Below are 57,671 nucleotides of genomic sequence, written 5' to 3'. Positions count from 1 at the left end.
AATAATCAGCACAAGCTCGAGCCCAATAGCGGCTAATTGCTCTTGTAGCAGCTGCCAATTGGTAGCAATAGCCGCAAGGACGATTAAGACAAAAAAGACACTGGCTAAGCCATTTAGAATACTGCTTCTGCGTACCATAAAGTCAGTGAATTTATAACGAGCAAGCATACCCAAGGTCACTGGCAAAGTAGTTAGTAAAAACATCACTAAGCCAATTTTTACCGCGCTGATAGAGCCTGCTTGGTCCTTCATAAAGTGATTGAAAGCCAGCGTAATCAATATGGGTAAGGTCACGACTGATAACAGACTGACTACGCCCGTGAGCGCTACTGACAGCGCGACATTACCTTTGGCATAGTAGGTGAGCATATTGCTGGTCACACCACCGGGGCAAAAACTAATGAGCATGATACCAAAAGCGATTTCTGCTGGTGGCGACATTAGCAATACCACTACTAAAGCGACCAAAGGCACAAAAATGACTTGGTTGATTAAGCCAACGATAAAGGCTTTGGGGTGACTCACGATAACCTTAAAGTCACTGGGCTTGAGACCTGTTCCTAAGGTAAACATAATATAGGCAAGTGCTAGAGGCAATAGAGCTAATGCGGTATTACTCATAAAACATTCCTTGTAAAATGAAAGGTCATATTTCAATGGCCTTTTTAATAGCTCACATTCCTTGTGGCGTTATATTTCTTCATATTCTTGAAGTCTTGCTGTCATTTAAAATATAGTCTTAAATATTATAAAAGCCCATATATTTATATGGGCTTCTTGGTTCATTGCTTTACGTTATTGCTTATGATATCAGTCGTCCAATAAGTCCATGCGCTTTGCTGCTTCATAGATGCCGGTTGAGCGATTGCCTGTACGGCAGAATATCAGCATTGGCTGCTCAGCTTGATTAAAAAAGTCCGCAAATTCTTCGACGTGAGTTTGATTGAGCTCATTACCCGCAAAAGACACTTCTTTATAAGCGAGTCCTGCTTTTTCAGCGGCAGCAGCAATCTCAGCACTGGTTGGCTGATTCGGCTCTTCACCATCTGGACGGTTATTGATAATGGTTTTAAAACCGTTTTCGGCAATCATTGGAATCTGGTCAGGGGTAATTTGTCCAGTAATACTTACTTGATGGCTCATAAGAGCTCCTTTTATTTATTATATTAAAATGAAATAGATGGTACGAGAATAGGAAGCCTAAGCGCAATGGATAGCTTTCTAAAGATGAAGTGTGTAAACGTTATATTTTTTTATAACCAGCTTTTACAGCTATCTTTATAGCAGCCCTTGCATCAATGCACTTTGATACAGCAGCTTGGCGCGCGCCCCAGTACCACAAAACATCAATATGGGTTTGGGCATGGTACGATAAAAAGCAGCAAACTGTTCGACAGTTGCCATACTCAAACGCTCGTCATCAAATGGTAGATGATGATAAGTTAAATTGGCTTTGGCAGTGGCACGCGCTAAATCACAGCTATTGGGCTGCGTTTCGGTCTCAGCATCAGGGCGAATATTTAACACAGAACAATACCCAAGCTCTGCAATTTTGATACATTGGCTTGGGTAAATTTGCTTATAAATCGTTAAGTCATCGGTCATAGGTGTTTTCGATATACTGTGTAAAAAAGAGTAGAAGATGTAATCAGTTCAAAAATTTTCTGTAGGCTAGTTGATGTTTGTTATTAGCCCTAATAATTTAGCATAACACAGCTTTTATGATATATAAAACACGTGTCATTTTATCTTGTATCCATTCTATCTTTTAAGTCATTAACCGCATCCATGGTACTTAAATACACGCGCCCTGATAAATCAGTAATCACTGGTGTGTGTTCAATGATATCCATGACAGGTCCTTTGATAAAGCTAAAGCTCAACTGCTTGTTTTGATTCAAAAGCTCTTGGTTTAAGCTAATCAGCATCTCTTGTCCAGTTAAATCGATATGATTAACTGCTGACATAATAAGTATAATCTCGTTTGCTTCTGGATATTGGCGCGTGGCTTGTACCACATGACGATGCACCGATTCACTATTGCCAAAAAATAAACTTTCATCAATACGCAGCATCAATAGATTATGAAAAGTTACCACGTCATGACGATTGATATTACGAAAATGCCCCGTTCCTGCTAGCTGACCAACGATGGCAACATGAGGTTTGCTTGATTGCCAAATCAGACTGGCAAAGGACACCATCAGCCCAATGACCAATCCCGTGTTTAAGCCAAATATGAGTACACCGCCGAAAGCGGCGATAAAGCTTACGGCATCCAAGCGGTCGCGGTACCATGCTGATTTTAGCGTTGCCATATCAATAAGACCGATGATGGCTGCCATAATGGTCGCACCCAAAATCGCATAGGGCAGCGGAGCAAGCATATAGCCAAAGGCAATCAAAGCGGCAATCATGACCAGCACTGTGACCAAGCTCGCTAAAGGTGTCTTAGCGCCTGAATCGACATTGATAGCGGTACGCGAAAATCCACCAGCGATAGGGAAGCTTTGAAAGAATCCACCGGCAATATTTGCAAGTCCAAGCCCTGTCAGCTCGCGATTGGCATCAAATATCTCACCGCGCATGCGCGCATAAGTACTGGCAACAGAGCTGCTAGATACAAAGGCAATCAGCGCCATCAATCCTGCCGTCGGCAACAAATTAAGCGCTTCATCAAAGTCTGGCAGATACGGTGTGGTAAAGCTTGGCAGTCCTTGTGGTACACTGCCAATCGTTGCCACGCCGCTCGTCGCCCAATGTAGACTGATACTCAATACGATAGCGATTGTAAGCAGAATCAGTGGAAATAGACGCTCTGCCCATTTTGCATAAGAGGCTGATAACCAAGATTGCCATACCCACGTGCTACCGTAGCGGTTCATAACCATAAGTGTGAAGGCAGTCATACCAATGAGTAACGTCAATGTATGCAACTGACTGGCGTACATCTGCATACTGGATAAATAACCGATTAAGCCGTTTCCAGCGATAGGTATACCGGTCAGATACTTCAGCTGGCTGATAAAGATAAGCACCGCCGCACCACTGATAAACCCAGCAGAGACGCCGCGGCTGATAAATTGCATAATCCAGCCCAATTTTAGCTGTCCTGCCAGCCACAAAATCGAGCCCATCATGAGGGCTAACAAAGCTGCCATCAAGACATATTGCTCAGCGCCTTTATCTGCATAAGGATGCAGCGCACTTGCCGTCATAATGGCGGTCACCGCAGCAGGTCCGACGGCTTGTACATTGCTAGAGCCAAGCCACGCGTACACCGCCACAGGCACGATAGCAGCGTATAAACCATACACAGGTGGCAATCCTGCCAACACCGCGTAGCCCAAGCTTTGTGGAATCACAAGCACACCAACCACCACCCCTGCGATGACATCAGTTGGCAAGGCAGACAGTTGGTATTGGCGTAACCAAGCAGGTATCAGTCGAGTAGCAATAGAGGGCATAGCATTACGTCCTCACAATAAAAAGTAGTCGTCAAAACTGAGATTTAGCTAACGAGCAAGTAAATGAATGAATGAGCGAAAGAATAAACAAGCAAATAGTATCTATGCCTCGTCTGTGGCACAAAAACGCTGATATAAAAGCTCTAGTACCGCTAACGCATCATCACTGGCGATACGATAGTAAATTTGCTTGCCTTCACGGCGTGTCGCCACTAGCTCATCTTTACGCAAAATACCAAGCTGCTGCGATAAGCTTGGCTGTCCAACACCCACTAAGCTTTCAAGCTCACTGACGCAATACTCTCCTTGAGTCAGCTGACAGAGGAGGAGCAAGCGGTCAGGATGTGACAGCGACTTGAGCAGTTGGCTGGCTTGCATTGATGCTTGCTGCATTTTTTCAGCAAGGTCTTTTGGTGCAAAGCCGTCATTGCTGTCATGATTGATATCAGATGTGCTCAATATTGCAGTAGAAGTAGTCAGAGCGAGCTCCTTACATAAGAGATAAAAGATAAGATATAAATATAATATTTATATATAAATCTATAGGGTTAATTATCAATGAAATTGACGCCGATAGCAAGTTATCGTTAATTACATTATATAAATTTATATATTAAATAATAGTTGCTATATTGATAGTCATAGACAATAAACAGATTTATTTTAACGACGATAGATGTCGTTCTATTATACGTAACAATTACTAAATAATTAAAATATTCCTAGAAAAATGGAGCGTTAACCATGCAAGTTCATTCATTCTTACATAGCGACACAGAAACGTATACTCACGTACTCGCAGACGTTCAGCAGCAAGTCTGTGCCATTGTCGATCCAGTACTGGATTTTGATGCAAAATCAGGGCGTACTGGCACTACTAGCGTCGATGAAGTCATCGCGTTTGTCAATGATCATGGTTGGGAGCTGGTTTATATTATAGAAACCCATGCCCATGCCGACCATATATCAGGCGCTATACACGTCAAAGAAACGCTTGGCGGGCAATTAGTGATCGGTCAACACATCACTGAAGTACAAAAAATATTTAAACAGATATTTAACTTTGATACCAGCTTTCGTACCGATGCCAGTCAGTTTGATATTTTAACCGATGATGGCGAAACTTTGATGCTTGGTGGTATCACTATTACCGCTATGTATGTACCTGGGCATACCCCGGCTGACATGGCGTATATTGCCACTGACGATGAAAAGACAGTAGTATTCGTTGGTGATACTTTGTTTGCCCCAGATGTGGGCACAGCGCGCTGCGACTTCCCAGGTGGGGATGCTAAAACCTTATATCAATCGATTAAAAAGCTGCTGGCACTCCCTGAAGAGACAATCATGTATCTATGCCATGACTATCCAAGTAAGGGACGAAAGCATTGTCCAACCAGCACCGTAGCGGCGCAGAAGCTAACTAATATCCATGTGAAAGATGGCATTAATGAAGCAGAGTTTGTTGAGATGCGTGAGCGCCGCGATGCCAATCTTGAGATGCCGCGGCTGATTATTCCATCAGTACAAATCAATATTGATGCCGGTCATCTGCCTAAGCCTGAAGACAATGGTACGCGTTATCTAAAAGTACCTATCAACGTATTAGGATAATATTTACTGATTAAATAAATGTCACTATTAAATTGAAAGTTTTGAACGAAAGCCATACATTATAATGCCAGTTCTTTATGCAACATGATTGGCTTATTGATGGTTTATTTATCAATATTATTGTTATTTTCTCTATTAAGGAAGCAATCATGAATATCAATATTGGTAGTACCGATAGAATGCTGCGTGTTATTGCCGGTATCATTATTATTGCAGTGGGTGTTTACTATCAAAGCTGGTGGGGTGTTGTCGGTTTGGTGCCGCTACTAACCGGCTTGTTCCGTTTTTGTCCGCTATATAAAATGCTTGGCACTAATACTTGTAAACTTTAACCTCTATAAACTTCAAGCTATTTAATGATAAAGTAGTAAAAAAGCCAATAGTGCAAAGTGCTGTTGGCTTTTTCATAATATATACGTTCAGCATAGGAGTCAAAATATGAGTGAAGACCAACAAGCGTGTCATGTCGTCTGCCCACATTGCCAAGCAACCAATCGCGTACCGGCTGCACGTCTTAGTGCTGCGCCCAACTGTGGAAAATGTGCTAAGCCTCTATTGACCGGTATTCCGCACGAACTGAACGCGCAAACGGTTAATAAAGTCATTCAAAAAAATGACGTACTGACCATCGTAGACTTTTGGGCAAGCTGGTGTCAGCCTTGTCTAATGATGGCACCAGAGTTTAAAGCCGCTGCCAGTCAATTACCACAAGACGTCTTTGCTAAAGTACAAACTGATAAATATGAGCAAGCGGCGGCACCTTATAATATCCGTAGCTTACCAACGATGGTTGCCTTTAGAAACGGTAAGGAAGTGGCGCGGCAGTCGGGGGCTTTACCTAGTCACCAGATCATACAGTGGGTACAAAGCTTGAAGTAGTTGTTATTGCGAACAATATTTTATAAATTGAATTTTAAAAAAGCCAATACGTTTATCGTACTGGCTTTTTTATTATGCTTGATGTATTAAAGCAGTTTTAGCCTACTCACCATAAATCTTAATACCATTTGCAAAGCTACAACGCTGAATACGTGCTGACTGAATAATGGCATCGCTTTCACCGTATAGGCGCGATAACTTGACATCGCGGGCTTTATTATTGTTGCTTTGACCGACGCCAAAGCTAATGTTAGGTGAGATGCCCCAACGTCCTGCCGATATCCCAACACCGACACCTGATGCAGATAAGGTTGATTGTTCATTACGTGCAGCGTTTACATAGTTATTAACACGGACATACTCTTGATTTAATGCTTGGCAATCATAGCTCTGATAGGTGCTTGGCGGAATATATTGCGGCGTAATATTACCCGTAGAAGCGCAGCCTGAGAGACCAAAAATGCCAGCAGTTGCCAGTAGTGCGGTTGCAGTAAATGTTTTCATAGCGGCTCCAGTAGGCTAATATTGCGTTTTTATACATTTAAGATAGCAAAAATATTCTAATTAAGATATTGAAAATACATTCATTAAAACAAGTTGCCCGGCTTAGTAAACGCAAGTACTACAATACCCACATAAGCCGCTCCAGCGATAAGAATACCGGTTTTCCTTTGGTTAGGTGTCGCACTATTATTAAATGCTTTGATGCTGGCACTGATCGCTGCTACAAATAGAACCATCTTTGCAATGACCCATTGTATAGGTGCATTGACACTCATCAATTGGAACAGCATCCATGCGCCTGAAAGTAAAACTAGTGTATAAATAATATGATTGGAGATTTTAATAACACGTGGCGCCGATTTATTAGCGCTTAAAACCAAGTAGCTTTGGTATAAAAACAGCACAATTACGAGTACTGCCATCAACATGTGTAGATGCTTCATGAAACAACGTTCCTTTTACCGTTACAGCTCGCAAGCTTAAATAAGAGATTGATGATAGGAATAATCACTACTGTACATTTTGTCCAGCACATAAAGGGCTTTCAGGGTTTTGCCCTTGCCACTCTGTTGGGGTATACGCATGAATCGCCAAAGCATGAATTTGACCGCCTTGTGAGGTCAATAAAGAATTCGCCCGATCGTAAATAAGCTGATGACGCGCCACTAAGCGTTTACCTTCAAAAGTCTCACTGACAATGATGAGTTTAAAGTGACTTTCTTTACCGTCAAAATAACCGGCATGATTCATTGATTCATTCACCAATTCCATATGCTGCGGTTGCAGTTCTTGTAGCTGATGAGTTAGGGCGTCGGCGGTCGGTGTGGTAGTCATGTTAATCCTTATGCTAAATAGAGTCTTTTGCCAAATATAGTATTAGGTTTGGTCGGTTTTAAATGACGAATAATGCCTATTATAGCAGAGGTTTATATATAGACTGTTTTGTCTTGATGCGAGAATTATGTATTGACTAAACCCATAAAAAAACAGAACGCAATATAAAATCTGCGCTCTGCTTTTGTTAGCTGTCAGTACTTATTTTTATCAGTAATTAATTAAAAATCATATCTAATAATTTAACGTCTAATAAATTAAGTTTCATGACTAAATATCAGCCATTAACGACGTGCTTTTTGGTATAACGGCATCACTTTTGGCAGCAAAGATTGTATTTGTGCAATACGGTTACCGCTAGATGGGTGAGTGCTTAAAAACTGTGGTGGCTCGCCTTGGCTGGCGCGTTGCATTTTTTGCCACAATGTAACGGCAGCTTGTGGGTTATAACCTGCTCGTGCCATTAGTTCAAGACCAATTTGATCCGCCTCAGCTTCTTGGGTACGACTATGTGGACGGCTTAGACCTAAGTCACCCGCAACGTTTGCAAGCTGAGCTTGACCTTGTGATAGTCCAAAAATACTGGCTGCGACACCGATACCGGTTTGAGTGGCGTATTGACGTGATAAGCGCTCACGTGAATGCTCACGTAAGGCATGAGACATCTCATGACCCATAATGGCAGCGATTTCATCATCACTTAAGTTTAGACGATCGATAATACCGGTGTAAAACATGATTTTACCACCTGGCAGTACAAAAGCATTTAAGTCATTAGATTTAATCGTATGTACTTCCCACGGCCATTTTGCCGCATCAGGGCGATAGACGCCCACTTGACCGACCAAACGATTAGAGATGTTTTTTAAACGATTCAGCTGAGCGGTATTGGTATCAAGCAAGCGTTTCGCTCGTGCTTCTTGTATTGTTTTATTATAACTCTGAGCTGAGAGCTGTAATACTTCCTCGCTTGATACTAACAACAGCTGCTGACGATCAACGCCGACGGCACCAGTACCAGTCGTGCTAGTACAACCTGTTAAAGTCAGTGCTGACAATGAAGCCGCCATAACGGTCGTGGTAAGCAATTTTTTCATAATAAACATCCTCGCTGTAAATGGAAAAAATAAAGTTAAACAAAACCAGTATTAAGAGCATAGATAAGAGGATAGCTTATTATTGAAATTCTACTATCGTCTCTCAATCTACTAAAACAGTGAAATTCTACCTTAACTGTCATTAAACATAAGTATAATAATGTTAACCATCTAAAACCAATAGAGCAAAAGTAACAGTACAATGTAGGATTGTAATTAATATAAACCTGTAAGCGGATAATAAATTTGTACAATAAGCGGTGCGATAGATTGAAATAATTAATAACAGTGGCAATAAGAGAATTATTTATAAAAATAATTTTATTTCGAGGCTTAAGAAATAAACTATAAAATCAATTAGCTACAAGGATTATTGTCTTAATAGTCGCTAAAGGGCAGTTTTAATAAGAAGAAAATTGAAAAAATCTATTGACACACGCAGAATATTTGCTAAAATAGCCAGCCTATCGAGACGTAGTAGTTAATCATTACGAATTGATTCAGCGGGAATAGCTCAGTGGTAGAGCATAACCTTGCCAAGGTTGGGGTCGAGAGTTCGAATCTCTTTTCCCGCTCCAAATATGGCTTGTAAAAGCACTAAAGCTTCACTTCTTATCATAAGAAGTGAAGCTTTTTTTATGTCTAAAATTCGAGTTAACAATCAGTTAGCAGCATATGTAGACAATGACAATCCCTATAGTGGCATGATAATCAGTCAAATATAAATTATTACAAAAATTGCATGAACTTAGCACATTAAAATAAACTATCCCGCGCATAATTATTTCTAGTCAGCGCTTAGATTACGATCACATTGAAAATGGTCGTATTGGCAACTGCTTAATCATAAGATTAACGCATGTATTAGCCATCTATTTTCAGTAGCTATCAATTTATACTGTTTAATAGTGCTGTAAACGGGCTGAGCACACCTATATTAAGGAATTATTATGCAAGAATTTCAACATAAAGCATTTAACGAACTGTTCGATTTGTCAGGTAAAGTTGCCATTGTGACGGGCGGCGCCAACGGTATTGGTAAAGCCACAGCGTTACGTTTGGCAGAAGCGGGTGCTAACATTGCCATTGCTGATTTAAAACTTGAAGATGCGCAAGCAGCGGTAAAAGATATTGAGGCGCTTGGGGTAAAAGCGCTTGCCGTAGAGTGTAATATTTTAAAAGATGATAATTTGGTCACTATGGTAGACAAAGTCGTCGCTGAGTTTGGTACTGTTAACATCTTAATCAATAATGCGGGCGGCGGTGGCGGCGGTCGTGAAAACCCGTCCACAGCATCGGTCGATGACATTCGACGTGATTTTGAGTTAAACGTTTTTAGTGGCTGGCGCTTAAGCCAATTGTGCGCCCCGCATATGAAAGCGTCAGGGTATGGCTCGATTGTATTTACCACTTCGATGTCGAGTATCAATAAAAGCCCGAATATGAGTGGGTATGCAGGCTCAAAAGCGGCTGTTAATCATATGGTGGCAAACTTAGCGCATGACTTTGGTCCTGAAGTGCGCGTTAATGCAGTTGGTCCTGGTGCCACACGTACGGATGCTTTGAAAACGGTACTAACGCCAGAGATTGAAAAGAAAATGCTCGCAAATACGCCTATTAAGCGTTTGGGTGAGGCTGATGATATCGCCGGTGCTATGTTGTATTTTGCGGCACCGATATCGACTTGGGTCAGTGGTCAAACCATCTTTGTGAATGGTGGCGGTGTACAAACCTTAGATTAGTGACATTAATAAAAAGTCGATAGTTAATAATAGCAGCGGCATTCAATTATAGATTGAATGCCGTTTTTTATTTATTAATATATCTTTTCTATTTTCGTTTATTGTTAAGATTATTTACAAAATTAACTATCGCATTAAATAAATATTTCTTATAATACCCCACCTAATTAGGAGAGCTATCATGTCAGAATTACAAAGTTTGCAGCAACTTGCTGAGCAGCGCCGTTCGATTTATGCGTTAGGTAATCAATTACCAGTATCAAACGAAGAAGTGGTGAAATTGGTCGAGCATGCTATTTTGCATACGCCTTCATCGTTTAACTCGCAGTCAACACGCATCATTGTCCTATTTGGCAATGAACATCACAAGCTTTGGCAGCTCACTGAAGATACCTTACGAGCTATCGTCGATAGTGATGAGCAATTTGCCTCAACCAAACAGAAAATAGACAGCTTTAAAGCCGGTGCGGGTACGGTGTTGTTTTTTGAAGATCACAAAGCTATCAGAGCGTTGCAAGAAAACGCCCCTTTATACGCCGATAAATTCCCTATTTGGGCGCAGCATACCAATGCTATGCATCAGTATGTAGTTTGGACAGCCTTGGCAAGCGTAGGTGTTGGTGCAAGCTTACAGCATTACAATCCTATCATTGATGATAAGGTGGCTGAAACTTGGGAAGTTGATAAGGATTGGGAATTAATTGCGCAGATGGTCTTTGGTGCGATTGAGCAACCAGCAGGCGATAAAGCATTCGAGCCGCTCGAGAAGCGCCTTAAAGTATTTGGTTAATGGTTCAGACTACTGAATATATAGAACTTAAGCAAAAGATTTGCCAGATATAAAAAGCGCCACTCAACGGTTTGTTGAGTGGCGCTTTTTTACTTCATTAAAATGCTATATCAGACAGTTTTTTTAAAATAAGAGCTATTCTGCAAATAATATTAATCTATCATTCATGAGCTGGCTTTGGTCTTCGTCCCATTAAACTATTTGCAACCCATGCTGGACCAATTAACAAAAACTGTAAATCTTCAAAGAAGGAGGGCTTTTTACCTTCAATCTTATGACCGATAAATTGACCAATCCATGCAACCACAAATATAGCCGCCCAAACCTTAAAGCCCCAAGGTAATAGGGCCATCACTGAAAGACAAATGAGAATAAACATCCCCATCGCCATAAATAGTGGCGTCGATAAGCGCATATAAAATAACAATACCAAGGCGCTCATTATCAAGGTAAACCAAACTGAGAACGACATGCCCATACCTAACAGACTGACAAAGATAGTAGGGACGCACAGCCAATGAATTTTTTTGTTAATAAGATTTTGATGACTGACCGAATACTCACTGAGCCACTGCTCAAGCGTGCGCTTTGACATTCGTTTTTGCTGAGTAACAGACATACTAACCTCCTTGTCAGTAAATGAATGATCGTAGATAAATAAATTACATTACTTACGACTACCAGTTGTAGCATGAATATCTGTCCGCTGCCATTTTATCTGTTATACCCTACAGTCAAATCCTTTTATCTCAAGTTCTTATTTTTTCAGTAAAACCTGCCGGACAGTGTTTTACAGCATATCAGTGGCTATTCTTTACAAGTGTTGCTGTCTCTACTGAATCTTGCTCGCTGCGATACCATTCATAAAGCCCAACAAACGAGTTTACTTGGTATACCATTGTTTGAATTGCAAAGATGTAATTGCCTGACATAAGGTTTACGGTCAACCAGACGAAGTTGGACAGAATCCATAACCACCAGTTAAATGAGTAACGCAGAATCATCGCTGCTTGAGCGGTAATTGACAATACAAAGGCAATGACGTTAATCCAAAAGAAAGAGATAAAGCCTAGGAATTTACTATTATCATCTTCAACGACCGCATAACCATAGCTCGCTAGCAGATCATTGACGGTGGGAAATAAAGCCAGTCCAATTACCATAAAGCCAATAGTCAGTAACCAAATCCATTTGCTCGCAGATTTGGGTACCATGTCACCATCAGCATCGGTATGCTTTGACCAGTAAAAAATACCATAGACGTGGGTAAAGAAATTGAATAATGGCGCAAGCATCAGACCTACAGCGCCAGAAGTTGCTTGCACAATAACTTCACCAGCTGTGGCACCCATACCAAAACCATTACCTAAGATATTTTTACGAAATGATAGTGAGACCACACATACCAGACCAATAAAAGACACGCCTAAATAAAACCAATCGAGCGTGGTATGTTCGGTGGTCAGCCAAAATCCTGCAGATAATGCAAGCATACCGCAAATGAACCATATGACAATCCATTGTATCGCCCATTTTCCAGTAATATTGTCTAGTAGCTGAATACGCATGGCGTTATGTTCCTAAAATAGATAGTGCTGCTGAAAATTATTTTTTAATAAGAGATGAATATCTGTTACGGCTGCTGACCATAGATATAGTGGTCAATAAATAATAACGCTTGCTGATAACGTGCATCATAATCTGGCTGATCAATCATATGCGGCTCGATATGATGACGGGCAAAAATATCCAATAGTAGCTGCTCAAAACGACCGCGTGCCTCTGGCGTGCCTAAAGAGCGCATACCATCATCAACCCACGGCACATTGTTATCGAGCATAATCGTATGGTCTAAGCAGAATTCATCAATACAAGCTGCCACAAAAGGATGCGTGCGACCTTCATATTCCTCACAAAAGGCTTGAGTAGTGACAAAATCGGTATCAATAATCGTCACTGGCGCTGTTGCTACGTTTTTAGCGTCACGAATGGCTTGGGCATGATGCAGAGCAATAGGTCCGTAATCGCTGTATTGTAGTCCAATCTCAGTACCGCCCAAATCCGTAGCGACATAAACCCTTCCCATCTCAAGCGCAAAGCTGGCACCATAATAATTGGCAAGCTTATGTACCAATGTGGTCTTACCTGAGCTTTCACCACCGACGATTGCAACCGTTTTAGTATAGTCGCTGCGAGCTTGTGGATGCAGCGCTGACCAATGTGCGACCGGATTGCGTGCAATGGCATAAGAGTCAAATTCAGACTGTAGTGGAGTGGTGACCAATTGCATAATTAGCTGATTTTGCACATTAGATTGTGCCAACGGGTGATTCTCTGCGACAAACAAGACAGTTTCGGTTGGCAGATTTAACGCATCCATCAACCGTTGTAGCTTGGTATTACTGGCAGTGGTATCTATGGTTACATCTGCAAAGCTTTCGTGTAGCGGTAGCTCAATCTCATCAGTTGTATGAATATGAATAAAAGGCAAGTCAGCACAAGCCATCTGCAACCAACGTGCTTTATCTTGCAAAGTAATTTTAAAATCTGGATGCGGCGATGGATGAGTCATAATGACGATATATAAGTTTTTTGCCTGTCCTGCTGCATCCAAAATACTGCGCATTTGCCCCAAATGTAGCGGCTCAAAATGTCCAATCATTAATCCTGACTCGTACATAGCTATCCTTATTTACACTTATTGAGTGCAATTTATTTTTAGTTATATAAAATTTTTGGTATTTATGAGCATGGTATAAAGGTTTGTGCAGACTTACCCGTAGATTATTGTAAATAGGCGTTATTTTATGGCGTATTTTGAAATAAAATTATTTTTTATTTATCTACAACCCTGTTATTTTATTTGAATAAAACATCGTTTTTAAGAATTAGTTATGGCGTCTAAGCATTTGGTTTCATTAAATAATATGGTACATGTAACAAAAGTTGTAATAGGCTAGAAACAAAGCTGTCTTTGAAACAATTTGAAATAACTATTTAAAATCAGGGGTTTAGGTGTACTAATGAGAGGTTAGAGTAAGCTTAAGTAGCATAAACTCACAAAGCACGTCTACACAGCCAACAGATATAAGCAGAATGATTGCTATACTTATTCCATAAGCTCAAAAGGCAAATGCAAAACGATCTTAATATATATAAAATAGTAAGAAGTTTATAAGAGCCGCAATAAAATAAATATAAAAGAGGTATTTGATTTGGCTAAGTTAGCAAAATTACATCGTTCACAGAACAATCGCATGATAGCAGGCGTGATGGGCGGTATTGCAGAATATGTCGGTTGGTCGCCAACTTGGGTTAGATTACTATTCTTTATAGTCTCAACCTTAAGTGCAGCAGTACCCGGTGTTTTAATCTATATTATATTATGGATCATCATGCCAAAAGCAAATAGCCAGTCTTATCAGTAAAGCAGAGATTTATAGTATTGATAAATTAAAAAAGCTTAATAATAAAATTGCAGTACCCCAAAAAACAAAAAGCCTGACTAATCAGGATGCCCAAGACATACCTTTCCTCCTGCCCAAATGCTCACGCATTTGGGTATTTTTTTATTTATGTCATTGGTTGTTTTTCTATTGGAATTTATTAATAAATGAGCTGTAACACTGAATAATTCTGCATGCTGTATAAATTTAGTTCAGGTAAATATAGATAAAATCGTCAATTTTTAGTAAGGTGAGCAGGCGAATAGCCTCGTTACTATATAGGCGATACGAGCGCTATCAAAGATTTATCTTATAACACTCATTCACAGTGGCTTTATTATGACAATCCAAACTATGACGTCTCAAACTATAGCATCCCAAACGAAGAACGCCGAACCGATGACTTTTCAAGATTTAATCATGACCTTGCAGAATTATTGGGCGGATAAGGGCTGTGTTATCTTGCAGCCTTATGATATGGAAGTCGGCGCAGGTACCTTTCATACCGCAACATTTTTGCGCTCATTAGGTCCTGAGCGTTGGAATGCGGCTTACGTGCAGCCGTCACGTCGTCCAACCGATGGTCGCTATGGTGACAACCCAAACCGTTTGCAACATTATTATCAGTTTCAAGTAGTGCTAAAACCAAACCCGCCCAATATTCAAGAGCTATATTTAGGCTCACTTGAGGCGATTGGTATTGATCCATTGGTACATGATGTACGTTTTGTTGAGGACAATTGGGAATCACCCACGCTAGGCGCATGGGGACTTGGTTGGGAGATTTGGCTAAACGGTATGGAAGTGACGCAGTTTACCTATTTCCAGCAAGTGGGCGGCATTGAATGTTTCCCAGTGACAGGAGAGATTACTTACGGTCTTGAGCGCTTGGCGATGTATGTGCAAGGTGTCGATAGCGTTTATGATTTGGTTTGGGCAGATGGCGAATTTGGTCGTGTCACTTATGGTGATGTCTTCCATCAAAACGAAGTTGAGCAGTCAACCTATAACTTTGAACATGCTGATGTACCGATGATGGGGCAGATGTTCGATTTTTATGAGCAGCAAGCGGACAAATTGGTTGAAGCGGGCTTACCGTTACCAGCTTACGAGATGGTGCTAAAAGCATCGCATGCCTTTAACTTGCTCGATGCGCGCGGTGCAATTTCAGTGACCGAACGTCAGCGTTTTATCCTACGAGTACGTACGCTAGCACGTAAAGTCGCTATTGGTTATGTCGAAGCCCGTGCAAAATTAGGCTTCCCATTAGCAGATGAAGCCCATCGCCAAGCAGCGCTTGATAAGTATTTGCCAAAAGAAGGAACGCTTGAAAGTACAGAAAGCAATCAAGCTACTGGTAACAGCCAATCTACTAATAATAAATAGGAGCATCCCATGAGTACGATTTTATTTGAACTGGGGTGTGAAGAGCTACCTCCAAAAAGCTTAAAAACTTTACGTGACGCGCTACAAGCAAGCGTCACTGAGCAATTAAATGAATCAGATATTAGCTTCGACAGTATCAAAGCATTTGCGGCGCCGCGCCGTTTAGCGCTTCAGATTGAAGGCATTAGTGAGAAGCAGCCTGACCGTACTGAAGAAAAACGTGGCCCTGCGATTAAAGCGGCATTTGATGCCGAACGTAATCCTACCCGGGCTGCCATGGGCTTTGCGAAAGGCTTAGGTATCGAAGCTAGCGAGCTGACGATTATTAAAACCGATAAAGGTGATTACGTCGGTTACGTGCAAACGATTCAGGGTCAAGCAACTACTGAGCTGCTACCTGCCATTTTCCAAACCGCGCTTGATAATTTGCCAATTGCTAAGCGCATGCGTTCAGGCGCGAGCCGCAATGAATTTGTGCGTCCGGTACAGTGGGTAGTATTGATGCAGAATAGTACTGTCATTGATGCCACTATCCAAGGTCATCAGACGGGTAATCAAACGCGTGGTCATCGCTTCCATAGTCCTGAATATCATACGATTACTCATGCCAACGATTATGAGCAACTGCTTGATGGTTTAAAAGTGGTAGCAGATTTTGATAAGCGCCAAGCGTTTATTCATAATCAAGTTCAAGCGCTAGCAGCTGAAGTCAATGCTGATGCTATCGTACCGCAGAGTTTGTTAGATGAAGTTACCGCCTTGGTTGATTTCCCAATTGCGCTACGGGCAAGCTTTGAGCCGCGCTTTTTACAAGTGCCACAAGAAGCGCTTATCTCTACCATGCAAGCCGATCAAAAGTATTTTTGCTTAACGGATAAAGAAGGCAAATTGCAACCTTATTTTATTTTCATCACCAATATTCAATCTAAAGATGCTAATCAGATTATTGAAGGCAACGAGAAAGTTGTGCGTCCACGCTTAGCTGATGCAGAGTTTTTCTTCTTACAAGATCAAAAGCAGCCACTATTTGCGCTGACAGAAAGTCTTAAAACTCGCGTGTTCCAAGATAAGTTGGGTACGATTTGGGAGAAGTCTGAACGTATGGCTAAGCTTGCTGCCTTTATCGCGGCGTTGATGCAGCAGCAAGGTCAGCAGATTGATATCGATGAAACAGTACGTGCAGGCATTTTGTCCAAAGCAGATTTGGCAAGCTCGTTAGTTGGTGAATATCCTGAACTGCAAGGTATCGCTGGTACTTATTATGCGCGTCTAAATAATGAGCCTGAAGCGGTAGCAGCAGGTTTAGAAGAGCAGTATTTGCCTAAATTTAGCGGTGATGTATTACCAAAGACTGCAGTTGGGATTTGCTTAGCATTAGCGGATCGCCTAGATACGCTAGTGGGTATTTTTGCCATTGGTCAAGCGCCGACAGGTTCAAAAGATCCGTTCAGTCTACGTCGCTCAGCAATCGGTATCTTGCGCATCTTGATTGAAAAGCAGTTACCTATTAATTTAGTGGCGTTGGTCGAGCAAGCGATTAAAGGCTATAGCTCTGGCGACGGTAGCAAGATTGCCAAGATGGGTGATACCTTTACTCAAGTGATGGCATTTTTAAATTCGCGCTATCGGGCGATGTATACTGAGCAAGGCGTCAGCGTGGACACTATTCAAGCGGTACAGGCCATTAATCCACATATGCCGCTTGATTTTGATCAGCGTATTCGCGCCGTTCAAACGTTTAGTAAATTGCCACAAGCGTCGATGTTGGCAGATTCAAACAAGCGTGTTGCCAATATTCTAGCAAAATCTGAGGGCACAGTAGCCGATGAGGTTAATGCATCACTATTGACTGAAGCTGCTGAAAAGAATCTATATCAAACGGTACAACAAGCACAGTTTGATGTGAAGCCGTTACTCGAAACGGCGAACTATACGCAAGTACTGCAAACCTTGGTTAGTTTAGATGAGCCATTGACGCAGTTCTTCGCCGATGTAATGGTTAACAGTGAAGATGCGGCGCTTAAAGCCAATCGCTTAGCATTACTTAAGCAAGTTCGTGCTTTATTCTTGACAGTCGCTGATATTAGTGAGTTGCAATTATAATATTGTGAGCATAGTTACCACATCATCATGCAATTTTAAAAAAACTGGCTCAATGTAGCCAGTTTTTTATATGATATATTTTATATGACTATTATGAAGTGTTGCGTTTATAATGTATTCAGCCATATTTGAAGGAGCACTGCCGTGTCAGCCGTTATTATTATCATCCTCATTATCTGGGCTTCGATGTGGGGATTCTATAAGTTTATGTACCCGCGTGCGCCTAAAAGTATGATGCCAAAAAAAGGCGATGTCATTACACCGCGTCAGTGCGATTTTTGTGGCAATAGCTTGGCTGAGTATCGTGGCGTGCTTGAAAGCAGGGTCAGCGCTGAAACGATTGCTGCCAATAATGATACCGATGCTGATATAACGTCACAGAGTATTGATAAGTTAGCATCTGATGAGCTGTTCTTTTGTAATTATGAACACCAAGCAGATTTTCATGCTGGTAAAACATATCAATAAACAGTATAAAAAATTGCTTATCTTTTAATCATAAAAAACGCTTAGTTTATAAAACTAAGCGTTTGATACATTTACAAGCATCAAAAAACAGTACTGGCTTATAAAATGGAATGCGCGTCTTGGATGACTTTATTTAACAGAGCGACAGATTGCTTATCTTGCTGCGAGCGGTCTTCTTCATCTCTTTTATTAGTCTGAATTTTCTCATGTAAATTTAAGCAGCATAGTAGCAGTAAGCTTTCTTGGCTAAGACTTGGAGCGTTTCTTCTGAGATCTAGCACGTAATCATTGATATAAAAAACCGCGGCACGCAATTCTTCTTCTTCATGTACTGGGCAATAAATTGGATAAGTGATACCGGCAATTGCAATATCAACTTTTTTAATTTGTGGTTCAGCTGGGCGAGTAACGTTACTATCCGGTTTGGCAGCGCTATTCGATGCGTTTGATGTGAACGTTTTTGCTTGGTTCTTATCTACTGGATTAGTTTGCGCTTGAGTATTTTGTGACTGTTGTTCGCTGGTTTTTTTTAGGTCGTCGGTCATGATAAATCCTACAATGTCTGGTCAGTAAAGGGGAGGAGATAAGCGAGCATAATAAGCGCGTGCTAGCCTTCAGTTTGATCGATACGCGTTAGGCGTTGTAATACCACTTGTGTACGCTCAGCTGCCAATTCATTTTTCTTTTTTAGGTCGCTATTTTGCTGATTAATTTCGCTATACTGCTGTTTTAATTCATTATTATGCTGTTTTAGATCATGATTTTGTTGTTCTAATAGCTCAATCTGCTTATGTAATTTATCTTGTTCTTCACCAATCATATGGTGCGCTTCGGCTAGGCTTTGATAGCGCTTATCAAGATCACCAAATTGTTTTTTTGCGCCATCGCGTTCTGCATAGCTGCTATCTAGCTTGGTTTTTAAAGTAGCGAGCTCTTTTGGGTCGCTAATAGGCTGTTGCTTGAGGCTGCTAAGTTCAGCATTGACAAGCTGATACTGTTTTTTGATGTCGAGTATCATTTTTTCTAATATTCTAAGTTGGTCATACATGGTCAGTTTTTATCCTTAACAAGTAAGCGTAAATGAATTTTGTTGTCTGCGTTTAATAATGCCATAGGTGACCGCATAATATCTATACCAACAAAGTAATTGCCGACACTGGGCTTATTTATTTTTATCAGTAGCTGCCTTGTCGATGACAGCTGACATCGTGCTACATTTATTTTATCTGTAATATCAATTATTAGGACATCGAGTATGAATGACAATATCTCTGGTTGGAACACGTGGCTAAAGGCTTTTGACGACTGGACGGATGTGTCAGTCAGTGAGGTGCATGGCATGATGACAGGGCTGATGACCGCCTGCAATGCGCCTGATGAGCAAGTATGGGCCAAGGTATTTGAAGAGCTGAGCTTTGCGCCGCTACCGGATGAGGCGTTGACTTTATTGACTGAAGAGGCAGAAGATATTGTTTTTCAGCTAAAAGATAAAGAAGATGCTTATTCTTATATGCCGCTTGTGCCAGATGATGAACATGACTTATACGAGCGTGTGATGGCATTGAAACAGTGGGCGAATGGCTTTATGACTGGTTTTGGTATTACCGATTGCCGTTTAAGCAGCGAAGAAAATGAGATGCTAACCGATTTGGCTAAGATCGGCGCGATTCGTTTAGAAGATGACGAAGACTTTGAAGGCGGCGAAGAGTCTTATTTGTACATTTATGAGTTTGCACGTATGGTGCCAGTAAGCTTTGCCACTCGTGAGCGTAAAGCTGTGAAAGACATTGCCTTGATTGCTGGGCTTGCTATCGATGCTAAGACCACAAAAGAGCTGCAAGCAGAAGGCAAATTGCCAAAACTTATGCCACCAGTCATTGATGTCATGAATCAAAACAATCCATCATAGAAGAGTGTTATAAAGGAGACTTACATGATAACTGACAATGATATGAAACATTTACGCCGCTCTATTGAACTTGCTGCCGAAGCTTTAGAGGCGGGTGATGAACCGTTTGGTAGTGTGTTGGTCGATGGTGATGGTCAGGTATTGTGTGAAGATCGTAACCGCGCTAATAGCGTCGATGCCACCTATCATCCTGAGATTGCTGTTGCCCAGTGGGCGGCAAAGAATATGACGGCTGACGCACGTCAGCAAGCGGTCGTCTATACCTCAGGTGAACATTGTGCCATGTGTTCTGCCGCTCATGCGTGGGCAGGGCTTGGTCGTATTGTTTATGTCAGCTCATCAAAACAGCTAAATACATGGATGGAGGAGATGGGCGTCACGTCTTCATCACCGATTAACACGTTGGCGATTCAAGAAGTGGCGCCGAATGTGCCAGTTGAAGGTCCGATTGCAGGCTTGGATGAAGAAGTAAAAGCGCTGCAACAACGCGCATTTCAAAGAGATTAAACTCTTTACTCTTTTATTTTGGATGGTATTAAGGATGTCTTATGACGGTAGCAACTGATAATAAAAGTGTGGTTGACGCTAATTACCCTAAAAACAGCATCGACTGGTTAACAAGGTTGATTGCTTTTGATACGGTTAGCCGCCATTCAAATCTAGCATTGATTGAAGATGTGCAAAGCTATTGCGAGCAATTGGGCTTAACAGTAGATTTGACTTTTAATGACGCCAAAAATAAAGCCAATTTATTCGTGACGGTACCAGCAGGAGAAAATGCTGATAAAGTGGATAATGGTCTTGTGCTATCAGGGCATACGGATGTAGTACCAGTTGATGGTCAACAATGGACATCAGAGCCATTTACTGCGACGATTCGTGGTGATAAGCTCTATGGACGCGGCGCTTGCGACATGAAAGGTTTTATCGCTTGCGCGCTCACTTTATTACCAAAAGCGGTGGAGTTATCAAATAGTGGTCAGTTGCGTCGTCCATTGCATTTAGCGTTGTCCTTTGATGAAGAAGTCGGCTGTCTAGGTGCGCCACTGATTTTGGCGGACTTAAAAGCACGCGGTATCACCCCTGATTATTGTATCGTTGGTGAGCCGACCAATATGGCGATGGTCGTTGCACATAAAGGTATTGCTGTTTATCGTTGCCGCGTACATGGCAAATCTGCGCACTCATCATTGACTGCTCAAGGTATTAACGCTATCAGTTATGCCAGCCGCTTAATTGGTTATGTCGATAACTTGGCTGAAGAAATTAGCAAACGTGACGATAATGACATGCTGTTTGATGTTCCGTATTCAACATTGTCTGTCGGCACCATACAAGGCGGTACAGCGACCAATATCGTGCCCAATCTATGCGAGTTCACCTTTGATTATCGTAATCTGCCACATATGACGCAGGACGATATTCTGCTACCTATTCAAGCAAAAATTGCAGAACTAAGTGCACAAATGCAAGCGCGCGCGCCAGAAACCGGCATTGAGCTGATGCAAGAAGAACGCGTACCAGCAATGACCGATAGCGATAGTGCCGAGCTACAAGCACTAATAGCCGCACTGACGGGTGATGATAAGCGCCATAAAGTCGCTTATGCAACCGAAGGCGGACAGTTTACTAATAGCGGTATTCCAACCATTATCTGTGGTCCTGGCAGTATTGAGCAGGCACATAAAGCTGATGAATATGTCGCGCTTAGTGAGATTGAGCGCTGCGATAGCTTCTTACAGCGGTTATTGGTGAGTTGTACGGCGGATAAATAAACCGCAGACTTCGGTCTTAGTTGGTACAAAATGCACCGTCTTTATGGCGGTGTTTATTTTTTCGTGTAGTCAATTAATTTTAAATAAGACAGTAGGGGTTGGTTGATGTCTTGGCATCTGTTGGCGGTATTTTTTGCAAGTACGTTTTTTATCTCAGCGACACCGGGTCCGAATATGCTACTGGCATTTCAATATGGACTTAACTACGGTGTTAAGCGCACCTTATGGACGCTGGCAGGTCTGAGTCTTGGGCTGTTTATATTGCTACTCTCTACACTGCTTGGACTCGATGTTATCAGTCGCCAGTTACCTTGGTTACTTACTATCATCAAAGCAGTCGGTGCTATTTATCTTATCTATTTAGGTATTGCCTCATGGCGCGATAGTGGTAGTGATAGCAGCTTAATGAATGACGCCAATACGATGAGCGAGGAGGTTAGCGTAGAGTTGGCAAGGAGCTCTAATTGCCCTGATAATATCCAGCAACCTGATAAACTTAAGCCGCGCTCGCTCTCTAGTGCAGCGGTCAAAATGTCACCTAGTAATGCTATGCTATTTCGCACAGGAATGTGGGTATCACTCTCTAATCCAAAAGCGATTTTATTTTTTGCCGCCTTTTTTCCTAAATTTATCAATTTTAGTGCGCCGCTCTGGCCACAATACATAATGCTCACCTTAGGGCTGTTTTTAAGTGAGACGATTTGGCAGATAGTATATACATTAGGCGGCAAAAAGCTGGCAGGTTGGTTGGATATTGGTGACAGATTAGCATGGCTTAATCGTGGCTGCGGCGTGATATTTATATTAATTGCAGCGGCTTTATTGGCTGACGTATTAAATAGTGTTCTAATTTAAAAATCGCTATTATCTATTCATATAAAGATTAATATTTAGTCATAAAAAAGTCGTTCACTATCAAATAGTGAACGACTTTTATTGATTACTCAAAATCATTTTTGCAGGTGTTAAGCAAGCACTTCGATTAACTCGCCTTTTACCATATGTGGACTCACAAAGTCAGTCACGCGTACGCTAACGATTTTACCAAGTAACTCGTCCATTTTATCAATATCATAAGGGAACATCACCGTACGAGTATTATCTGCCGTACCGATTAAGCAGTCAGGATGACGATTGGCGACTTGTTCAACTAATACGCGAGTCGTCGTACCGACCATCTCATGGGTTTTTGCAAGTGTTGAGTCAATAATCACTTGCTGAAATTCCGCCAAGCGCTCTTTCTTAGTTTTAAAGCTTACATCATCAGGCAGTTCTGCTGCTGGCGTACCAGGGCGCTTAGAGTAAATAAAGCTATAAGAATGATCAAAGTTCAATTCTTTTGCTAGATTTAAGGTATCTTGGAAATCTTGATCGGTTTCTCCAGGGAAGCCGATGATAAAGTCACTGGATAAATGGATATCAGGGCGTACCGCTTTTAGCTTGTCAATTTGAGTGATATAAACATCAATGGTATGGTTGCGTTTCATCGCCGCCAAGATAGCGTTTGAGCCACTCTGCACGGGTAGATGTAAGTGTGATACCAGCTCTGGTAATTGCGCATAGGCGTCAATGATATCATCAGTGAACTCTAGCGGATGGCTAGTAGTATAACGAATGCGTTCAACGCCATCGACGTGAGAGACATAATGCAATAACTCTGCGAAGCGGCAAATACTGCCGTCATCTTTTTCGCCGCGATAGCCGTTGACGTTTTGACCAAGTAGGTTTATTTCACGCACGCCTTGTGCCGCTAAGCTATCAATTTCAGCCAATACATCATCAAGTGGACGTGATAATTCTTCACCGCGGGTATAAGGTACCACGCAGAATGAGCAATACTTTGAGCAGCCTTCCATGATAGAGACAAAGGCTTTAAACCCTTCTACTCTTGGTTCTGGCAAGAAGTCAAATTTTTCGATACTAGGGAAGGATACATCGACTGTACCGATACGGTTTTTAGGTGCAATCTCACGTTGCTGGTGTGATTGGTCATACAATTCTGGCAAACGGTGCAAGGTTTGTGGACCGAATACCATATCGACATGAGGCGCGCGCTTTTGGATATTATCGCCTTCTTGTGAGGCGACGCAACCACCCACACCGATAACCAAATCAGGACGCTTTTCTTTTAATTTGCGCCAGCGACCCAACTCTGAAAAGACTTTTTCTTGCGCTTTTTCACGAATGGAGCAGGTGTTCATTAATAGCACATCAGCTTCGTCAATATCATGGGTGACTTCCATACCGTGTGAATCGCCAAGCACATCAAGCATTTTGCTTGAGTCATAAACGTTCATCTGACAGCCTTGAGTGGTGATAAACACTTTTTTAGTCGTCGATTTTACCAGTGCTTGGGCTAAACTTAGTTCTTCGAGTGCCGTGACGGTTGGTGCTTTAATAGTGGTATCAGCGATAGTAGCGTCATCGATGCGCGGATTAAATACAGTAACACTCATAAGGATAAGTCCATGATTGACTAAAAGTATAGCGGGCTAGGCGATTAACAGGTGGCGTATTTTATCACAACCCTGCGCTAATGGGAAAAGTTAGCGTCGGTTGATCATGATAAGTTTGTTATATTATTTATAATACTATCAATTGCTTATCGATGATTATTTGGTTATAACTAAGAGGTGTTATGATTGATAATGTTTTGTGCGTGATAACACTTGCGTGTTACCCGCTGCTATCCACTTTATTAACGAAAAGTAAAGCTGATGGTTGAATGTGCAACGAGTATAGTATGATGAATGACACCTTATTAGCGTTATTGAATAAATGACAATTTCTAGCTGTCTAAAATTTCTTTTTAGCATAATTTTATTAAAAATGATCTTTAAGACCTATTATAAAAGAGAGTCAGTATGACAAAGCCGCAGGTTGCTCCTGATATGCTTGTTAAGCAAACCCGTCAAGATGAGATGTATAAGAGGTCTAAGAAGATGATATTTAAAAGAAGCGCGCTAAGTGTTGCCACGGCAGTAGGGGTCTTGGGCTTGTCGCAAGCTGCCTTTGCAGAATTGACTTGGGGCGAGAGCGGCAGCTATCAGCAAGAAGGCAACTTCCCAGTAGAGCAATACCAGCCAGCTGGCTATCAACCAAATAGTCAGTCAAACAGCTCGCAAACAAATAGTTTCTCTCAAAACAATTCTCAGCAGAACGATGCTTATCAAGTAGATAGCGGCGCAGGTTCTTTTACAGCAGCAGCAATCGCCGCAGAACGCGGTGATGTCAATGCCTTGTATAACTATGAGCAGTCGATGAGCGGTGGCTTATTTGCCATGTATCCTACTTACTGGCGGATGAATCTAGATCTGAATTCACAAAGTCCTGCGGCAGTTTCGCAGTTCGTGCGCCAATACCCAGATACGGTTATGGCAGAAAAACTCGCTGCTGACTTTGCCGAAACCAAAGCGGGTTCAAATGATTATGCCGCCGTACGACAAGTGGCGAATTTGATTACCAATGCGGATGCCAGTGAGAAGTGCGCCGTTGCTCTTGGGTTTAATAATGGCGGTGATACCATGCGTGCGATGGCATCGAAGTCTGATGTGTGGTTGACCACCAAAAAACAGCCTGCCCTCTGTGATCAGCTAGCGCTTGAGATGAATAACAACGCCCTGATTAGCAATCCAGAGAGAGTCTCGCGCCTTAAACGTATGCTTCGTAAAGGTAAAACAGGCGATATCATGGCGCTGTCATCAAAGTTGGGAATACCTATTCCTTATGCCTCATTGAGTGAGATTCAGCTCAATCCATCATCGTTTTTTAGCCGTTTTGCTCGTGAGCCTGCAAGCCAAACCAATCAATATTTGTACCTTTATGCGATGGGGCGTGTCGCCGAAAAGTCTTATCGTGAGGCAGCATTGCAGTTGGATTTTGATATTAAGCAAGACAATCAGCGTTCAGCGAAATTATTGACTGATGATACCCGCCGCGCAGTCTATCGTACCCTTGGTGTACAGCGTATGAATCACAATACTGATGATGGCTTTAACGTTGAAGCCGTCGACTGGTTCCGTAATAGCTTAGACAATGACTTTAGTTTTGAAGAAGCGGAATATTATGCCATGGCAGCGATTCGTTTTAGTCGTTGGGACGATGTGGTCGAAGCTATCTCAAGAATGGATGCTGACAGCCAAAAATCTAATCAATGGCAGTACTGGCTAGCGCGCGCTTATGAGCAGTCAAACGATACTAAGAAGCGTAATACCGCGAAGAAAATGTACCAAAACATTGCCAAAAGTAATGAGTACTATGGGCTGATGGCAAAAGATAAAATCGGTCAGCGTTTTGATGCTAGTCGTTTAGGCGGCAGTAATTTGCCTAATGTCAGTAGCGCAGATCGTGCTCGGGTTATGCAGAATCCGCATTTTGCTCGTGCCTTTGCGTTATATAATGCTGATGCCAGCCGAGCCTATGCCAATCGTGAGTGGAACTGGGCGGTCAAAAAAGCACGTGATAGCCGTGATGAAAAATTAATCATTGCCGCCGCGCGTCAAGCTTATGACATGGGCTGGCTCGACCGTGCAATATATGCAATTGATAATACCGATAATGTAAACAGCGTTGCCATATCGCATCCAATGCCGCATCAAAGCGCTGTCGTTCGTCACAGTCAGTCTGCTGGTATCGATCCTGCTTGGGCATATGGCATTATGCGTCAAGAAAGCCGATTTGTAGCCTCTGCACGCTCAAATGTTGGCGCAAGTGGACTGATGCAAGTGATGCCAGATACGGCAAAATATATCGCCCGTAATTTGGGTGAGACTTATAGTGCAAGTCGTGCTAATAGTGGCGATACCAATATCCGTTATGGTACGTGGTATATGGGTGATATTTTTGGCAAGTTAAATAGCCAGCCTGTATTGGCAACGGCAGGCTATAATGCTGGTCCAAACAATGCCAAACGTTGGCAGCCAAGCTATGGCTCGCTGGCAGCTGATCAATACGTTGAATCGATTGCTTTTCCTGAAACTCGTAATTACGTGAAACATGTGATGGAAAATGCGACCATTTATAGCAGCTTATTGGGTCGTGACCAGCCAATAAGCCAACGTATGGGTACTGTATTTGCCGCATTCTAGTCACTATCAGTTTAATATGACTCAATCTAAAAAACTATTAATCTTAAAAGGTTAGTGGTTTTTTTATAGCGCTGATTTGGTATTTATGATTTGCCTGCTTCAATAAGTACATCGTTCCGTAATAAAGCTATTTAATAATATTCAAGAAACGCGATATAGCCATCATGGCATGTTTACGTTTTTGCTATAGATTAAAAGATTTTTTTTGCTACCATTGCTCTAATTATGAGTTGTTTTTTTAAAGTATCTGTAGTGTTGTCATTCGATATTTTGGGTTTGATGGTTTAAGATGACTGCTATTGCCCAACTTGATCAACACCTTACCTTCTTGTGATATAAAAATATCTCAATCTGCCCATATCGGTGCTTATTAGGCATCGATTATTTCTTCAAACCAAGGTGGGCTTGATGCCAAAAACAGTGATGCCAGAGTATCGAAGTCAGAATATGATGAATCAACCGCGTAATACGAAAGGCTATACGGCTATTAGTATCGCTACCTTGTTACTGATGCAAGGGGTGATAGTAATGTCTGCTCAAGCGGCTAATGCGAGCAGAACTGGTCAGCGTGTGCTGATGATTGAGATGACGCCGGCATTATGTAACTTGCAACCGACGCGGTCGCGTATGCGTCAGTGTTTAGAAGGCTATTCTTTGACGGTATCTGGTTTGGATATGGGTTATGGTAAGCGCTGTGGACGTGGTAGCGAGCCGCGCTTAACGCCGCTACAGCTAAAAGTCGTTAACCGTATCATGCCCGATACTACTGTGCGTACTCAAGCGTGGCAACGTTATGGTGCTTGTAGCCCGTTAAGCGCTAGCAATTATTTCCGCCAAATTACCAATTATGCCGGCGCTCTAAAGCTGCCAAATGAGCTGAATACTGGCAATAGTTATACGGTGTTAAAATCTCGTTTTATTGGGCAGATGACCAGCCTAAATAAAGGGATGTCGCCTGCCAGTGTCGATTTAATTTGCCAAGCAGGGACGCAGCGTCAAATGATACTGACAGATGTGCATGTTTGTTATGAAGGCAGTGAATTTGCCAATTGTCATAATGTCGTAGACAATTGTGGCAGTAAATTTGTTATTTCAGGCGGTAAATAGTACGCCTTTATCCTATCTGATTATTTCTCCTTTCATATCCGCTTTTGCCTTTCATCTTCCTATCCTGCTATATTTATTGTCGCTATTTTATCGTATAAAATGTAACAATATAGTTGGGGATAGGTTTCTTGCTTTACCTAGACGCTGGATAGGCGCAGGTGCTACACTAGCTCTCGGTTCATGACTACTATATTCATCGAGTAAGTATTCAGCAAGTAAGTCGCTATCTAAATCGATAATCACCAATTAGAATCGTGAATTATCTAATCAATAATTAGGGAGTATTCAATGTCAATGAAACAGCCTGTACGCGTTGCCGTGACTGGTGCCGCTGGTAATATCAGCTATGCTATGTTATTTCGTATTGCTTCTGGTGAAATGCTAGGTAAAGATCAGCCAGTGATTCTGCAATTACTTGAAATCGCTCCAGCACTCGACGCCCTAAAGGGTGTGGTCATGGAATTAGAAGACTGTGCATTCCCTCTATTAGCAGGTATCGTACAAACTGATGATGCCACGGTTGCTTTTAAAGACGTCGATTATGCATTACTGGTAGGCTCACGCCCTCGTGGTCCTGGTATGGAACGTAAAGATTTGCTAGAAGCCAACGCTGCGATTTTCTCAGCGCAAGGTAAGGCATTGAATGACGTTGCAAGCCGTGATGTAAAAGTATTGGTCGTCGGTAACCCTGCTAACACCAACGCTGTTATCGCTCAACGTAACGCACCAGATTTAGACCCGCGTAACTTCACTGCCATGACTCGTTTGGATCACAATCGTGCAATGGCACAGTTGGCTGGTAAAACTGACAGCACCGTTAACGACGTGAAAAAAATGATCATCTGGGGCAACCATTCATCAACTCAGTATCCTGATTTGACTGCTTGCACCGTAAACGGTAAGCCAGCTTTAGATTTAGTTGATCGTGACTGGTACGAAGCAACTTATATCCCAGAAGTACAGCAACGCGGCGCGGCAATCATTAAAGCTCGCGGTGCATCATCTGCGGCCTCTGCTGCGAATGCTGCTATTGCACACGTACGCACGTGGGTAATGGGTACCGATGATAACGATTGGGTATCTATGGGTGTCTATTCAAACGGTGAGTACGGTATTTCTAAAGGTTTGATTTACTCATTCCCAGTGACTTGTGCTAACGGCGATTGGTCTATCGTTGCTGACGTTGATGTGTCATCAGCATTCTCGAAAGAGAAAATGGCAGCGACTGAGCAAGAGCTTAGTGAAGAGCGTGATGCAGTAGCGCACTTACTACCGTAAGCTTTTAGCCTACGATAATATTAGGGCTGTTTATTTTCAGCACTAAGTAAAAAGCCCTCATTTATTATGAGGGCTTTTTTTGTTTGAATTTTGGTGTATGGTTAGTATATTTTATGGATAATTAGCTTGCTTATACAGCTTATTTTTCCCCAATATTTAAAGGTTAATACAATTGATAACGTTAGATAAACGTTGATTAACAGCTATTAGCATAAAGCTTGCTACAATAAATGGGTACATTTAAATAATAAGCATAAGCAAATTTTTGCCATTTAAGGAGAAAGTGCATGTTAGGCGAACCTGAATATAATATGAATGAGCTGTTTGCTCAGTTGGGTCTTGATAGCTCGGATGAAGCAATTGATCACTTTATTGAAAACAATCAATTGGCAAAAGAAGAAAAATTGATAGAAGCGAGTATTTGGAATGATAACCAACGTATGTTCCTGCAAGAAGAATGGGAAAAAGATGCGGCTTGGGTAGAGGTGATTGATGATTTGAATGTTCGTTTGCACCCACATACGTAAGTTGCCAGCTAGGTATTAGTATTAACTTGATAATGAAAAATGAGTGGCTAATAAGTCAGCCATTAAGAAACTCACGACCTTTCAAGGTTGTGGGTTTCTATTTATCAAGTGGTTGCTTAAAATAGTTATTGATTGTCAATTTATTTGCTTTGCCCACCATTCAATCAATTGTTGCACATCATGATGAATGCCTTCTTTTAACGCAGCCAAACTTTCGTAATGACGCTCGCCATGCAAATAATGTAAAAAACGCACCTGCAAATTTAGATCATATAAGTCAGCTTCTAACTCTGGAAAATGTACTTCCAAACGCCATTCATGTTTTTTGTCGACAGAAGGTCTAGTGCCGATATTGGCAGTACCAAATAGACTATTTGCCCGCAAACCTGCTATACCTTTCATATCATTATCTGCACGTTTGACTAAACCATCTGGTATAACATTACCATCTTCATCAAGCCTGACGACATCAACTGCAAAAATACCGTGTAAGGCAGGTTTGATGCGCTTTAAGTCAATATTGGCAGTCGGGAAGTCCAGTGTTCGACCAATTTTATCGCCGCCAACGACTGTGCCAGTTATGGCATAATCTCTCCCAAGTAACGCATTAGCAGCATCGATATCCCCTGCCAACAATAAATCTCGAATACGAGTAGAACTGATACGCGCCGCTTTATGACTGCTATCTGTGACCGTCTCTAGGTTGGTCACATGCAGCCCATAATCACGCAAAAACTGACTGTCACCGCTACGATCATGACCAAATTTAAAATCATCACCCAATACTAAGGCTTGTACATTTAAACGCTTTGCTAAAATATCTGCAAATGACTGTGCTGATAACGAGCGAAATTCGTTATCAAAGCTTGCGACAATTAAGGTTTCAACGCCATATTCTGCTAGCAAGGCTTGCTTTTCGGCAAGATTGGTTAAGCGGGCAGGAGCGCTAGCTGGTGCAAAGAACTCTCGTGGCTGCGGCTCAAATATCATCACAGCAGCGCTAAGTTTACGCGCATGTGCAAGTGTCCGAACTTGAGTAAGCATCGCTTGATGGCCTAAATGTACGCCATCGAAGTTACCGATAGTAAGTACGCAAGGCGCTAGATCGGCTGGGCTAGTATTGGCAGGCAGATCGCTTGGCGATGCCATCAATTGCTCAAGAAAATAGGTGTTCATAAATTTTCAGCTATGATAGATAAGACCAGATAAAAAGTAAAAAAACACTTCTATATTTAAAATCGAGGCGTTTAAAGTCAGCCATTATAAAGTAAAATAGCCATACTAACATCCTATAGTCTGTTGCTAATTAAATGAGGGCAGCAGCAACTTTAACTCTTATTACTTTTAAGTGGTTCAGTTTTATCGTTGAGCAGTAGATCGACAATAAAGCTCTCAATTAAAATGCTTAATAATTTATCGTTTGTGCTGCACCGAGCGTTTAAACATTGCTATCAACTATCGTTATTAATCACGGAAATTTTATGTCTGCAATTACCTCAAATGCGATATTATCTATTTTGTCTAAGAATCACCTCACTGATCAATTTATTGTCCAGCGCGCAAGTGACGAAGACTTGTCTGAGATTTTGGTTATTTATAACCAAAGTATTGCGGGTAAGCAGGCGACTGCCAATCTTGAGCCAGTGACTCATGAAGAGCGTGCAGCTTGGTTTGCAGAACATATTGATAGTGCAACGCGACCTATTTATGTCGTTAAAGCAGTAGATAAGGCTGTTAATAGTGATAAACAAAGAGAATGTTCGTCAATCGTCGCTTGGGGCAGCTTTAGTGATTTGTATGCGCGTCCGGCTTATCATATTAGTAGCGAGATTAGCATTTATATTCATAACGACTATCATGGTCAAGGGCTAGGTAGCTTATTGGTTCGTTGGATGTTGCAGCAAGCACCAAGTTTAGGTATTCATAATGTCGCTGCGCTTATTTTTGCCCACAACCAGCCAAGCTTGGGATTATTTGGTAAGCTTGGCTTTGAGCAATGGGGCTTGATGCCAAAAGTCTGTGATATGGATGGGTTTATCGCTGATGTGGTGATCCTAGGTAAAAGTGTCATAGATAATGACAATAATAGCTAAGATAACTACTGCCACATTCCTGCTTTACGCCAGATTTTTTAGCCCAATATTTTCCATTCGCCATTAATTTTTTGCAGCTCATAAGCCAAAGGTGCAGGCTCACTTTGACCTTTTAATCTTAGCTCACCTGTGACGGTGGCTTTGGTTTTATCGCTATTGTACTTGGTATCAATAATAGTGACGGCTTCAACTGTCTGCTTAAAGGCAAACTGGGTATTTTTCAACTCTTCAGCGAAATTTTCCATATCGACTTTATAGTATGTCGCCGCTTTTTTAACGTCGCCATAATATAAAGTATCAAGCGCCAATTTCACGGTATTTTCTGGCGTACCTGCTTCGGTTCGATTGGTTAATATACTTGGCTCTTTTACAGCAGCTGCGATAGGACTGATATCGTGACTAACAATGTCGGTATCTGTTTTAGCTGTAGTATTTTCTTCTTCTATACTATTAACATCAGCATTAGCTGCGACATCATCCGTACTCTTAGCAGTCTCTACGGCAGATGAAATATCTGTCGTTTCGTTCGCTGGCTTGGTCTCTACATTATCACTATTGCTACAACCACTTATCAGCAATCCAGTACTCAATAGAGAAAAGCCAAGTAAACCAGTCGCAACAATCTTAGGTAAGCGTCGGGCGTTAAGCTGCTGAGTTGTCATATAAAACCTTAATAGTGAGTGATTGAACAATGAGCTATTATGGCAATTATCAACATCATTCATTGTCAATTCTCATATTGCGCTTGTTTTGGTTTGGTAAGCCAATAATTTATCTAGTGCTTTTAACCATGTTTCAGATGGCGCGGACGGAAACCTGTCGCTAATAACACGCCGCCGTAAATCACTGCACCGACCACACACATAATCAGTAGCGCAACCAAACGTTGCCATTGTGCCTTATCGGCTGGAAAGTACGGTAGCATGACATAAAGCACGGCGACCATGGCAGTGGTGGAAATCGTAAACTGCGCAAATAGCTTTTTCCAGTGACTGCCAAAACGGAAAATATCGCGCTTATGCAAGAAGTAATACAGTAAGCCTGCATTCACAAATGATGCGCCAGTCGTCGCAAGTGCCAACCCGCCATGCAGTGGAATCTCAAGAAAGTAAAATATCCCAATGAAGATGACACTAAAAATCATATTAGCAAAAACGGAAATAATACCGATTCTGACGGGTGTACGAATATCTTGACGAGCAAAGAAAGCCGGGGCAAAGACTTTTATCAACATAAAGCCTAAAATACCGCCAGCCATACTTTTGAGGGCAATCGAACTCATTTGCGCATCACGTAAGGTAAATTCGCCACGTAAGAACAGCGCTTGCATGAGCACATCAGACAATATAAATAGTGCAGCTGAGGCAGGTACGCCGACTAAGATAATTAAGCGTGCTGCCCAATCAATAGTCTTTTTAAAACTGACATCGTCTTTTTGGGCTTCGCTTTTCGATAAGCTAGGTAAAATAACGGTACCAATTGCCACCCCAATCAAGCCAAGTGGTAACTCGCTCATACGTTCAGCAGCGTATAGCCACGAGACTGAACCACCAATCATCAAAGAAGCAAAGATAGTATTTAATAAAAGATTAATCTGAGTAACTGATACCCCAAAGATAGCAGGTAGCATCAATTTTAATATACGTCTGACACCTTCATGTTGGAAGTCGATTTTGGGCATGACCAGTAGTTTTTGTTGCGACAGTTGTGGCAATTGCAGTAATAGCTGTAATAAGCCTGCAATAGCGACCGCGTAACCGAGCGCCATAATGGGCGTCTCAAACATCGGTGCAAAAACCAGTGCGCCACCAATCATACATAAATTGAGTAGTACTGGTGCAAAGGCTGGTGCCGCAAAACGTCCGTAGCTTTGTAAAATGCCACTGGCAAAGGCAGTCATTGAGATAAACAATAAATAAGGAAAGGTCAGGCGCAGTAGCTCAGCGGTAATCGCAAACTTATCAGGTTGATCGGCAAAACCGGGCGCAAATAAAGTCACGACCCACGGTGCCATTAATATGACAACCACAGTAAGCATCGATAAAATTAACATCAGCGCACCTGACGTGCGACTGACTAATATTTGTACCTCTCGTAAGCTGTATTTTTCTTTATATTCAGATAAAACAGGGACAAAAGCTTGACTAAACGCACCTTCAGCAAATAGGCGTCGCAGAAAGTTCGGTATCTTAAAGGCTACCAAAAAGGCGTCCATCAGACCACCAGCGCCAAAGACGCCTAATAAAACAATATCGCGTACGAGACCTAAGATACGCGACAGCATGGTCATGCTACTGACCACCATGGTTGAACGAAATAACCGACTTTTTGCCATGAGAACCTATTCTGCTAATTTGTTTAGTGATGGTTGCTTGCTGATTTACGAGAGTCAAAAAAACTGACAGATTATAGCACTTTCATAACCTAGGTAAATGCATTGGATAGGAAATACAGAGTCTGTTATCAAGAATGCTTTTACCTCAGTTAAAATAAGGTTTAGGGATCAAGAAGGTTGACAATCATCTCACGCAATTTTGTCCATTCAAAATAATCACCAGGGTCAGTTTTGCGACCGGGGGCAATATCGCTATGACCAGTCAGATGTCGACGGGTTTTAGGATAAGCATCATAAATGGCAATGATTGCTTTTGCCAATGCCTCATATTGCGCCGCGCTAAAAGGCACAAAATCTGATCCTTCAAGCTCAATGCCAATGCTATAATCATTACATTCGACTCGACCAAGATAGCTTGACCTGCCAGCATGCCATGCACGCTCGTTAAAATTTACAAATTGAGTCATCGTACCGTCGCGCTCAATAAATAAATGCGCAGAAACTTCAGCGCCTTTTATGGTCTGGAAATAAGGATGGGTGTCCCAGTCTAATTGATTGGTGAATAAGGCTTTGACGTAGTGGATACCGTCAGCGTCGCACGCGCCAAATTCACTGGGCGGTAAGCTGATGTTGTGAATAACAATCGTATCAATGCTTGTATTCTGAGGTCGTTTATTAACGTTCGGAGAAGCAAGCCAAGTGGCGGCTGATAATTGACCTTCGTTGATTGTCATCGGTGATGCTATAGACATAATATTCTCTTTTATAATCGTTATTAATCAGCAGAAAAATGCGTTTTATCATAAATTTTGTATAAATGAATAGTAAATATATCGTCATTTCATTATAAACAAGAGAGACATCAATAATATTTTACTAAAAAATTCAATATTGATAATAAGTCTTAAAATACTTTAATAAATAACAGTCACGCGATAAGCGTATCACCTTTATAGTGCGAGATTTTACCTATGTATATAAACTCAGTTTCAAATCGTATTGCGCTAGATGATACGCCAATTCAGTTTAGCCGGTATGCTCGTTTGCCACTGGCGCTTGCTGGCCTGCTGCTCACCGCGCAGGCGCAAGCATTTTTACCAACGCCGGCTTCACTAGTAACGACTGGTGAGCTTGCGCTTAATACAGATGCTAACACTAATACCGATAACGATGCTAAAGCCAAATCTGGCACAGCTGCTGAAACGGATTCTAGACAGCTGCTAACTTCATGGCGTGAGCAGGCTAAGATAAAAAATCTTGCCCAAGATACGACATGGCGCCGCTTATTATATTTCTCTGATGATAAAAAAGGCTTGTTTGGCAAAAATAAAAATATCAGCGCGGTCGATGATGCTCGCTTCTTTTTGAGCCCAAATGGGCGTGAAGATTCAGGCGCTGAGCTTGATGCGATGCTTGTCGCCTTTGCTGATGAAGTAGCTAATAATGCTACTCAAGATAATAACAGCAACTCTGTATTATGCCGTTTCCCAGCGCGTGCAAAATGGCTAAGCGATACCTTGGCTATTGATAAGTCAGCGATGCAGGTAAGTTGTCCAGAGCTGACAGCATGGATGGAGAAGCTTGCTCCTGAGCAGCTGTCTATTATGTTTGCACAAGAGTACTTAGACAATCCTTTGTCTGCCTTTGCCCATACCTTACTACGTATTGACTCAAAGGCAAGTGTGGCTGACCCAAGCCAGATTCACCATGCTTATGCGTTAAATGATACGGTCGATGGCGATACTAAAGATAACTTTGTATTGTACGCCATCAAATCTATGACAGGTGGCTATAGCAATCTCATTGAGATTGACCCTTATCCAGAAAAATTGGCTAAATACCTGCAAGACGATGAGCGTGATGCGTGGACGTATCGCTTGGATTTGACCCCAGAGGAAGTTCAGCAAATCATATTGCACGTTTGGGAGACCAAAGATTTAAAATTGCCCTATTACTTTACCTCTGACAACTGCGCCTCTGAGATTTTGCGCTTGATAGATGTGGTACGTCCAGAGCAGCATTTATTGAGTCAGCTGCCTTATGCCGTTATTCCATCAGATGTGGTACAGCTGCTGAACAAAGAAGGTTTTCTTGCCAGCACCAACTATACGCCGGCTGATAGCACCTTACGACAAGCGCAATTGAATACAGTCAAACAGCAGCGTGAGCAGCTCGGCTATCACAGTAGTCCCAAACAGATGCTTAATGAGATTAAGTCGGCGCAGCTAAATACCGTTTCTAGTATGTCAGATGATGGACAGACGTTACTCAATCGCCAAATTGCAGTCTCAGATACTAATCCTCTTAACAGACATCCGCTGCAAATGGGAAGTATTGGCATCGGTCAGCGCGGGGATAATAATTACATCGATCTTAGCGCGCGTGCAGGTTATCACGATACCCTTGATCGTCCGTCTGGCTTTCCGCAGTTTTTTGATTTAGAAGGTGCTTCTGCGACTGTGCGTTTGTATGACACAGATAATGGTAAAGCCAACCAACCAAAAAGCGTAGTGTTACAGAATCTGATTTTGATTAAAGGGCGTTCTTTTAACCCCGTTAATTCGGCTAAAAAGGGCAAAACGTGGGGCGCGAGCATAGAAGCGACGCGTGTAAACGATAGCTCGCAGCAAGACGGCAGCGATCACTTAGTTGGCAGCTTGGGCTATGAGTCAGGTTGGTCGTGGGCGTTTGGTGCCCCGAGTGCAGGTACGGGCGAAATGCCGCCGCAGCTTTGCTATACGTTTTTGGCAGGCAACGCGCAAACGGGGCGTGGTATCAATAAGGGTTTTCGTGTCGGCGCAGGTGTGAATGCTGGCTGTCGCTATCAGATTAACAATCAGTTACGTGCGCAGGCTGAATTGCAATTGCCATATTGGTATCATGGCAGCAGTGATGATTCTAATATACGTGGTCATTATTGGCAGCCTATCTCAAGCTTAGGTTTGCAATATGATATTGATAAGAAGCAAGCGTTACGTCTCAATGCCAATTATGAATGGCAAGATCGTATTGATGCCAATGACGATGTGCAGCTGTCTTATCGACGTTATTTTTAGCAGCTGATATTATTTTAAGTAACCTTACTGTAAGCAGCATATAACTTTAAGCGGCACATAAAAGGCAGACAGGAGATACAATGAATTCGCACAATATACTGATTATAGGTCAAGGTGACATTGGATTGCCAGTGACTAATAAGCTTGCGCAAGATGGTTTAAATGTTACAGGACTGGCACGTCGTGACCGTCAAAATTATGCATTGAATGATAATGCCAAATTTATGCAAGCAGATGCTTTGACGCTTACTGCTGAGCAACTGCAGGAATTCACGCAAATTGCTATTATTGTTACCCCTGATGAATACTCAACCAGTGGTTATCACAACAGCTATTTGGCGATTAATCAGCATTTAGCGGCGCTTACCGATAAATTGCCTACGCTTGAGCGTATTGTTTTTATTTCTTCAACCGGTGTGTACGGGCAAGATAATGGTGAATGGGTTGATGAATCTACCGCGCCTGTAACGCCAGAACGCGAAGCCTCGCAGATTATATTGCAAGCAGAGCAAATGCTGCAACAAGGTTTTGATGATAAAGCAATCATCATCCGTCCAAGTGGTATTTATGGACGCGAGCGCTTAATGCGTGTGCGCAAAGCCAAAGAGCCACAAAAAGAGCCGATAGCAGCTGGCGCGTGGACCAATCGTATTATGGACTCTGATTTGGTCAATATTATTGCTCATGTTATGACGATACAGTTGCCAAAGCCCGTTTATATTGCAACCGATTATCTACCAGTGACTTCCTTTGCGCTGACCACCTGGCTATGTGAGCAATTAGGTGAAGCGCTACCAGTCCTTGATGATAAAAATACTGCTATAAGCGGAAAGCGGCTACACAGCAATATTCCGTTAGCGTGGCTGACGTATCCTGATTGGCAAATCGGCTATGAAGATATTTTGCGTCATCAAGATTGATAGCATTGATAAAGCCGCTATAGAACTTAAATACGTTTCTAAATATATTGTTCATGGGTGCTATTTGATAAAGGTACTCACTTAGGAAGATTTTATGACCCAGCCTTTTATTTCTAAAGATGGCTTATCCAGCGCTGATTTTGCGGCAGAGGGTCAGTTCGAAAACAATAATGTGGAGCAATCGGTAGCGTTATCCAATAGTGATAGTAACCAGCCTGCGATTATACATCCCAATTTTGACCCAACTCAATCACCACTAGACCCTGCCAGACCTCTAACGGATATTCCAGAGCCAGCGCGGCGTTTGAATGGACAGTTACGCCGCTTATATGGCAATGCTGCACGTTTTCATCAGCCAAATAAGGACAGCCTGTCAAAATGGGATGTTATCGCTTCAGAGCCATTAGCTGAGCATTTAGCGCTATTAAGCGCTGCTAAGTTAATAGCACTGCCTGATAGTTTTTATCATAATCATAGTGAGCAGCCATTATTGTCCTCATTAAATGAGATGGTTTTGTTAGATATGTCAGACATTCAGCAAGCTATTCGAGCATATCCAAGACTGAGTCGTTATGGGTTTTTGCCAGCTGATAGCACAGAAAACTTAAAGGATAAGAAGGACAACAAGGATAAAGTCGCAGCTAAAACCACAGCTAAAAATAAAATATCTGCTGAACTGTCTCTGCGCGCCTTGACCAAACGTTATAATCCTGATGAGCTGCTAAGTAGTATGTATGCGGATGATTGGCATGTGATATTGCAGCCGCAGCAGTTTGATACTGGTGAGGGTAGTTTAGCTACTGACATTATGGCCTGTAGTGTTGCTGTCTACGTTTTAAAGCAGTGTAGTAGTCGTAAAAGCATCAATCATAGTTATAGCGCCGCGCAAATTTGCCAGCATGTACGTAGTTACTTGCTCAGTCAGGTTATTGTTAACCCAACACAGAGTCATGCCTATCGTCAAATTCGGGTTTTTGCAGGGCATATTATTGTGGCTGCGCATTATTTAGGGTTTGATGTACAAGTCAGTACAGACGGTCAGTGTTATTTCAACCTTTCATCGCGTTGTGGTCTTTTGACGCGCTATCCTAATATGCAAGATTATGATATCAATGGTTGGTCAAGTTAAGCACCAACGCCTATAATGCGCGTCATCATCATTTTTAAACTTTCTTTTTGTTGATAGGAACTCTCTAATGCCTCATGCCCAACACGCTAACAATGTCCAATTTTCATCTCATGCCTTTATTCAACTGGCTTTAGACAATCAAGTATTAAAGTTTGGTGAGTTTGTCCTAAAGTCTGGTCGTATTAGCCCATATTTTTTTAATGCAGGTCTGCTGGCCTCAGGTGAGATGTTGTCGTTATTAGCGAGTGGTTATGCCGATGCTTTAGCTGAAACGGTGGCTGAACAGATGATTGCTACAAATGATGGTGAGAGCACACAAGAGCTGGTTATCTTTGGTGCCGCTTATAAAGGTATTCCGTTTGTGGCGGCAACTGCACAGGCTTTGTGGCTGCATCATGGTATCAATGCAAAATGGGGCTATAACCGTAAAGAAGCTAAGACGCATGGCGAAGGCGGTAATTTGGTCGGTGCTGATGTCAATGGTAAGGCGGTTTGGATTTTAGATGATGTGATTACGGCTGGCACGGCAATGCGTGAAGTGGTTGAAATTTTAGAGCAAGCAGGCGCGAGTGTTGCCGGTATTATCGTGGCGCTTGACCGTAAAGAAAAAGGCTTAGCCGAGCATTCTGCTATTCAAGAGCTAGCAGCAACATTAAATGTGCCAGTGCGGGCTCTTGTCGATATTGATGATTTGATCAGCTATTTGGCAGAGAGCAGTCATGCTAATCAAGACACAACCCAACTTGCAAAAATGCAGCATTACCGTACCCAGTATGGCGTATAGTTAAGCACAATCGTTGTCATCTCTATTCGTATATGTGTGCCTATATTGATAATCGTCCTGACATGTAATTGTGGGCATTTTAACTATTAGCTTTTATCTGTTAATAATACTTTGTAATAACATCCCGTAAATGAGTCTTCTTATGAGCCTAGAACAGCCAAAAAAATCGTTGAATATACTTGTAATTATGGATCCTATTGAACAAGTTAATTATAAAAAGGACACCAGTCTAGCAATGATGTGGTCAGCGCAAGATCGTGGTCATCGTCTTGGATACTGTCAGATTCATGATTTATGGCTCGATCGTGGGCAGTTGATGGTTGATACGCAGTCTGTTACTGTTAAGCGTGATCCTCAAGACTTTTATACGTTAGGTGAGAAGACGACAGGTTCCGTCAGCGATTACGATGTGATTTTAATGCGTAAAGATCCACCGTTTGATATGCGTTTTATTTACGCGACCTATATGCTTGATCATGCAAAAGCTGCAGGTGTATTGGTTGTCAACGACCCACAGGCGATTCGTGAATGTAATGAAAAGCTATTTGCCACTTGGTTTAGCGACTATATGAGCCCAACGATTGTGACCAGTAAACAGGTACATATTCGTCAATTTATTGCTGAGCAACAAGACGTTATCGTGAAGCCTTTAGATGGTATGGGCGGTACGGGGATTTTCCGTTTGACTGCTGACAGCCCAAATATTGGGGTGACGCTTGAGATGCTGACTGAGCTTGAAACATTACCGATTATGGCGCAGCGTTATCTACCAGAGATTAAAGAAGGTGATAAGCGTGTATTGATAGTCGATGGTACTGTGGTTGACTACACCTTAGCTCGTATTCCGACAAAAGGTGAAACCCGTGGCAATCTTGCTGCTGGTGGTAGCGGTGTAGCTATGCCTCTGACTGATGTCGAACGCCAAGTAGCAGAAGTGGTCGCGCCTATTGTTAAAGAAAAAGGCTTAATGTTTGTTGGTTTAGACTTGATTGGTGGTCGAATTACGGAAATCAATGTGACCAGTCCCACCTGTGTACGTGAGATTGATGATCAGTGCGGTACAGACATTGCCACTGATTTTATCATTGCCATCGAGCGAAAATTGGCAATCTGATAGGTTGCTACAGTTTGTTGGTTAGATAGGCTGTAAGGATAGGGTAATGTAATACTTATCTACTGGCACAATGAGCAAAAATAGTTGTGCTACCATGTATCGTTAAAACGTTAGGGCAGCAGCGTTTTTATAACGATTTAGCAGTATGTACCAAAGCCAAGTCGTGATTACTCACGGCTTGGATTTTTGTTATTAGTCAGTCAGAAAATACTATATATCCGACCACGATTTACACTATACTATGCGGGCTTTTAAGCAGCCCTTATGACCCAATAATTCAGATGGCGATAGGACAATAAGTCCTTCATATCAATACAAAAAAGATAGGCAGGCACCCAATGAAGACACCGCACATACTAATGATGGCTGCTGGTACTGGCGGACACGTATTTCCCGCGCTGGCAGTTAGTGAAGAATTGAGCAAGCGCGGTGTGGTTATTCATTGGTTGGGTACACCAAATGGCATGGAAAATGGTTTGGTAGCACCGACTGGTTATCCTTTTCATGCGATTGAGATGCAAGGCTTACGCGGTAAAGGCATTGGGCGTTTACTTAAGATGCCAGTAACTTTACTGTCTGCGACTATGGTAGTTATCAAAATCATTCGTGCTAATAATATTGATATGGTGGTCGGTTTTGGTGGTTATGTCAGCGCACCCGGCGGCATAGCAGCTCGTCTGACTAAGACATCGCTGATTATCCATGAGCAAAATGCCATTGCCGGCATGAGTAACCGCTATTTGGCAAAAATGGCTACCAAAGTCTTACAAGCATTTGAGAATACTTTTGGCAATAGTCAGCTTGATAAAAAGCTTGAAACCGTCGGTAATCCAGTACGTAATGCGATTACTGGAGTCGCTGAACCTACTAATCGTTATGATATAAATGACCGCTCAGCATTAAAACTGTTAGTGGTTGGCGGCTCACTTGGCGCTCAAGTGCTAAACGATACGGTGCCAAAAGCACTGGCATTGATAGAAAATCCATTTGAGGTGCGTCATCAATGTGGACGTAATAACGAAGCAGCGACGCAAGCAGCATATGATAATGAAGACTTAAGTGTGCATCAGTTTACGGTGCAGCCATTTATCGATGATATGGCAGCGGCTTATAATTGGGCAGATATTATTGTTTGCCGTGCTGGAGCGCTCACCGTTACTGAAATTCAAAATGTCGGTATTGCCGCGATATTTGTACCGCTGCCAAGTGCAGTAGATGATCACCAAACGGCAAATGCACGCACTTTGACATTACATAAAGCTGCGATTTTATTACCGCAAAATGAATTGACACCCAAACGCTTGAGTGAAGAGCTTGCTATCCTTGATAAACCCGCTTGCTTAGAAATGGCAAAAAAAGGTCATGCGTTTGCTAATCGTCAGGCCTGCCAAGATGTTGCCGATATTATCTGGCAAGCATTATAAATAGTGATTTAAACGCTTAATATTTTTGATTACCTAAATTCTATCCGTCTTATAAAAAGAGAAAACGCTATGCCTACCTCTGCTAAAGCCTTAACCAAACGTTTGATTGAAATACCAGAAATGCGCCGTATTCAGCATCTACATTTTATCGGTATTGGTGGTTCTGGAATGTGCGGTATCGCTGAGGTTATGAATAATCAAGGCTATAAAGTTAGTGGTTCTGATATTGCTGAGAGCTTAGTGACCAAACGCTTGGCACAGATTGGCATTGATATTGCTATTGGTCATGATTCTAAAAACATCGCCAATGCTGATGTCATCGTCGTATCGTCTGCCATTGACCGTAGCAATCCTGAAGTAAAAGCAGCATTAGAAGCACGTCTTCCTGTGGTTCGCCGTGCTGATATGCTTGGTGAGTTAATGCGCTATCGTCACGGTATCGCCGTTGCTGGGGCACATGGTAAAACTACGACGACTAGCTTGCTGACGACCATGATGGCTGAAGGAAAACTTGATCCTACTTATGTGATTGGCGGTAAGCTTAATGCTTCAGGTAAAAATGCAGCGCTCGGTAGCAGTCGTTTCTTAATTGCAGAAGCGGACGAATCTGATGCGTCATTCTTGTCATTACATCCGATGGCAGCGATTGTCACCAATATCGATCAAGACCATATGGAAACCTATGGCAATAGCTTTGATAAATTAAAAGCAGCTTACATTCAGTTTTTACAAAACATGCCGTTTTACGGTTTGGCCGTTGTATGCGGTGATGACCCTGAACTATATGCGATGATTGATGATATTGGGCGTCCAGTATTAACCTTTGGTCTTGAGCCATTTAACGATGTACAAGCGGTTGATTTAGTTACCGAAGGCACAAAAACGCATTTTACGGTATTGCGCCGTGATCATGAGCCATTACGTCTGACCCTTAATATTCCGGGCGTACACAATGTTTATAATGCACTAGCTGCCATTACTATGGCAACTGACGAAGGCGTTGACGATGCTGCAATCACTCGTGCGCTAAAGAAATTTGAAGGCGTTGGTCGTCGTTTTGAGCAGCATGCTTCTGTCACTATCGACGATGGCGATGTGTTACTGATTGATGATTATGGTCATCATCCAAAAGAAGTGGATGCAACCATTAAAGCCGCCCGTCAAAGCTTCCCTGAGCGCCGTTTGGTTATGATGTTCCAGCCGCATCGTTATAGCCGTACCCGTGACTGCTTTGATGATTTTGTCGAAGTGCTCTCAAGTGTCGATGAGTTATTGTTGCTGGATGTCTATTCTGCTGGCGAGAGCCCCATTGCCGGTGCGGATACCAAGGCCTTAGCACGTAGTATTCGTTTGCGGGGTACGGTTGAGCCGACGATTATTGATAAATATAATATTGCCCCTGTGATGCAGCGCTTATTAAAAGTAGGTGATATGCTCATCACCCAAGGCGCGGGTAACGTCGGGCAAATAGCTGTTGAGCTCGCTGCCAACAATCTTTATATCAAATAAGCTTTTTATGAGCATTGCTTTAAACATATTAGGAACAGAGGGACGACCATGAATACTACTCAAGAAAATAACGATAATATGAACCAAGACTGTAGTAATACTGAGCAAGATACTATTAAAGATAATGTTAGCAATAATATTAAAGGTAGTGCTCAAAATAATGCTGCTCCTATTATCAATCCAGAACCTGCCTTGGCAGCCGCGGCACAAGCAGAGCAAGATAAAATAAAGGGCGATAGCCAAGGCGCTGATGTATTACCAGCTATCAAAGAAAGCAAAGTAAAAGACGCCAGTGAGTTTGGTAAAGTGGCGGTGATTTATGGTGGTAGCAGCAACGAGCGTAGCGTATCTTTAGACAGTGGCGCCGCTGTATTGCTAGCATTGCAAAACCAAGGCGTCGATGCGACCCATTTTGATCCTAAAGACCAAGATATTACTGAGCTGCGTCAATATGACCGTGTATTCAACGTCTTGCATGGTCGTGGCGGCGAAGATGGTCTGCTACAAGGCGTATTGCAGTGGTTTAATATTCCACAGACAGGTTCAGGTATTTTGGCATCAGCACTTGGCATGGATAAAGTACGTACTAAGCAGTTGTGGCAAGGCTGCGGTTTATCGACTGCGCCATTCTCTATTCTCACCGCTGAAACTGACTGGCAGCAAGTGGTAAATATGTTAGGACTGCCACTTATTATCAAGCCGGTACATGAAGGATCAAGTATTGGTATGACCAAAGTCAATAACCTTGATGAGCTGCCAGCTGCCTATGCAACCGCCGTACAATGCGGTGATGCGGTGATGGCTGAGCGCTGGATTACTGGTCGTGAGTTTACCATCGTGATTATCGATGACGAAGCGTATCCAGTTATTCGCCTAGAGCCTGCTGATATTACCAATTTTTATGATTTTGAAGCCAAATATAACCGCAATGATACCAGCTATTATATTCCTTGCGGTTTAAGTGTTACCGACGAGAAGCATTTACAAGAACTAAGCTTATCAGCGTTTCGTGCGGTTGAAGCAAAAGGTTGGGGACGTATTGATGCAATGCAGGATGAAGCTGGTAACTTTTGGCTGCTTGAGATTAATACTGTACCAGGGATGACAAGTCATAGTCTGGTACCAATGGCGGCTAAAGCGCGTGGTATGGACTTTGAGCGCTTATGCTGGCATATTCTAGCGCAAACGGTATAACGCTTTGAATCGGATGCTGATGAATAAGTGAAATTACCAGTTATCCTTGCTTAAGAGCCACCTCTATCTATAGACAATGTATCGCTAGCCCTGCTATACCACAGCTTCGTGTAAACTTGTGTAAATTCGACATTAGTAGTAGGGGTTAGGCTATTGTTTAAAGGTAAAATGCGTTAATATTGTAACTATCTACTTGTTTTAGTGATAATTATGCAACGCCTTAGTTGTTTTTCTACTAAATAAAAGATTTGTTACCTTTGAGTGTAGTTAAATTCACTTTATAGCGTACTTTTAATGATGCAAATTGATACTATGCTCATTCGCTAAATTTATTAAAAGACTAAAGTGCTCAAGGTTTTGGTTAAATAAAAGGCATTATCGATTTTATACCTATAACTTTATGCTGATATAAGTCGATAGATAGCGATTACATCCAATTATAGATATATAGATAGGGACGAAGTGTATTATGGCTCAAACTGTCAATGACGTCGCTGACTTGATGAGTGATAAAACGCGTCACCCAAAATCTAACTTTCAAGTACCTACGGCGCTCAGATATTTTTTTACCGTATTGGTGCTTGGCTTGTTGGTATTGATATTGATAATGGGCGCTAAGGCGTTACGTGATGCACCACCAGCAGCGATTCATGTCAATCATCAAGGTTTGACAGTCGCTGAATATCGGGCGCTGCAGCATGTGATGAACCAGCAGAGCGTGAGCAGTTTTTTTACCTCTGACTTGCAAGCGCTACGCGATATCACGACGGGTTTGGCATGGGTTGACCAAGTCAGTATCAGTCGGGATTGGCAGCGTGGTATTGTGGTTACCGTCTTGCCTAAACAAGCTGTGGCAAATTTTGGCACTGAACGTTTGGTTGATGCAAAAGGTAATGTATTTGTGCCTGCCGATAGTCGAGACTTGACCCAAGCGCAATTTGCGATGTTGCAAGGCGATATGAGCCAAGCGCCAGTCATCATGCAACAGCTACAACAAGTTAATGACTGGTATGCACCGCTTGGTTTGCAAGTGGCAGATATTATTTTATCACCAAGAATGACTTGGCTGATTCGCTTTGATAATGGCTTACGTATTATCGTTGATAACGAGAATACCGCGCAAAAGCTGCTAAATTTAAGCCAGTTAATGGGTAATCAATTAGAAAACCGCCGTGCTGAAATTCAATCGGTAGATCTTCGCTACAAAAATGGATTTACGATTGCATGGAATATAGCACCGCCACAAAATACTGAGATATCTCCGAAAGAAAAGCAGCCAAACGATAAATCTACAAAAGAACAACCTCTATAAGCAATATATAAAGCAGTCAACACGCTAAAATTTTCTGCTTTATTTTTATCTAGAGTAAACATACGCTGTTATCCCCTGATAATAGTTTTATTTTAATGATTTAATGGAGACATCATTTGTTCTCCTGTTTAGCGATAATTTGTCTGGTACCATGAAAAATACTGAAAATCTGGTTGTTGTCCATTTAAGCGCCACGGCAGTTTATGTCGTTATTGGTAGCGTTGAGTCTGCAAAAGACATCCGTATCATGGGTGTGGGGCAAGTTAAAAACAGTGACTTTTATCAAGGTCAAATCAAGCATCGTGAACGCTTACAAGGTGCGATTAAACAAGCTATTCAAGAAGCGGAAGATACCGCTAATTGCCGCGTTCATAGTGTCTGGCTGACGATGGCAACGCCTGAGCTTCTGAGCAAAAATAGCGCAGGTGAGGTCAGAGTAGAAAATGAGTTTGTACGTACTAAAGACATGGTACAAGCGCTATCTAATGCCAAATCGCAAGATTTATCCTCAGATAATTATCTGATGCATTGTTGTCAGCAAGGTATCTATATCGATAATCAAGAGTTTATGGTTGATGATGCCATTGATATGGTGGCGAAAAATATCACTGTGATGTATCACATGATGATGATGCCGGTTGCAGGTCGTCAAAATATTCAAAAACTTTTGCAAAGCTGTGATGTCGGTATTGATCATATTGTATTTGATGCAGTGACCAGTGCCGAATATAGCTTGATGGGCGAAGAGCGCCAACAAGGCGTCTGCTTAATTGATATCGGTGCTAGTACTACTAGCATTTGTGTTTATAAAGAAAACAAGCTGATTTTCACTCATTGTATCGCGATGGGCAGCCATGAAGTGACAATGGATATATCAGCAGACGTTGGTATCTCCATGATAGAGGCGGAAAAGCTGAAAAAAACATATGGTACCGTCGATGTCAATAGTGTAGACCCAAGCTCATTTTTTCTATTTAAACCGCAAGGGTCGGGCGATGAGATTAATATCAATATTTATAATCTTGCTCGTATTATTGAAGCGCGTTATGAGCAAATATTCACTGAAGTGGTTCGCCAATTACGCGAAGCGGACTTATTGGGTTATATTGATAAAGGGCTTGTGCTTTCAGGCGGCGGCAGTGCCATTAAAGGTATGATACCGTTTGCCAAAAAATTGTTAAAAATGCCGGTGGTCTTGACCAACACCCATCCAGCTATTAGTGCTTATAATCATTTTGATAATGATGAGTCTTTCAAACAGCTGAATATTCAGGTGAACGATCGCGCTTATCAAACGGCATTTGGGACCCTACTTTATAGTCAGAGCGAGCAGTTTCGCCGCAGTGAAAAGAGTGAGCCGGAAGCAATTCAAAAAAATCGTGTGACAGGTGTTTTTCAAAGTGCCGGTCAACGTTTTGCTAGTGTGCTAAAAAAGATATTATAATTGTGCTGTGATGTTGCTGACAATCTACTTATCGTAATCAGATAATGATTTTTACAGCAGCACCAAGCAACAATATGAACAGCAATACCCTGTATAATAACGGCATATATTGGTTAAGCGTTACTATTTAAGCCATTGCCCTATTTTATTCAAATACATTTATATATAGTCAGTCGATAGCGCGCCATATGAGTGTGTTACCCCGTATCGACCATCACGCTATCTGCAACTGGAGAAACCTTTTTATGTCAAAATATACCATGCCAGATGATAATCAGCTTCAAAATAACGGCCAAGCAAGCTTCACTGTATTCGGTGTAGGTGGCGGCGGCGGTAATGCAGTTGAACATATGGTACAGCAAGGGATTAGAGGGGTAACGTTTGTCTGTGCAAATACGGATAAACAAGCGCTTGATCGTCTGACGGCACCGCATAAGTTACAACTTGGCGCAAAAACTAACCGTGGTCTTGGTGCAGGGGCAAATCCTGAAGTGGGTCGTGAAGCTGCAGAAAGTGACGAAGAAGCGATTCGCGCGTTACTTGAACACTCAGACATGGTGTTTATCACAGCTGGTATGGGTGGTGGTACTGGTACTGGTGCAGCACCAGTGGTTGCGCGTATTGCCAAAGAGATGGAAGTGTTGACAGTCGCAGTAGTCACCACACCATTCAAATTTGAAGGCGGTAAACGTATCAAGGCTGCTAAAGCGGGTATCGAGCAGCTTACTAATTTTGTAGATTCTATCATCACTATCCCAAATGATAAGTTGATGAGTGTGTACGGCAATATCTCTATGCAAGATGCTTTCAAAAAAGCAGACGATGTGTTGTTGCATGCGGTTCAAGGTATTGCAGAAACTATCGCTAGCGAAGGTATGATCAATATTGACTTTAACGATATCCGCACGGCGATGACTGCTAAAGGTCATGCGATGATGGGTATAGGTCGTGCTAGCGGCGATGATCGTGCGCGTCAAGCGACCGAAAAAGCCATCAGATCGCCACTGCTTGATGATTTACGTTTAGAGAATGCTAAAGGCTTACTGGTCAACGTTATCTCTTCTGAGTCGCTATCATTGGATGAGATGAGCAAAATCAGTGTCATCGTTGAAGAAATCACCGATATAGATGATGCGCATATCTTCTATGGTTCAGTCATTGATGAAAAAATGGGTGATGATTTACACGTTACCGTCATTGCAACCGGTCTAACCTTAGATGAGAACGCTGGTGAAGAGCCTGAAGTGGTTGAGCAGCCAGTGCCTTCTGTGAACAGCACGCAGCCTGTTGATCCTAACTTGCATACTAGCGCTTTAAATAGCCAAAAGCAGGCTCAAGCTCAGTATCAAGAAAACCCAGTGCGCTCAAATATCGCGCCAGAGCAGACAAAAACAAAAACCAATAGTATCCAAGATTATTTAAAACGTCAGCAAAACAAATAGTTATCTTTGTATACTGATTAAGAAAGCCGGCGTTGATCGCTGGCTTTTTTGTATTTAATATTTGAGCTGATAATTTTTAAAACACTCTGTTGTTAAATGAAGTCTGACCTGATTGTTGGTATATGTACTGTCTAAATATCGCTATTTGATAAGCATTAATAAGAAGTAAAGCTCTTTATGAATCACTATTTCACAGTAGTTTACGCCTAATTATAAGATAAAAACACTCAATAATAGCCCTTTAATAAGTGTTTTCAAACAAGGAGATAAGCAAATTAACGCTTTTTAACGCTAGCGAACTGGGGTCGGCTAATGATACACTATGGCAATTGTAACAAAATATGTGAGAAAGTAGCCATGAACCAACGAACCATAAAAACAGCAATAGCCGTTACAGGTACTGGTCTCCATAGTGGTCAACCTGTTGATTTAGAGTTTTATCCGCAGCCAATTAATACTGGAATCGTCTTTGAGCGCTCTGATATTGCTGGTAGCAATCCTATTCCTGCCAGTGCATTTTTGGTACAAGATACCATGATGTCATCTAATTTGGTATTTGGTGGGACTCGTGTAGGTACTGTTGAGCATTTACTCAGTGCGATAGCGGGACTTGGGGTAGATAATCTTTTAATCCGGGTGTCAGCATCAGAGATACCGATTATGGATGGCAGTGCAGCCCCTTTTGTGGGACTGTTATTGCAAGCCGGTTTCTGTGAACAGGATGCGTTAAAGAAATTTATTAAAATCGTACGCCCTGTACGTGTCAAAGTTGACGATAAATGGGCAGAGCTACGTCCTTATCAAGGTTTTGAGCTGAATTTTGAGATTGATTTTGACCATCCTGCGATTGATAAAAACTTTCAGCATGCCCAGTTGCAGTTTTCGACCCAAAATTTCATTGAACAGCTGAGCTCAGCCCGTACCTTTGGTTTTTTACGTGATATCGAAGCCATGCGTCAGAATAATTTGGCATTGGGCGGGAGCATGGACAATGCGATCGTTATCGATGAAAGCAGTATTTTAAACGAAGAAGGTTTACGTTTTAACGATGAGTTCGTTCGTCATAAAATGTTAGATGCCCTAGGTGATTTATATTTGATTGGTTATCCTATTTTAGGTCGTTTTAATGCTTATAAATCGGGTCATGCTTTGAATAATTTGTTAGTACGTGAGATTTTATCTGACCACAATAACTTTGAAATTGTAACATTTGATGACAACGTAACATGTCCTATCGAATATTTACCTTTGAATGGTATAACTGTCGAAGGATGAATACAGAGATATACACGAAGTATCGAAACATTTACGCAATATTACATAAAATGGTTATAAGTAGGGGAAATAAATATTCATTTTTTTAAATATATAATTATTTATTTTATAATAACCACCCTGTATAGTAGACGACATAAAAGCTGTAGCGAATAGCAAAATCATCTGTCAGTGATGTTCACAATGTGAATGGTACTGACAGATGATTTTTTTTGTTTTTGAGATTACAAGAACGCAGCCTTAACAGACTCAATCAGCGGATTATTTTACATAACTTTACATATCGCGTGGTAGATTTTTAGTCATTGATGAGACGCAAAAGTGCTTTTTTGAGGTTTTCATCAGTGGTGACATGCTCTGCTGCCTGTGATATAGTCCGCTTTGTGTTTTGGCTAAGAGCCTGATTTTCATGGGCTTTAACAGACATTGAGCGTGATGCTGACAAGGCTGATAATGATTTAGAATAATGATTATTAGCAGAACTATTGGCTACGATGACGCGGATTTGCTTGAGTTGTTTAAATGTAATTGACTGCTCTGTTAACACCTGCAAATACGCACTTTGTAAATAGCGAATATGATTGGCAGCGGTTACCGACTCGACACTAAGGGTTAATTGCTCAGACGTTAAGCCCACGACCCAGCAGTTATTGAGGATTTCCTCAGGTAGACAATCTACCAGCAGCGCTTTTACTTCAGTGGTTGCTTGCACATATAAATGCATACTATCAGATAGACTTTGGGGTAGCGCACTACCAGCAAAAGCCTGATGATCGATGAGAGTAGCTAGGCGGTTAGGGTGTTTTTTGGACATCGTGATAACTCATCTAATAGGTGAAAAATCGATATTCAGAATAACTAAGCTCAAAACGCCTATTTTCAAAGCAAGGTATGAGATAGCAAACGACCTGTATATAGTAGGTGATTAAACTGATGATGATATCAGTGTCAGCTACTCAAGAAGTAAGAGAGCAATGATAATAAAGATTTTATCATGTTTATTTCATGATTATTTTTTCTAAACTAATTCATGCTTTGTCACGGATGACGAGCAATCCCGTTTTCACAATAGGTAGTAAATTTATGAAACAAGCTTTATTAATTTTATCAGTATTGGGAATGGGCGTGGCACAGACAAGTGGTGCTGCCGAAACAACCTTTCAATCAAATAATACCTTGACTCATACCATCACAAATATCTCTGCTGCTTCGAACTACGGTTCTAGTCGTAATATCTATAGCACCAATAGCGGTGCTTATGTTTCTAGTAACGATGAGATCAGCCAAGCAATCGATAATTTAAGCGCGCATGCAAAACAAAAAGAATATCAGCTTGCCTCGCTAACTAATCGTTTGTCTTATGAGCAGCGTCAGCAGCAAGCAAACACAGTGCCAGATCGTTATTCTGCGCCTGCTATTGCAGCAGCAAATGCATCACGAGTCGCTTTATCTAACAGCTCTGGTTACTGTGCTCGTTATGTTCGTAAAGCGCTACAATCAGCTGGCTATGAATTTACCCCTAATCCTTCAGCCTATCAATATGCCTCTCGTGGCACATTGTCACAAGCAGGCTTTAGCAAAATTAGTAACAATATGCCTACCCAAGTTGGTGACGTTATTGTTTATGATCGTAGCTCAAGACGTCCACATGGCCATATCCAAATATTTGATGGTAATAGCTGGGTGTCTGATTTCCGTCAAAACGGTATCAGCCCATATAGCGGTGTTAATAGCTATACAACATGGCGCGATTCAAAATACGTTGACGATGCCTCAGACCGTGGTATCTACCTTGCAATGGCTGATAAATAAGCTTTTATTTAACGTCTTCTCCGGACTCAGTAATGTGTTTTATGACATTATTGAGTTTTTTTATGTCTTAAATAAAACGCCTCTTCGTTTGATGTTTTTATATTTTTATTGACCAAGGGCTGCTTACCTATCAAAACGTGTCCAATACTGACGATTATGAAAGTCGGGGGGTGATGCATGTTTGGGCGCAAAGTATAACGCTGTGTCGCTAAAGTATAAAATGACGCAAGGATGTATATATTTAACGAGCGCATCATTGTGCCAGTCTACTGTGTCATGCAGCGGTGAAAATAAACTTAATGGTACTCTAAAGCGACGTTGGTACTGATAAGGTGTATGCACTGATATTGTGGAGTCTATTAGCGGTTTTGGGGTATCACTATAATATATCCAGTCGATAGCAGCACGTGTCTGTCCATCAGCTTGCATGAGAGGTTTTGGCGGTAGTATCGCAGGAGAGCGATAGCTATCAAACTCATATAACGCATACTGTCCATTAGGATTGGCATTTATTTCAATATAAGCCGTTGTCCCATTAGTATTAGGTGACCTATCACTATCTTTTGAGCTACTACTGATTAAAGAACCTGCTAAAAAGCATTCAAGGCAAGTTTGTTCCCACAGATAATCCTTAAAGCCAACTTGTTCTGGCTGCCATCTTGACCAATTGAATTGAGTAGCTAACGATTCAGTAGGCAGCGTCACAAAATACTCTAGCTCTAAGTAAGCCTCTGGCTGTTCTATAAGCGTTGCGTTTACCTGTACGCTAATGTTTTGTAATGTTTCTTCCGTCACACTAAGTTGCTGCGCATCCTCTATTAAGGCTTCAGTCGCTAGGCGTAAATCAAAACGCTGGCTCATAGTCTCATTACCTCAAAAATAATTTTCATTATAATATTTGATAGACACTATTATTCATATCAAATACTCGATAGCAGTAAATCCTGAGCGATAAATAACATAAAAGCCGCGAGCAAAGATGCATCACGGCTTTTATACTGTAAAAATCTAACTGGCATATCAGCAGGATAAGCTTGTTTTTAAGCAGCCTGCCAATAATAAACGACTAAGCGTTACGAGCTAAGTTTGAAAGCTTAGGATTAGCGTTTGGATTCTTACGTAGCAATAGCGCCATACGACCAATTGAGTGAATCAACGTTGCCTTAGCGGTAGCGGCAAGCTCAGCACCGATAACATCGCGCTCTTCTTTGGTACCAGCAGGCAGTTTTACTTTAATCAGTTCATGATCTGATAAGGCGCGATCAATCTCTTCTGTGATGCTTGGCGTGACACCTTTATTGCCAATCATAACAATCGGTTTGAGGTCATGACCAATGCCTTTTAAGCGTTTGATGGTTGCGTTATCAAGTTGCATAGAATTCCTAGGGTTTTATAAAAATAAAAAATGATACGATTAAGCGCAATTAATGAGCATTATAAATAATCTATGACCATCTTGCATGAGAACAGCAGGATTTTGCACGATTTTACATGACGAAAATGTTAAACTACAGGTATGAATACATTATAAACGCTACGCTCTTATAAAGCAGTGTTTTCACTAAGAAAATTTATCTATTTCAATTTTTAAAACCGATAAATAGCTCTAACATATTAAAAGTCATCCATAAAAATATTTTTGATGGCGTAACTGTAGAAAATTATAGACAGCAAAAAAATTCATTAAGATACTATTTAATAAACATATATGTGCGTATAAAAAAGTAAGACATAGGAGCAGGAATTTTGGCCACACGTATTGAAAACAACAAATTATCAAAGAGCAGTAGTGCTTGGATGAAAGAGCACATTGATGATCACTATGTGAAAAAAGCTCAAAAAGATGGCTATCGTGCTCGCGCTGCTTATAAATTATTAGAGATAAATGAAAAAACTAATTTGATTAAAAAAGGTATGACGGTTGTCGATTTGGGTAGTGCCCCTGGTAGCTGGTCGCAAGTAGCTGGTGAGCTGGTCGGTGAAAAAGGTATTTTGATTGCCTCTGATATTCTACCGATGGATAACTTGCCAGATGTGACCTTTATTCAAGGTGATTTTCGCGAGGCTTCAGTGTTTGATACTATTATGGCTGAGGTTGGTGATAGACAAGTAGATGTGGTACTGTCCGATATGGCACCCAATACCGCTGGTAACAGTGCTATTGATCAGCCACGCATGATGTATTTATGTGAGCTAGCCGTCGATTTCGCCCTTGCAACCTTGCCAGAAGGTGGCGCGCTTATTATGAAAGTGTTTCAAGGCGTGGGTACACAAGAATTACGCAAGCAAATGCAGGCAGATTTTAGTAAAATTCGTAGTATCAAGCCTGGCGCTTCACGACCGCGCTCAAAAGAGATGTTTTGGGTCGCTATTAAATAGTTGCCATTAAACAGTTTTTTATTAAATAGCTTTTATTAAGTAATAATGACTAAAATCATCAAATCAAATCCGCTACAATCGTTAACTGAATAATAGTGACTTGCGCTTGAATTATTCAGGTTAACACCACATATCATGATATATTAACTTTGTTTGAAAGCTGTTTTTAAGCGCTTTTCTAACTAATTTTTCAAGTAGCTTTTTAAGCACTTATGTTTTTAGCAAAGTCGTCTGACCGTAAGCGCTCTATAAACTCGCTTATTCATCGTTATTGTGCCATTTATCGTTTGTTTAAAACGATATTTGATAATAACCCTTGAATAGCGAGACATACGTTTATATATAGACGTCACGTGTTGAGTAAACACACCAATAAGTAAGGGATGGGAATAACTAGTGAGCGACATGGTAAAAAATACCTTATTGTGGCTGGTGGTGATCGGCGTTTTAGTGCTGGTGTTTAGCGGCTTTGATAAATCATCTGAGCCCGATAGCCTTAACTACTCTGAATTTGTGACCGCTGTGTCAGAAAACCAAGTAGCCAGTGTTGAAATTGACGGCGAGCAGATCATCGGCGAAAAGAAAAATGGTTCAGCGTTTGAGACCATTCGACCAGCTGTAGCTGACGAACAGCTGATGCCATTACTACGTGAAAATAAAGTTGAAGTGCAAGGTACTGCGCCTAAGCGTCAAAGCGTACTCATGCAGCTATTGATAGCCAGCTTCCCAATCTTATTGATTATTGGTTTGTTTCTATTCTTTATGCGTAATATGCAGGGCGGTGCTGGCGGTAAGGGCGGCGGTCCAATGAGTTTTGGTAAATCTAAAGCCAAAATGCTAACTGAAGATCAAATCAAAGTAAATTTTGAAGACGTTGCTGGCTGTGAAGAAGCCAAAGAAGAAGTAGTCGAAGTGGTCGAGTTTTTACGTGATCCTGATAAATTTACCAAACTTGGTGCAACCATTCCACGTGGTATCTTGATGGTCGGTCCTCCAGGTACTGGTAAGACGCTATTGGCAAGAGCCATTGCTGGTGAAGCCAAAGTGCCTTTCTTCTCGATCTCAGGTTCTGATTTTGTAGAAATGTTCGTCGGTGTCGGTGCCTCTCGTGTGCGTGACATGTTTGAGCAAGCTAAGAAAAGTGCGCCTTGTATCATCTTTATCGATGAGATTGACGCAGTCGGTCGTCATCGTGGCTCTGGTATGGGTGGCGGTAACGATGAGCGCGAACAGACATTGAACCAACTATTGGTTGAAATGGATGGTTTTGAAGGTAATGAAGGCGTTATTGTGATTGCCGCGACTAACCGTGCGGACGTTCTTGATAAAGCGTTATTGCGCCCGGGTCGCTTTGACCGTCAGGTACAAGTAGGCTTGCCAGATATCAAAGGTCGTGAGCAAATACTTAAAGTTCATTTGAAGAAACTGCCTAACACTATTGGTGTTGACGCGCATGCGTTAGCTCGTGGTACCCCTGGTTTTAGTGGTGCTCAGCTTGCCAACCTTGTGAACGAAGCTGCATTATTTGCCGCTCGTCGTAACAAGCGCAGTGTTGATATGAATGACTTTGAAGATGCAAAAGATAAGCTTTACATGGGTCCTGAGCGTAAATCAATGGTTATCCGTGAAGAAGAGCGCCGTGCAACGGCCTATCATGAGGCAGGTCATGCATTAGTTGCTGAGCTACTACCGGGTACCGACCCTGTACATAAAGTCACCATTATGCCGCGTGGTTTTGCGCTTGGGGTCACTTGGCAGTTGCCCGAGCACGATCAAACCAGTATGTACAAATCAAAAATGCTGAGTGATATTGCGATCTTGTTTGGTGGTCGTATTGCTGAAGAAGTATTTATCGATCAAATGTCGACAGGTGCCTCAAACGACTTTGAGCGTGCGACAAAAATGGCAAGAGCAATGGTAACCAAATACGGCATGTCTGACGCGCTTGGTATCATGGTCTATGAAGATGATGACAGCTCACAAGGTTACTTCGGTGGCGGTGGTCGTACGATTTCAGAAGCAACCCAGCAAAAGGTTGATGAAGAAGTACGCCGTATGCTAGAAGAACAATACGATATCGCTCGTGAATTGATTGAAGGCAATCAAGAAAAGATGCATGCTATGGTAGATGCCTTGATGAAATGGGAAACTATTGACCGTGATCAATTGCAAGATATCTTAGCCGGTGAACAACCTCGTCCACCAAGAGTTTATCAGCATAATGAAGTCAATTTATCGAAAGGTGATGTGAAAACGGTTGGAGTAATCCCGCCACCATTACCAGCGATGTAATAGTTAGTACTTCAAATAATACTTAAAAGCTCAATAAAAAAAGCCCTTTTTCGAAAGGGCTTTCTTGTTTTCTTTATTTTATGCTGGCTTTAGAACTGTTTAAGATTTCCTGCTATTATAAGTGTACCTTTTAGACAGTTTTTT

The 57,671-nt window shown here is 41.8% G+C and carries 55 protein-coding genes and 1 tRNA gene (1 of these 56 running past the window's edge); 34 read left to right on the top strand and 22 right to left on the bottom strand.

What is annotated here, in order from left to right; genetic code table 11:
- The 5 genes from ACMHKH_RS03835 to ACMHKH_RS03815 all read right to left on the bottom strand — a co-directional run.
- Positions 1 to 621 carry the 5' portion of a bile acid:sodium symporter family protein gene (locus tag ACMHKH_RS03835; RefSeq protein WP_413519340.1) on the bottom strand. 237 nt of this gene lie to the left of the window's left edge, so the window shows 621 of its 858 coding nt (coding positions 1–621); its start codon is at positions 619 to 621; its stop codon lies beyond the left edge, outside the window.
- A gap of 189 nt (positions 622 to 810) precedes the next feature.
- Complete coding sequence (locus ACMHKH_RS03830; protein WP_413519339.1) at positions 811 to 1,143, bottom strand: TIGR01244 family sulfur transferase; 333 nt, start codon at positions 1,141 to 1,143, stop codon at positions 811 to 813.
- A gap of 135 nt (positions 1,144 to 1,278) precedes the next feature.
- Positions 1,279 to 1,605, bottom strand: a complete 327-nt coding sequence (locus ACMHKH_RS03825; protein ID WP_413519338.1) for a beta-lactamase hydrolase domain-containing protein — start codon at positions 1,603 to 1,605, stop codon at positions 1,279 to 1,281.
- A gap of 140 nt (positions 1,606 to 1,745) precedes the next feature.
- Positions 1,746 to 3,467: a SulP family inorganic anion transporter gene (locus ACMHKH_RS03820; RefSeq protein ID WP_413519337.1), complete on the bottom strand. Its 1,722-nt coding sequence runs from the start codon at positions 3,465 to 3,467 to the stop codon at positions 1,746 to 1,748.
- 102 nt (positions 3,468 to 3,569) lie between these two features.
- Positions 3,570 to 3,926, bottom strand: a complete 357-nt coding sequence (locus tag ACMHKH_RS03815; protein WP_413519336.1) for an ArsR/SmtB family transcription factor — start codon at positions 3,924 to 3,926, stop codon at positions 3,570 to 3,572.
- Positions 3,927 to 4,211: 285 nt separating this feature from the next.
- Here ACMHKH_RS03815 and ACMHKH_RS03810 point away from each other — a divergent pair, with 285 nt between their 5' ends.
- From ACMHKH_RS03810 to trxA, 3 genes are all read left to right on the top strand, one after another.
- Positions 4,212 to 5,081 carry an MBL fold metallo-hydrolase gene (locus ACMHKH_RS03810; RefSeq protein WP_413519335.1) on the top strand — a complete coding sequence of 290 codons (870 nt, stop codon included), beginning with the start codon at positions 4,212 to 4,214 and terminating at the stop codon, positions 5,079 to 5,081.
- Between the two features lie 149 nt (positions 5,082 to 5,230).
- The gene (locus tag ACMHKH_RS03805; protein ID WP_079692564.1) at positions 5,231 to 5,413 is read left to right on the top strand and encodes a DUF2892 domain-containing protein; all 183 of its coding nucleotides are present in this window, start codon (positions 5,231 to 5,233) and stop codon (positions 5,411 to 5,413) included.
- Between the two features lie 106 nt (positions 5,414 to 5,519).
- Positions 5,520 to 5,960, top strand: a complete 441-nt coding sequence (trxA, locus tag ACMHKH_RS03800; protein WP_413519334.1) for a thioredoxin — start codon at positions 5,520 to 5,522, stop codon at positions 5,958 to 5,960.
- A 102-nt stretch (positions 5,961 to 6,062) separates the two neighbouring features.
- Here the strand turns inward: trxA and ACMHKH_RS03795 are convergent, their stop codons facing one another.
- The 4 genes from ACMHKH_RS03795 to ACMHKH_RS03780 all read right to left on the bottom strand — a co-directional run bounded on the left by ACMHKH_RS03795 (position 6,063) and on the right by ACMHKH_RS03780 (position 8,395).
- Positions 6,063 to 6,464, bottom strand: coding sequence for a hypothetical protein (locus tag ACMHKH_RS03795; protein WP_413519333.1), 402 nt, complete (start codon positions 6,462 to 6,464; stop codon positions 6,063 to 6,065).
- An 83-nt stretch (positions 6,465 to 6,547) separates the two neighbouring features.
- Positions 6,548 to 6,907 (bottom strand): SirB2 family protein, encoded by a 360-nt coding sequence (locus ACMHKH_RS03790; protein WP_413519332.1) that lies wholly within the window; start codon positions 6,905 to 6,907, stop codon positions 6,548 to 6,550.
- Positions 6,908 to 6,974: 67 nt separating this feature from the next.
- A complete protein-coding gene (locus ACMHKH_RS03785; RefSeq protein WP_413519331.1) occupies positions 6,975 to 7,298 on the bottom strand; it encodes a BolA family protein in 324 nt (107 codons plus the stop codon).
- A gap of 284 nt (positions 7,299 to 7,582) precedes the next feature.
- Positions 7,583 to 8,395 (bottom strand): M48 family metallopeptidase, encoded by an 813-nt coding sequence (locus ACMHKH_RS03780; RefSeq protein WP_413519330.1) that lies wholly within the window; start codon positions 8,393 to 8,395, stop codon positions 7,583 to 7,585.
- A 503-nt stretch (positions 8,396 to 8,898) separates the two neighbouring features.
- Here ACMHKH_RS03780 and ACMHKH_RS03775 point away from each other — a divergent pair.
- From ACMHKH_RS03775 to ACMHKH_RS03765, 3 genes are all read left to right on the top strand, one after another.
- Positions 8,899 to 8,973 (top strand) — tRNA-Gly (locus tag ACMHKH_RS03775).
- Between the two features lie 372 nt (positions 8,974 to 9,345).
- Positions 9,346 to 10,137, top strand: a complete 792-nt coding sequence (locus tag ACMHKH_RS03770; RefSeq protein WP_413519329.1) for a glucose 1-dehydrogenase — start codon at positions 9,346 to 9,348, stop codon at positions 10,135 to 10,137.
- A 181-nt stretch (positions 10,138 to 10,318) separates the two neighbouring features.
- Complete coding sequence (locus ACMHKH_RS03765) at positions 10,319 to 10,927, top strand: nitroreductase family protein (RefSeq protein ID WP_413519328.1); 609 nt, start codon at positions 10,319 to 10,321, stop codon at positions 10,925 to 10,927.
- 160 nt (positions 10,928 to 11,087) lie between these two features.
- Here the strand turns inward: ACMHKH_RS03765 and ACMHKH_RS03760 are convergent, their stop codons facing one another.
- The 3 genes from ACMHKH_RS03760 to nadR form a co-directional block, all read right to left on the bottom strand.
- Entirely contained in the window at positions 11,088 to 11,546 is a 459-nt protein-coding gene (locus ACMHKH_RS03760) for a DUF962 domain-containing protein (RefSeq protein ID WP_413519327.1), read from the bottom strand.
- Between the two features lie 181 nt (positions 11,547 to 11,727).
- A complete protein-coding gene (gene pnuC, locus ACMHKH_RS03755) occupies positions 11,728 to 12,495 on the bottom strand; it encodes a nicotinamide riboside transporter PnuC (protein ID WP_413519326.1) in 768 nt (255 codons plus the stop codon).
- A gap of 65 nt (positions 12,496 to 12,560) precedes the next feature.
- Positions 12,561 to 13,607 (bottom strand): multifunctional transcriptional regulator/nicotinamide-nucleotide adenylyltransferase/ribosylnicotinamide kinase NadR, encoded by a 1,047-nt coding sequence (gene nadR / locus ACMHKH_RS03750; RefSeq protein ID WP_413519325.1) that lies wholly within the window; start codon positions 13,605 to 13,607, stop codon positions 12,561 to 12,563.
- A gap of 535 nt (positions 13,608 to 14,142) precedes the next feature.
- On the opposite strand from nadR, the gene ACMHKH_RS03745 reads away from it, so the two are divergent.
- From ACMHKH_RS03745 to ACMHKH_RS03730, 4 genes are all read left to right on the top strand, one after another.
- Complete coding sequence (locus ACMHKH_RS03745) at positions 14,143 to 14,355, top strand: PspC domain-containing protein (protein WP_325245516.1); 213 nt, start codon at positions 14,143 to 14,145, stop codon at positions 14,353 to 14,355.
- A 417-nt stretch (positions 14,356 to 14,772) separates the two neighbouring features.
- On the top strand, positions 14,773 to 15,759 hold the full coding sequence (gene glyQ, locus ACMHKH_RS03740) for a glycine--tRNA ligase subunit alpha (protein WP_413519402.1): 987 nt from the start codon (positions 14,773 to 14,775) through the stop codon (positions 15,757 to 15,759).
- 9 nt (positions 15,760 to 15,768) lie between these two features.
- Complete coding sequence (gene glyS, locus ACMHKH_RS03735; protein WP_413519324.1) at positions 15,769 to 17,862, top strand: glycine--tRNA ligase subunit beta; 2,094 nt, start codon at positions 15,769 to 15,771, stop codon at positions 17,860 to 17,862.
- Between the two features lie 144 nt (positions 17,863 to 18,006).
- A complete protein-coding gene (locus ACMHKH_RS03730) occupies positions 18,007 to 18,330 on the top strand; it encodes a hypothetical protein (RefSeq protein WP_413519323.1) in 324 nt (107 codons plus the stop codon).
- A 98-nt stretch (positions 18,331 to 18,428) separates the two neighbouring features.
- On the opposite strand, the gene ACMHKH_RS03725 is transcribed toward ACMHKH_RS03730, so the two are convergent.
- Both ACMHKH_RS03725 and ACMHKH_RS03720 read right to left on the bottom strand, forming a co-directional pair.
- Positions 18,429 to 18,875 (bottom strand): cell division protein ZapA, encoded by a 447-nt coding sequence (locus ACMHKH_RS03725; RefSeq protein ID WP_413519322.1) that lies wholly within the window; start codon positions 18,873 to 18,875, stop codon positions 18,429 to 18,431.
- A 62-nt stretch (positions 18,876 to 18,937) separates the two neighbouring features.
- The gene (locus tag ACMHKH_RS03720; protein WP_413519321.1) at positions 18,938 to 19,378 is read right to left on the bottom strand and encodes a hypothetical protein; all 441 of its coding nucleotides are present in this window, start codon (positions 19,376 to 19,378) and stop codon (positions 18,938 to 18,940) included.
- A gap of 207 nt (positions 19,379 to 19,585) precedes the next feature.
- On the opposite strand from ACMHKH_RS03720, the gene ACMHKH_RS03715 reads away from it, so the two are divergent.
- The 4 genes from ACMHKH_RS03715 to ACMHKH_RS03700 all read left to right on the top strand — a co-directional run bounded on the left by ACMHKH_RS03715 (position 19,586) and on the right by ACMHKH_RS03700 (position 22,869).
- On the top strand, positions 19,586 to 20,239 hold the full coding sequence (locus ACMHKH_RS03715; RefSeq protein WP_413519320.1) for a UPF0149 family protein: 654 nt from the start codon (positions 19,586 to 19,588) through the stop codon (positions 20,237 to 20,239).
- A 24-nt stretch (positions 20,240 to 20,263) separates the two neighbouring features.
- The gene (locus ACMHKH_RS03710) at positions 20,264 to 20,746 is read left to right on the top strand and encodes a nucleoside deaminase (protein WP_413519319.1); all 483 of its coding nucleotides are present in this window, start codon (positions 20,264 to 20,266) and stop codon (positions 20,744 to 20,746) included.
- Between the two features lie 41 nt (positions 20,747 to 20,787).
- Positions 20,788 to 22,014 carry an acetylornithine deacetylase gene (argE, locus tag ACMHKH_RS03705; RefSeq protein WP_413519318.1) on the top strand — a complete coding sequence of 409 codons (1,227 nt, stop codon included), beginning with the start codon at positions 20,788 to 20,790 and terminating at the stop codon, positions 22,012 to 22,014.
- 105 nt (positions 22,015 to 22,119) lie between these two features.
- Positions 22,120 to 22,869: a LysE family translocator gene (locus ACMHKH_RS03700; protein WP_413519317.1), complete on the top strand. Its 750-nt coding sequence runs from the start codon at positions 22,120 to 22,122 to the stop codon at positions 22,867 to 22,869.
- A gap of 110 nt (positions 22,870 to 22,979) precedes the next feature.
- On the opposite strand, the gene miaB is transcribed toward ACMHKH_RS03700, so the two are convergent.
- Positions 22,980 to 24,470 carry a tRNA (N6-isopentenyl adenosine(37)-C2)-methylthiotransferase MiaB gene (gene miaB, locus ACMHKH_RS03695; RefSeq protein WP_413519316.1) on the bottom strand — a complete coding sequence of 497 codons (1,491 nt, stop codon included), beginning with the start codon at positions 24,468 to 24,470 and terminating at the stop codon, positions 22,980 to 22,982.
- 408 nt (positions 24,471 to 24,878) lie between these two features.
- Between miaB and ACMHKH_RS03690 the strand changes: the two genes are divergently transcribed.
- From ACMHKH_RS03690 to ACMHKH_RS03675, 4 genes are all read left to right on the top strand, one after another.
- Entirely contained in the window at positions 24,879 to 27,101 is a 2,223-nt protein-coding gene (locus tag ACMHKH_RS03690) for a transglycosylase SLT domain-containing protein (RefSeq protein WP_413519315.1), read from the top strand.
- A gap of 408 nt (positions 27,102 to 27,509) precedes the next feature.
- Positions 27,510 to 28,208 (top strand): ribonuclease T2, encoded by a 699-nt coding sequence (locus tag ACMHKH_RS03685; RefSeq protein WP_413519314.1) that lies wholly within the window; start codon positions 27,510 to 27,512, stop codon positions 28,206 to 28,208.
- A gap of 294 nt (positions 28,209 to 28,502) precedes the next feature.
- The gene (locus ACMHKH_RS03680; RefSeq protein WP_413519401.1) at positions 28,503 to 29,486 is read left to right on the top strand and encodes a malate dehydrogenase; all 984 of its coding nucleotides are present in this window, start codon (positions 28,503 to 28,505) and stop codon (positions 29,484 to 29,486) included.
- Positions 29,487 to 29,773: 287 nt separating this feature from the next.
- On the top strand, positions 29,774 to 30,013 hold the full coding sequence (locus ACMHKH_RS03675) for a DUF2789 domain-containing protein (protein ID WP_413519313.1): 240 nt from the start codon (positions 29,774 to 29,776) through the stop codon (positions 30,011 to 30,013).
- A 135-nt stretch (positions 30,014 to 30,148) separates the two neighbouring features.
- Here the strand turns inward: ACMHKH_RS03675 and ribF are convergent, their stop codons facing one another.
- The gene (ribF, locus tag ACMHKH_RS03670) at positions 30,149 to 31,162 is read right to left on the bottom strand and encodes a bifunctional riboflavin kinase/FAD synthetase (RefSeq protein ID WP_413519400.1); all 1,014 of its coding nucleotides are present in this window, start codon (positions 31,160 to 31,162) and stop codon (positions 30,149 to 30,151) included.
- A gap of 332 nt (positions 31,163 to 31,494) precedes the next feature.
- On the opposite strand from ribF, the gene ACMHKH_RS03665 reads away from it, so the two are divergent.
- Entirely contained in the window at positions 31,495 to 32,106 is a 612-nt protein-coding gene (locus ACMHKH_RS03665; RefSeq protein ID WP_413519312.1) for an N-acetyltransferase family protein, read from the top strand.
- Between the two features lie 38 nt (positions 32,107 to 32,144).
- On the opposite strand, the gene ACMHKH_RS03660 is transcribed toward ACMHKH_RS03665, so the two are convergent.
- The 3 genes from ACMHKH_RS03660 to ampD all read right to left on the bottom strand — a co-directional run bounded on the left by ACMHKH_RS03660 (position 32,145) and on the right by ampD (position 35,193).
- Positions 32,145 to 32,768, bottom strand: a complete 624-nt coding sequence (locus tag ACMHKH_RS03660; RefSeq protein ID WP_413519311.1) for a hypothetical protein — start codon at positions 32,766 to 32,768, stop codon at positions 32,145 to 32,147.
- Between the two features lie 122 nt (positions 32,769 to 32,890).
- Positions 32,891 to 34,441, bottom strand: a complete 1,551-nt coding sequence (gene murJ, locus ACMHKH_RS03655; protein WP_413519310.1) for a murein biosynthesis integral membrane protein MurJ — start codon at positions 34,439 to 34,441, stop codon at positions 32,891 to 32,893.
- Between the two features lie 161 nt (positions 34,442 to 34,602).
- Positions 34,603 to 35,193, bottom strand: coding sequence for a 1,6-anhydro-N-acetylmuramyl-L-alanine amidase AmpD (ampD, locus tag ACMHKH_RS03650; protein ID WP_413519309.1), 591 nt, complete (start codon positions 35,191 to 35,193; stop codon positions 34,603 to 34,605).
- A 219-nt stretch (positions 35,194 to 35,412) separates the two neighbouring features.
- Here ampD and ACMHKH_RS03645 point away from each other — a divergent pair, with 219 nt between their 5' ends.
- From ACMHKH_RS03645 to lpxC, 12 genes are all read left to right on the top strand, one after another.
- Positions 35,413 to 37,497, top strand: coding sequence for a DUF4105 domain-containing protein (locus ACMHKH_RS03645; protein WP_413519308.1), 2,085 nt, complete (start codon positions 35,413 to 35,415; stop codon positions 37,495 to 37,497).
- Between the two features lie 80 nt (positions 37,498 to 37,577).
- Positions 37,578 to 38,417, top strand: coding sequence for an SDR family oxidoreductase (locus ACMHKH_RS03640; protein WP_413519307.1), 840 nt, complete (start codon positions 37,578 to 37,580; stop codon positions 38,415 to 38,417).
- A 94-nt stretch (positions 38,418 to 38,511) separates the two neighbouring features.
- Positions 38,512 to 39,546, top strand: a complete 1,035-nt coding sequence (locus ACMHKH_RS03635; RefSeq protein WP_413519306.1) for a hypothetical protein — start codon at positions 38,512 to 38,514, stop codon at positions 39,544 to 39,546.
- Between the two features lie 67 nt (positions 39,547 to 39,613).
- Positions 39,614 to 40,330, top strand: coding sequence for an orotate phosphoribosyltransferase (gene pyrE, locus ACMHKH_RS03630; protein WP_413519305.1), 717 nt, complete (start codon positions 39,614 to 39,616; stop codon positions 40,328 to 40,330).
- A gap of 142 nt (positions 40,331 to 40,472) precedes the next feature.
- A complete protein-coding gene (gene gshB, locus ACMHKH_RS03625) occupies positions 40,473 to 41,444 on the top strand; it encodes a glutathione synthase (RefSeq protein WP_413519304.1) in 972 nt (323 codons plus the stop codon).
- 338 nt (positions 41,445 to 41,782) lie between these two features.
- Positions 41,783 to 42,868: an undecaprenyldiphospho-muramoylpentapeptide beta-N-acetylglucosaminyltransferase gene (gene murG, locus ACMHKH_RS03620; RefSeq protein ID WP_413519303.1), complete on the top strand. Its 1,086-nt coding sequence runs from the start codon at positions 41,783 to 41,785 to the stop codon at positions 42,866 to 42,868.
- Between the two features lie 69 nt (positions 42,869 to 42,937).
- Positions 42,938 to 44,377: a UDP-N-acetylmuramate--L-alanine ligase gene (gene murC, locus ACMHKH_RS03615; RefSeq protein ID WP_413519302.1), complete on the top strand. Its 1,440-nt coding sequence runs from the start codon at positions 42,938 to 42,940 to the stop codon at positions 44,375 to 44,377.
- A gap of 48 nt (positions 44,378 to 44,425) precedes the next feature.
- The gene (locus ACMHKH_RS03610) at positions 44,426 to 45,571 is read left to right on the top strand and encodes a D-alanine--D-alanine ligase (protein ID WP_413519301.1); all 1,146 of its coding nucleotides are present in this window, start codon (positions 44,426 to 44,428) and stop codon (positions 45,569 to 45,571) included.
- A 469-nt stretch (positions 45,572 to 46,040) separates the two neighbouring features.
- A complete protein-coding gene (locus ACMHKH_RS03605; RefSeq protein WP_413519300.1) occupies positions 46,041 to 46,883 on the top strand; it encodes a cell division protein FtsQ/DivIB in 843 nt (280 codons plus the stop codon).
- A 151-nt stretch (positions 46,884 to 47,034) separates the two neighbouring features.
- A complete protein-coding gene (gene ftsA, locus ACMHKH_RS03600; RefSeq protein ID WP_413519299.1) occupies positions 47,035 to 48,327 on the top strand; it encodes a cell division protein FtsA in 1,293 nt (430 codons plus the stop codon).
- A gap of 245 nt (positions 48,328 to 48,572) precedes the next feature.
- Positions 48,573 to 49,769: a cell division protein FtsZ gene (gene ftsZ, locus ACMHKH_RS03595; RefSeq protein WP_413519298.1), complete on the top strand. Its 1,197-nt coding sequence runs from the start codon at positions 48,573 to 48,575 to the stop codon at positions 49,767 to 49,769.
- 357 nt (positions 49,770 to 50,126) lie between these two features.
- Positions 50,127 to 51,044 carry a UDP-3-O-acyl-N-acetylglucosamine deacetylase gene (lpxC, locus tag ACMHKH_RS03590; protein ID WP_413519297.1) on the top strand — a complete coding sequence of 306 codons (918 nt, stop codon included), beginning with the start codon at positions 50,127 to 50,129 and terminating at the stop codon, positions 51,042 to 51,044.
- Between the two features lie 298 nt (positions 51,045 to 51,342).
- Here the strand turns inward: lpxC and ACMHKH_RS03585 are convergent, their stop codons facing one another.
- The gene (locus ACMHKH_RS03585; RefSeq protein WP_413519296.1) at positions 51,343 to 51,858 is read right to left on the bottom strand and encodes a hypothetical protein; all 516 of its coding nucleotides are present in this window, start codon (positions 51,856 to 51,858) and stop codon (positions 51,343 to 51,345) included.
- Positions 51,859 to 52,127: 269 nt separating this feature from the next.
- Here ACMHKH_RS03585 and ACMHKH_RS03580 point away from each other — a divergent pair, with 269 nt between their 5' ends.
- Positions 52,128 to 52,856 carry a CHAP domain-containing protein gene (locus ACMHKH_RS03580; protein ID WP_413519295.1) on the top strand — a complete coding sequence of 243 codons (729 nt, stop codon included), beginning with the start codon at positions 52,128 to 52,130 and terminating at the stop codon, positions 52,854 to 52,856.
- A 123-nt stretch (positions 52,857 to 52,979) separates the two neighbouring features.
- On the opposite strand, the gene ACMHKH_RS03575 is transcribed toward ACMHKH_RS03580, so the two are convergent.
- Together ACMHKH_RS03575 and ACMHKH_RS03570 are read right to left on the bottom strand one after the other, a co-directional pair.
- Entirely contained in the window at positions 52,980 to 53,717 is a 738-nt protein-coding gene (locus ACMHKH_RS03575) for a hypothetical protein (protein WP_413519294.1), read from the bottom strand.
- Positions 53,718 to 53,922: 205 nt separating this feature from the next.
- Positions 53,923 to 54,231: a YhbY family RNA-binding protein gene (locus ACMHKH_RS03570; protein ID WP_079692525.1), complete on the bottom strand. Its 309-nt coding sequence runs from the start codon at positions 54,229 to 54,231 to the stop codon at positions 53,923 to 53,925.
- 371 nt (positions 54,232 to 54,602) lie between these two features.
- On the opposite strand from ACMHKH_RS03570, the gene ACMHKH_RS03565 reads away from it, so the two are divergent.
- Together ACMHKH_RS03565 and ftsH are read left to right on the top strand one after the other, a co-directional pair.
- Positions 54,603 to 55,235, top strand: coding sequence for an RlmE family RNA methyltransferase (locus ACMHKH_RS03565; RefSeq protein ID WP_413519293.1), 633 nt, complete (start codon positions 54,603 to 54,605; stop codon positions 55,233 to 55,235).
- 396 nt (positions 55,236 to 55,631) lie between these two features.
- Positions 55,632 to 57,527 (top strand): ATP-dependent zinc metalloprotease FtsH, encoded by a 1,896-nt coding sequence (gene ftsH / locus ACMHKH_RS03560; RefSeq protein WP_413519292.1) that lies wholly within the window; start codon positions 55,632 to 55,634, stop codon positions 57,525 to 57,527.
- The last annotated feature ends 144 nt before the right edge of the window (positions 57,528 to 57,671 follow it).

This window comes from Psychrobacter glacincola, assembly GCF_965118485.1.
Lineage (GTDB): Bacteria > Pseudomonadota > Gammaproteobacteria > Pseudomonadales > Moraxellaceae > Psychrobacter > Psychrobacter glacincola_D.
Note: the sequence above shows the minus strand (reverse complement) of the source record. Positions and strands in the feature narration are given on the sequence as shown.

Bases quoted from the DNA above. Each gene is read 5' to 3' on its own strand.
- ACMHKH_RS03605 (WP_413519300.1), top strand. From the start codon at position 46,041: ATGGCTCAAACTGTCAATGACGTCGCTGACTTGATGAGTGATAAAACG.
- ACMHKH_RS03700 (WP_413519317.1), top strand. From the start codon at position 22,120: ATGTCTTGGCATCTGTTGGCGGTATTTTTTGCAAGTACGTTTTTTATC.
- miaB (WP_413519316.1), bottom strand. From the start codon at position 24,470: ATGAGTGTTACTGTATTTAATCCGCGCATCGATGACGCTACTATCGCT.
- ACMHKH_RS03570 (WP_079692525.1), bottom strand. From the start codon at position 54,231: ATGCAACTTGATAACGCAACCATCAAACGCTTAAAAGGCATTGGTCAT.
- ACMHKH_RS03715 (WP_413519320.1), top strand. From the start codon at position 19,586: ATGAATGACAATATCTCTGGTTGGAACACGTGGCTAAAGGCTTTTGAC.
- ACMHKH_RS03710 (WP_413519319.1), top strand. From the start codon at position 20,264: ATGATAACTGACAATGATATGAAACATTTACGCCGCTCTATTGAACTT.
- ACMHKH_RS03780 (WP_413519330.1), bottom strand. From the start codon at position 8,395: ATGAAAAAATTGCTTACCACGACCGTTATGGCGGCTTCATTGTCAGCA.
- ACMHKH_RS03635 (WP_413519306.1), top strand. From the start codon at position 38,512: ATGACCCAGCCTTTTATTTCTAAAGATGGCTTATCCAGCGCTGATTTT.
- ACMHKH_RS03810 (WP_413519335.1), top strand. From the start codon at position 4,212: ATGCAAGTTCATTCATTCTTACATAGCGACACAGAAACGTATACTCAC.
- ACMHKH_RS03820 (WP_413519337.1), bottom strand. From the start codon at position 3,467: ATGCCCTCTATTGCTACTCGACTGATACCTGCTTGGTTACGCCAATAC.
- ACMHKH_RS03640 (WP_413519307.1), top strand. From the start codon at position 37,578: ATGAATTCGCACAATATACTGATTATAGGTCAAGGTGACATTGGATTG.
- ACMHKH_RS03725 (WP_413519322.1), bottom strand. From the start codon at position 18,875: ATGACCGACGACCTAAAAAAAACCAGCGAACAACAGTCACAAAATACT.
- ACMHKH_RS03645 (WP_413519308.1), top strand. From the start codon at position 35,413: ATGTATATAAACTCAGTTTCAAATCGTATTGCGCTAGATGATACGCCA.
- pnuC (WP_413519326.1), bottom strand. From the start codon at position 12,495: ATGCGTATTCAGCTACTAGACAATATTACTGGAAAATGGGCGATACAA.
- ACMHKH_RS03765 (WP_413519328.1), top strand. From the start codon at position 10,319: ATGTCAGAATTACAAAGTTTGCAGCAACTTGCTGAGCAGCGCCGTTCG.
- murG (WP_413519303.1), top strand. From the start codon at position 41,783: ATGAAGACACCGCACATACTAATGATGGCTGCTGGTACTGGCGGACAC.
- ACMHKH_RS03825 (WP_413519338.1), bottom strand. From the start codon at position 1,605: ATGACCGATGACTTAACGATTTATAAGCAAATTTACCCAAGCCAATGT.
- ACMHKH_RS03760 (WP_413519327.1), bottom strand. From the start codon at position 11,546: ATGTCTGTTACTCAGCAAAAACGAATGTCAAAGCGCACGCTTGAGCAG.
- ACMHKH_RS03805 (WP_079692564.1), top strand. From the start codon at position 5,231: ATGAATATCAATATTGGTAGTACCGATAGAATGCTGCGTGTTATTGCC.
- ACMHKH_RS03680 (WP_413519401.1), top strand. From the start codon at position 28,503: ATGAAACAGCCTGTACGCGTTGCCGTGACTGGTGCCGCTGGTAATATC.
- pyrE (WP_413519305.1), top strand. From the start codon at position 39,614: ATGCCTCATGCCCAACACGCTAACAATGTCCAATTTTCATCTCATGCC.
- argE (WP_413519318.1), top strand. From the start codon at position 20,788: ATGACGGTAGCAACTGATAATAAAAGTGTGGTTGACGCTAATTACCCT.
- ftsA (WP_413519299.1), top strand. From the start codon at position 47,035: ATGAAAAATACTGAAAATCTGGTTGTTGTCCATTTAAGCGCCACGGCA.
- ACMHKH_RS03660 (WP_413519311.1), bottom strand. From the start codon at position 32,768: ATGACAACTCAGCAGCTTAACGCCCGACGCTTACCTAAGATTGTTGCG.
- murC (WP_413519302.1), top strand. From the start codon at position 42,938: ATGCCTACCTCTGCTAAAGCCTTAACCAAACGTTTGATTGAAATACCA.
- gshB (WP_413519304.1), top strand. From the start codon at position 40,473: ATGAGCCTAGAACAGCCAAAAAAATCGTTGAATATACTTGTAATTATG.
- ampD (WP_413519309.1), bottom strand. From the start codon at position 35,193: ATGTCTATAGCATCACCGATGACAATCAACGAAGGTCAATTATCAGCC.
- ACMHKH_RS03580 (WP_413519295.1), top strand. From the start codon at position 52,128: ATGAAACAAGCTTTATTAATTTTATCAGTATTGGGAATGGGCGTGGCA.
- ACMHKH_RS03575 (WP_413519294.1), bottom strand. From the start codon at position 53,717: ATGAGCCAGCGTTTTGATTTACGCCTAGCGACTGAAGCCTTAATAGAG.
- ACMHKH_RS03720 (WP_413519321.1), bottom strand. From the start codon at position 19,378: ATGTATGACCAACTTAGAATATTAGAAAAAATGATACTCGACATCAAA.
- ACMHKH_RS03585 (WP_413519296.1), bottom strand. From the start codon at position 51,858: ATGTCCAAAAAACACCCTAACCGCCTAGCTACTCTCATCGATCATCAG.
- nadR (WP_413519325.1), bottom strand. From the start codon at position 13,607: ATGTACGAGTCAGGATTAATGATTGGACATTTTGAGCCGCTACATTTG.
- ACMHKH_RS03610 (WP_413519301.1), top strand. From the start codon at position 44,426: ATGAATACTACTCAAGAAAATAACGATAATATGAACCAAGACTGTAGT.
- trxA (WP_413519334.1), top strand. From the start codon at position 5,520: ATGAGTGAAGACCAACAAGCGTGTCATGTCGTCTGCCCACATTGCCAA.
- ACMHKH_RS03830 (WP_413519339.1), bottom strand. From the start codon at position 1,143: ATGAGCCATCAAGTAAGTATTACTGGACAAATTACCCCTGACCAGATT.
- ACMHKH_RS03790 (WP_413519332.1), bottom strand. From the start codon at position 6,907: ATGAAGCATCTACACATGTTGATGGCAGTACTCGTAATTGTGCTGTTT.
- ACMHKH_RS03685 (WP_413519314.1), top strand. From the start codon at position 27,510: ATGCCAAAAACAGTGATGCCAGAGTATCGAAGTCAGAATATGATGAAT.
- glyQ (WP_413519402.1), top strand. From the start codon at position 14,773: ATGACTTTTCAAGATTTAATCATGACCTTGCAGAATTATTGGGCGGAT.
- lpxC (WP_413519297.1), top strand. From the start codon at position 50,127: ATGAACCAACGAACCATAAAAACAGCAATAGCCGTTACAGGTACTGGT.
- glyS (WP_413519324.1), top strand. From the start codon at position 15,769: ATGAGTACGATTTTATTTGAACTGGGGTGTGAAGAGCTACCTCCAAAA.
- murJ (WP_413519310.1), bottom strand. From the start codon at position 34,441: ATGGCAAAAAGTCGGTTATTTCGTTCAACCATGGTGGTCAGTAGCATG.
- ACMHKH_RS03770 (WP_413519329.1), top strand. From the start codon at position 9,346: ATGCAAGAATTTCAACATAAAGCATTTAACGAACTGTTCGATTTGTCA.
- ribF (WP_413519400.1), bottom strand. From the start codon at position 31,162: ATGGCATCGCCAAGCGATCTGCCTGCCAATACTAGCCCAGCCGATCTA.
- ACMHKH_RS03690 (WP_413519315.1), top strand. From the start codon at position 24,879: ATGACAAAGCCGCAGGTTGCTCCTGATATGCTTGTTAAGCAAACCCGT.
- ACMHKH_RS03785 (WP_413519331.1), bottom strand. From the start codon at position 7,298: ATGACTACCACACCGACCGCCGACGCCCTAACTCATCAGCTACAAGAA.
- ACMHKH_RS03675 (WP_413519313.1), top strand. From the start codon at position 29,774: ATGTTAGGCGAACCTGAATATAATATGAATGAGCTGTTTGCTCAGTTG.
- ftsZ (WP_413519298.1), top strand. From the start codon at position 48,573: ATGTCAAAATATACCATGCCAGATGATAATCAGCTTCAAAATAACGGC.
- ACMHKH_RS03795 (WP_413519333.1), bottom strand. From the start codon at position 6,464: ATGAAAACATTTACTGCAACCGCACTACTGGCAACTGCTGGCATTTTT.
- ACMHKH_RS03665 (WP_413519312.1), top strand. From the start codon at position 31,495: ATGTCTGCAATTACCTCAAATGCGATATTATCTATTTTGTCTAAGAAT.